Origin of the sequence: Streptomyces sp. NPDC017095 (assembly GCF_044332325.1) — a bacterium.
Taxonomy (GTDB): domain Bacteria; phylum Actinomycetota; class Actinomycetes; order Streptomycetales; family Streptomycetaceae; genus Streptomyces.
Window position 1 is genome coordinate 1 of record NZ_JBIROU010000023.1, and the last position, 57671, is coordinate 57671.

The following is a 57671-nucleotide window of genomic DNA, read 5'->3' on the forward strand; positions in this document are numbered from 1 at the left end:
GGCGCCCGCACCCCGGGGGTCTACGGGGGGCCCCCGCGTATTCCCCCCCTGTGGCCGGCGGGGGGGGCCGCGGGCCGCGCCGGGCCGGGCCGCCCCCGGGCCCCCCGGCCACCCCCCCGCTAGGGGGGGTCGGGCGGCGCGGCCCCGGGGCGCCGGGGCCACGTCCGGAGCTTGCCGGTCGGGACCGGCGGCGCAGTAGGGAAGGAGCGGCAGCGCCTGCCGCGGCTTTTCCTGCGTCAATGTCTCTGGCCGCCCCCACGACACCGGCCCCGTGACCGGGCCGGGCCACCCCGGGCCACCACCGGGACCGGACCGGACGAGACCGGCCACCACCGGGGCGGGGGCGGAGGCGGAGGCGCTGGCCGGCCGAGGGACGGGCGACGGCCAGGACCACGGCACCGACGGCCCAGCAGCCGTAGTGGGTGAGCAGCAGAGGCGGTGCCCCGCCCCCGCCGTACGCGGCGGAAAAGATTGCCCGGCGCACCGAACCGGCGCCGGACCTCGAACGTCTACAGGTGCGTGGGTGCGCACGTGACCTCGCGCACCGAGTCGTATTCGAGGGGAACCCAACACGTCATGAACACCAAGATGACCACCGTGGCCCTTGCGGCGATCGTCGCCGCCGGCACCGCCGTCGCCGCCGTCCCGGCCTCGGCCGCCACCGCCAAGGCCGCGCCGACGCGTTGCCACACCGCCGACCTGAAGGCCGGTTTCGCCACCGGGGACGACGCGAAGCCGGAGATGGGGCGGGCCGGGAAGCAGACGCAGGCGTTCATCTGGTTCACCAACAAGAGCAACCGCACCTGCACCCTGTCCGGCTTCGCCGGTGTCGACATGGTCGGCGCCCAGAAGACCGACGGCACCTGGTCCCTGGCGCGTTCCTCCAAGAAGCCCACCAAGATCACCCTGAAGAAGGGGGCCACGACGAACTTCAGCGTCAACCTGCTCCCCGTTGCCAAGTCCACGCCGCAGAAGCAGAAGTTCGTCCCCGCGACCTTCCTGGTCACCCCGCCGAACGAGACGAAGCACTTCACCCTGAAGTGGCCGTTCGGCGGCCAGATCCTGAAGCAGGACGGCGCCACCCACCCGGGCACCTACCTCAACCCGGTCGGACAGTAACCCCCGCGGCCGCGCGGTCGGAGCTCCAGGACGGCTCTGACCGCGCGGCGCTCGGGAGGGGGCGGCGTCGCCCTGTGGGGTCCGCTCCGGCGGCGGAACAGACCGCGGAGCCTGCCGGCCGCTGGTCGTGGTCGTGCTCCGGCTCCGCCGTCGCCGGTGCCAGTGAGCAGGGCGTGGGCGAGGTGCCGGTCGGCACCGGCGGGCGCCCCTGCGGACCCTCACCGGGCGTTACGAGTCAAGCGGGCCGGGCGCTGCGCCGACTTGTTAAGCTGAGCGGGACGTAGACCGTGTATCGAGGAGTGGCAGACGTGGTGGGTGACGACGACATCTCCGGGTGAGATCCGGATCTGACGGCCACCGGCCGGCGCTCAGGAGCGCTGCCGAGGTGGTCCGTTTCGTCGTACCCCTTTTCCCACGTCTGCCCCGGGCAGCGGCTCAAGCGCGTTGCCCCCGCCCTTTCGAGGTCGCCTCCATGTCCGACGCCGCTATCGTCTGCTCGAACCTCTCCTTCGCCTGGCCCGACGGCACCCCCGTCTTCCAGGACCTGTCCTTCACCGTGGCCCCCGGCCGCACCGGCCTGGTCGCCCCCAACGGTTCCGGCAAGTCCACCCTGCTCAAGCTCATCGCCGGTGAACTCAAGCCCGCCACGGGTTCGGTGTCCGTCAGCGGCACCCTCGGCTACCTCCCGCAGAGCCTCCCCCTCGTCGGCAACCTCACCGTCGCCGAGGTGCTCGGCGTCGCCGCCGTCATCCGCGCCCTGGACGCCGTGGAGTCCGGCGATGTCGCCGAGGAGCACTTCGCCACCATCGGCGACGACTGGGACATCGAGGAGCGCACCCGCGCCCAGCTCGACCGGCTGGGCCTGGCCGGCCTCACCCTGGACCGCAGCCTGAGCACCCTCAGCGGTGGCCAGGTCGTCTCGCTCGGCCTCGCCGCCCAGCTCCTCAGGCGCCCCGATGTCCTCCTGCTCGACGAACCGACCAACAACCTCGACGTCGAAGCCCGGCACAAGCTCTACGACGTGCTGTCGGACTTCACCGGCACCCTGCTCCTGGTCAGCCACGACCGCGCGCTCCTGGACCGCATGGACCGCATCGCCGAGCTGGGCAGCGACGAACTGCGCCTGTACGGCGGCAACTTCACCGAGTACGAGGAAGCCGTGCGCACCGAGCGGGAGGTCGCCGAGAAGAACGTCCGCAACGCCGAGCAGGAGCTGAAGCGCGAGAAGCGCGAGATGCAGCAGGCCCGCGAACGCGCCGAGCGCCGGATGAGCAACGCCTCCAAGAACCTCAAGAACGCCGGACTGCCCAAGATCTTCGCCGGCAACATGAAGCGCGGCGCCCAGGAGGCCGCGGGCAAGTCCGGCACCATGCACGCCTCCCGGGTCAGCGAGGCCAAGGCCCGCCTCGACGAGGCCGGCCGTGCACTGCGCGACGAGCAGCGTCTCGCCTTGGAGCTCCCCGACACCCAAGTGCCCGCGGGCCGCAACCTCTTCCTCGGCGAGGGTATGCAGGTCAGCCTCGGGGACCGCGAACTGTTCGCCCCGGGCGGCGTCGACCTGACCATCCGCGGCCCCGAGCGCATCGCGCTCATCGGTGCCAACGGCGCCGGCAAGACCACCCTCATGCGCCTGGTCACCGGCGAACTCGCCCCGGACAGCGGGGAGATCAAGCGCAACGACGGCCGCATCGCGTACCTTTCCCAACGCCTGGACCTCCTCGACCTGGAACGCACGGTCGCCGAGAACTTCGCCGCGTTCGCCCCCGAGCGCCCCGAGGCCGAGCGCATGAACCTGCTCGCCCGCTTCCTCTTCCGCGGCGCCCGCGCCCACCTCCCGGTCGGCGTCCTCTCCGGTGGCGAACGCCTGCGCGCCACGCTCGCCTGCGTCCTGTGCGCCGAACCGGCCCCGCACCTGCTGCTGCTGGACGAGCCGACCAACAACCTCGACCTGGTCAGCGCGGGCCAGCTGGAGAGCGCCCTCGACTCCTACCAGGGCGCCTTCATGGTGGTCAGTCACGACGAACGGTTCCTCGCCGAGATCGGTGCGAACCGCTGGCTGCGGCTGGCCGAGGGCACGCTCAAGGAGACGGGGGTGCCCGAGGTGTGAGCCGTTGACGTGTGCCATGGCCCGTGTCCGAGGCGCCGTACGCCCGGCGGGCCGTCCACCGCTCACCCTTGGGGGACCCCTGTGTCCGCACTGATCGCTCACGACCTCGTCCGCACCCTCGGCGAGCGCCGCGTCCTCGACGGCGTCTCCCTGACCGCCTCCCCCGGCCATCGCATCGGCCTCATCGGGGAGAACGGGGTGGGCAAGTCCACCCTGCTGCGGGTTCTCGCGGGCATCGACGACCCCGACGCGGGCAGCGTCACCCGCCCCGCCGACCTGGGCTTCCTCCATCAGGAGATGCCGTACGACGACGCCGCCACCCTCGCCGCGGTGCTGGACGAGGCACTGCGCGAGGCCCGCGAGGATCTCGCCGAACTGGACCGCCTCGGCCAGGAGCTCGCCCGCACCCCGGAGGACCGGGCCCTCCTCGACGCCTACGGCCGCCGCCTGGAGCAGGCCCAGGACCGGGAGTCCTGGGACGCCGACCGCCGCGCGACCCTGGTCCTGGACGGGCTCGGCCTCGGCGCGTTCGGCCGCGACCGCACCCTCGGCTCGCTCTCCGGTGGCCAGCGCGGCCGCCTCGCCCTGGCCGCTCTCCTCGTACGCCGGCCGTCGGCGCTGCTCCTCGACGAGCCGACCAACCACCTCGACGACGGTGCCGCCGCCTTCCTGGAGGAGCAGGTCCGCGGTATGCCCGGCACGGTCGTCGTCGCCAGCCACGACCGGGCGTTCCTCGACGCCGTCTGCACCGACCTGATCGACCTCGACCCGGCGGTGGACGGCCCCGTCCGCTACGGCGGCGGCTACAGCACCTACCTCGCGGAGAAGCTGGCCCAACGCGAGCGCTGGGAGCGGCAGTTCGCCGCGGAGCAGGAGGAACTGGAAGCGCTGCGGGAGTCCGCCGGCGTGACCGCGCACCGGGTCGCGCCGGACCGCGGCCGTACCGACAACGAGAAGATGGGGTACGGCCGCCGGGCGGGCCGGGTGCAGCGCCAGATCTCCCGCCGGGTCCGCAACGCCACCCGGCGCCTGGAGGAGCTGGACCGGACCCGGGTCCCCGAGCCGCCCCGCCCGCTGCGGTTCGCGGCCGGGGAACTGGCCGCGCGCAGCGAGGAGGATTCACGTCCCCTGGTCGCTCTCCACGGCGTACGGGTGCCGGGCCGGCTCACCCTGGACGGTCTGGAGGTGTCGCCGACCGACCGGCTGCTCGTCACGGGCGGCAACGGAGCGGGCAAGTCGACGCTGCTCGCCGTACTCGCCGGGCGGCTGCCGGCCGAGGGCGAGGTGATCCGGCGGCGCCGGCTGTCGGTGGGCCTGCTCACCCAGGACACGGTCTTCGAGCGGCCCGACCGCACGGCCCGCGACACCTATGAGCTGGCGCTGGGCGCGCGGCGGGCGGAGAAGGTGCCCCTGGGCTCGCTCGGCCTGCTGTCCGAGGCGGACCTGGACAAGCCGGTCGGGCAGTTGTCGGCGGGCCAGCGCAGGCGCCTGGCCTTGGCCCTCCTGGTGGCCCGCCCACCCCAGCTGCTCCTGCTCGACGAGCCCACCAACCACCTCTCGCCAGCCCTGTGCGACGAACTGGAGGCCGCCCTGGGCCCGGGCCCCGGCGCGATCGTCGTGGCCAGCCATGACCGCTGGCTGCGCCGACGCTGGCAGGGCCGTGAGCACCGGCTGACACGGTAACGCTTCTCGCTCCCGGAGGGAGCCACCCGCCGAGACGGTGACGGAGTCGGCACCGGGGCCGGAGCCCAGGGGATCGGGCGCCGTCGAGGCCGGCGGCGGGGTCGGATCAGATCAGGCCGGTGCGGACGCCGTGGGCTACCGCGTGGGCCCGGTTGCGGACCTGGAGGCGGGTCATCAGGTCGTACATGACGTTCTTCACGGTGTGCTGGGAGCAGGAGAGCCGCCGGGCGATGGCCGCGTTGCCGTGCCCCTCGGCGACCAGCGTGAGCACCGTCCGCTGCCGGGCCGTCAGCGGCGAGCGGGGGGTGGGGTGCCGGCGCTCCGCGTCCTCGCCGCCCGCCTCGCCGAGGAGGCGGACCAGGACGCCGTAGGGCATCCTGCCCTCGCCGTACCGGGCACCGCGGACGGCGGCGAGCAGGCGCTCCGGCGTGGCCTCGGCGGTCTGCAGCATGACCACTGCCCCGGCCCGGACGGCCAGCCGCACCCCCGCGGCGGTGAAGGTGTCGGCGACCAGCAGGAGGGGGCCGCCGCCGGGTTCGGGCCAGCCGTCGAGCGCCGCACCGGGCGTCCGGCCGGCGGCCACCCGGACGGCCCCGTCGGACCGTACGGCGGCCACCTCGATGCCGGCCCGGCGCAGGCCGGCGGCCACCGTGTCGCGGGCCGCCCCGCCCGCCGGGCCGAGGTGCACGCGCAGCCGGCCGTCGCGCCGGCCGGCCTCCGGCGCCGCCTCCAGGACGAGGCCGGTCACAGCAGGCCCGTCCGCAGGGCGTAGGCCACCGCGTGGGCGCGGTTGCGCAGCCGGAACCGCTGGGTGATGTCGCGGACCACGGTGGTCACGGTCCGCGCGGAGTAGCAGAGTTCCTTGGCGATCTCGTCGGTCTCCCGGCCGTCGGCCACCATCCGCAGCACCGCGCGTTCCCGCTCGTCCAGGCCCCAGCCCGGCACCTGGCCCCGCGCCTCGGGGTGGGGGCCGGCCTCGGGGCCCTGGTCGAGGAGGCCGTCGATCAGGTCGGGCGGCACGGTGCAGTCGCCGCCGGCCACCGTGGCCACGGTCCGCGCCAGCCGGTCGGCGTTGACCTCGTGCCGGCGCAGGAGGCCGCGCGCCCCGGCGTTGATGGCGTCCGCGGCCTCGGCCGGGGACAGGTCGGACGCGATCACGATGACGGCGGGCCGGTGCGGGCCGGCCCCGGTCGCGTTCACCAGATCGAGTTCCTGACGGGCCACCCGGTCGGAGATGACGATGGCCACGTCGGCCTTCTCGCCCGGCGGGACCAGGGTGATGTCCGGGTTGCCGGACAGGGCGCTGACGGCGCCGGCTTCGAGTACCGGGTCCAGGGCCACGACGCAAAGCGGCAGGGGGCTGCCCATGTGCACTCCTCGGTCAGCGTGGAACGAACCTCTCGGCGAGGAGTCTCGGCAACCCGCGCGCCGCGCCGCATGGGGCGCGGTCACCCACATTCCCGTACCCGCTCAACGCCCCCGGGCCGCGCACCGGCGACCGCGCCGCGCCCGGCGGGGCACCGCCGGGCGGCCGGTGCCGCCGGGGGCCCGGCCGCCACGGACGCGGACCCGTCGGGCCCGCTCGTAGACCCGCCCCCGCCCGCCCCCGGCTCGCTCCCGAGCCCACTCCCAAGCCCGCCCCCGCCCGCCCCCCGGGCCGCCCCCGCCCCGCCGGCGGCGCGAAGGCGGGCGCGGTGGCGACCTCGAGTGGGTAGTCGGCCGAGGAATGTACGGGTAGTGCTCCCCTGTACGGGCGGGCGACACCGCTGCCAGAGTGGCGGACGTGACCACGACCGACACCGCCGGCCCCGCCACGCAGGCCCCGCCCTCCTGGTGGGCGCCGGCCGCGACACTGCGCGAACGGCTGTCGGCCCCGCACCCGCCGGCGGCGCCGGCCGCGGGCCCGGCCGCCCGGCTGCGCACCCGCTCGGTGGTCGGGCTGGCCTGCGAGTCCGTGCGCACCGCCCGGCTGGGCGCCGACGCCCGGCTGGTGGCGGCACTCGCCGCCGAACCCCCGGCCCGGCTGGCCGGCCGGCTCGCCAAGCCGCGGTGGGTGGCGTTCGTGGAAGGCGCGGTCGCCGCGGCCCCGGAGACACCCGCGGAGGTCCCCGGCGCGGCGGTCACCGCGCCCGCCGACGCGGCGGACGGGGCAGCCGTGTTCGAACCGGTGCTGCGCCCGCTGGTGGCGGCGGCCGTCGCCGAACTGGCCGGGCAGGCCGCGGCGGGCGGCGCGGAGCCCGGCGAGACGGCGGTGTTCGCCCGGCAGTACGCGCGCTGGCTGGCGCGACGGCTGGCCAAGGCGGCGGCCCGGACCCTGGTCGTCGAACTCGCCGCCGCGCGGACCGCGGGAGACCTGCCGGGCGCCACCGCGGCGGACCGCTTCGCCGGCTTCGCCGCCCGGGCCGGCACCCGGGCGGGCCTCACCCGGCTGTTCACCGGCTATCCGGTGCTCGCCCGGCTGCTGGCCCTGACCTGCCGGCACACCGCCCGGTCCGGCGCCGAACTGCTGGCGCGGCTCGCCGCCGACCGGCCGGAGCTGGCCGACACCTTCTTCGGCGGACGGGACCCGGGCCCGCTGGCGACCGTCGAGCTGGGACTCGGCGACCTGCACCAGCAGGGCCGGTCCGTGGCGGTGCTCCGGTTCGCCGGCGGCGGCAGCGCCGTCTACAAGCCCCGGCCGGTCGACCAGCACGCCCTGCTGGACCACATGGCCGGCTGGCTGGACGCGAAGGTACCGGGCCTGGGGCTGCGCACCCCGCGCTGGGTGGCCGGGGACGGCTACGGGTGGCTGGAGTACATCGACCACCGGACCTGCCGTTCGCTGCCCGAGATCGACCGGTTCCACCGCCGGCAGGGCGCGCTGATCGCGCTGGCCTACACCCTCGAAGGGGTCGACCTGCACTGCGAGAACCTCCTCGCCCACGGCGACCAGCCCGTGCTCGTCGACGTGGAGACACTGCTGCACCCCGTCCTGCGCGAGAGCAGGACCACCCGGCCCGATCCGGCCGCCGCGGCGCACGCCTCCTCGGTGCACCGCACCTGCCTGCTGCCGCAGCTCCTGATGGGCGAACTCGGCGCCGTCGACGTCTCCGCGCTGGGCGGCGCACCGGGCGGGCAGTCCCCCGACACCCGGATGGTCTGGGAGGACGCCGGCACCGACGAGATGCGCCTGGTGCGCCGCCCGGCACCGTTCACCGGCGCGCTGAACCGGCCCTACGGCCCCGCGGCGGCGCCCCGGAGCGCCGACCGGCTCGCCGCGGTCCTGGCGGGGTTCCGCACCGCGTACGACGCCGTCGTCCGGCACCGCGACGAACTCTCCGGCCCGGGCGGGCCGCTGGCCGCCGGCGCGGACGCGGTCGGCCGGCTCGTGGTCCGCCCGACGAAGCTGTACGCCACCCTCCTGGAGGAGGCGACCCATCCCCAGTTGCTGCGCGACGGGCTCGACCGGGACGCCATGTTCGCGGTGCTGTGGGCCGAGTCGGACGGCGACCCGGCCCGCCAGTCCCTGATCGAGTACGAGATCGCCGACCTGTGGGACGGCGACGTCCCCGTCTTCTTCCACCGGCCCGGCTCGCCGGAGGTCCTCGCCTCGGACGGCAGCCCGGTGCCCGGCGTCCTCGGCACCTCCGGCCTCGCCACCGCACGGGCGAAGCTGGCCGCGATGAGCACCGTCGACCGCCACGCCCAGGAATGGATCATCTCGGCCACCCTGGCGTCCACGGAGCCGGACGCCGCCGGACCCCGCCACCGCGCGGGCCGCCGGGCCCGGCCCGCCCCGGCCGCCCTGCCGGAGCCCTCCGCGCTGCTGGCCGCCGCCTCCGGGCTCGCCGACGAGATCGCCGGCCGGGCCGTCCACGGGCACGGGCGGGCCAACTGGATCGGCCTGGAGGCGGTCGACGACCGCTGGACGGTGCTGCCCATGGGCGCCGGACTGGCCCAGGGCTACAGCGGGGTCGCCCTGTTCCTGGCCCAGCTCGGCGCGCTCACCGGCTCTGCCCGGCACACCGAGCTGGCCCGGGCGGCCCTCGCCCCGGTGCCCGAACTCGTCGCCGCGATGGCCGCCGACCCGGCGCTGAGCCGGGCCGTGGGCCCGGGCGGCTTCGACGGCCTGGGCGGGATCTGCTACGCCCTCGCCCGGGTGGCCACCCTGGTCGACGACGACCTCGCCGCATGCCTGCCCACGGCGCTGGACGCCCTCGCCCTGGCGGCTGACGGCGACGACGCCCCGCCGGACGTGTCGGCCGGTCTGGCCGGAGCGCTCGCCGCCCTGCACGCGGTGCACCACGAGCGCGGGCTGCCGCAGGCGGCCGGCCTCGCCGACCGGATCGCCGAACGGCTGCTGCGGCTGCCCCCGGCCGGCCCCGCCGGCGACGGCGCACCGGAACGCCCCGGCTTCGCCTTCGGCGAGGCCGGGATCGGCTGGGCGCTCGCCCGGCACGCCCGGTTCGCCGGCGGCCCGCTGGGCGAGCGGGCCGGCGCGGCCGGCCGGGCCCGGCTGACCGCCGCACTCGCGGCGGCGGACCGGCTCGACGCCGGCTGGTGCTCCGGTACGGCCGGCGTGGTGCTGGCGGCGGCCGACGCCGGGCTCTGTCCGCGGGCGGGCGAGGGCCCGGCACGCGACGCGAGTTGCCGGCTCACCGAACACCCGCCGGTGGCCGACCTCAGCCCGTGCCACGGCGAACTGGGCGTGACGGAGGCGCTGGCCGCCCTCGCCGGACGGGGCCACGCCGAGGCCCGGAGCAGCCTGACCGGCCGGACCGGCCTGGTCCTCGGACTGCTCCAGGACTGGGGGCCCCGCTGCGGGACCCCCGGTCACATACCGACGCCCGGCCTGCTCACCGGGCTGTCGGGCATCGGCTACGCCCTGCTCCGGCTGGGCTTCGCCGACACCGTGCCCTCGGTCCTGCTGCTGGGCGCCGCCCGGGACGGCGGACGGGGCTGAGGGCCCGGTACGACCCGGTGCCCGCAGGGGGCGCCATGACCACCTCGTCGATCGAACAGCGCGACAGTCAGCCGAAGAACGGTCCCGGAGCGGACCGGTCCCCACGGAAAGGAAGCCCCATGTCCCACTTCCCGCAGAACGGTTCCGTCCACGGCGAGGCCACGGGCGCGTCCACGGCGGTCATCGACCCGGCCGGCGAGATCCGACTGGTCCGCTGGAACGGGGCGTGCGCCCGGACCCGGGCGCTGGCCGGGATGAGCCTCGGCAGCGGCCTGGTGGTCGAGCTGGCCTCCGCCACCATCACCACCGTGTCGGTGCCCGGCTGACCTGCCGTCACGCACGGTGTATCCGAGCAGACGTGCGACCTTCGGGAGAGGAGTGACTACTATCCGGAGGTATGCGTCTTCGGGCAGCTCATCTCATTGGCCGTGTGGCCGAAGTCACCGAGCTCGGCGAGTTGTTGGGGGATCTGGAGCGCTCGCGCGGGGCCACGGCGTTCCTGGTCGGGGAGGGCGGCATCGGCAAGTCCCGGCTGGTCGCCGAGCTGATCGGCTCGGCGCTGGACGCCGGGGTCCGGGTCCTGAAGGGCCGGAGCAGCACCATTGGGCCGATGGTGCCGCTCCGGCCCCTCACCGAGGCCCTGATGCCGCTCTCCCGCGGCGGGGTGACCCCGGACGAGGCGAGCCTCGGGCCGTACCGCCCGGTCCTCGGCCGGCTCATCCCGGGCTGGAGCACCGGCGCCCCCGACCAGGGCTCGACGGTGGTGCTCGCCGAGGCGGTGCTACGGCTGCTCGCCTCCGCCGGCCGCGACAACGGCTGCCTGCTGGTGCTGGAGGACCTGCACGACGCCGACACCGAGACCCTCGCCGTCGTCGAGTACCTGGTGGACAACCTCGGACAGCAGCCGCTCATGCTGGTGGCCACCGTCCGGTCGGAGCCCGGCGAGGCCCTGCGGCTCGCCGAGTCCGCCGGCCGCCGGAACAGCGCGACGCTGTTCCGGCTGGCACCGCTGGACGCCGACGAGGTCGGCCGCATGATCGCCTCCTGCCTGGACACCGACCCCGGCTCGATGCCGGCCGAGGTGCTCGTCCAGCTCTCGGAGGACAGCGCGGGCATCCCGTACCTGGTCGAGGAACTCCTCCAGGGCGCGGTCGCCGGCGGCGCGCTCGTCCGCGAGGGCACCGCCTGGCGGGTCGCCGGCGACCTGCGCCGCAATATGCCGAGGGCGCTGCTGGAAGGCGCCATCCACCGCATCGATCAACTCGGCCCGCAGGGGCGCACCCTGCTCAGCGCCGCCGCCGTACTGGGCCGGCGCTTCCCCCTGTCGGTGCTCCAGGCGATGACCGGGTTCGACGACCGGAGCCTGCTCAGCCATCTGCACGCGAGCGTGGCGGCCCGGCTGGTCGCGGCGGACGAACCCGCCCCCGACTGGTACGCCTTCCAGCATCCGCTGACCGCCGAGGCGCTGCTCGCGCAGCTCACCCCGACCGCCCGGGCCGCCCTGTCCCACCAGGGCGCGAACGCGATCGAAACCCTCAACCCCGGCCTGCCGGGCGACTGGTGCCCCCTGGCGGCCACCCTGCGCGCCGACGCCGGCGACCCCGTCCGGGCCGGCCGGCTGTTCACCGAGGCCGGGCGCCGGGCCCTCGCCGACGGCGCGGTCGGCTCCGCGGTGGCGCTGCTCGACCGCGCCGAACGGCTGCTGGCGGGCGGCGGCGACTCCACCGCCCGCGCCGAGGCCCTGGAGGCGCTGCTGCCGGCGCTCGCGGAGACCGGGGACCTGACCCGCGCGCTCAGTCTCGCCGGGAGCCTGCGCGAACTCGTCGGTGCCGGCCTGGGCGCGGCCCGGCTGGCCGCCCTGCACACCCGTCTCGCGCACGTGGCGTACATGGCGGGCCGCTGGGCCGACGGCAACAACCAGATCGAGCGGGCCCGCGCCCTGCTGGGGACGGCGCCGGACGAGGCGCACGCCGCGCTGACCGACGTGGTGGAGGCGTACCTGTGCCTCGACACGCCCGGACAGGACCGCACCCAGCGGGCGGAGCGGCTGGCCCGGGCCGCGCTCGGCACCGCCGAGCGGCACGGCCTGCCCCTGGTCGCCTGCCAGGCGTGGGAGCTGCTGGGCGTGGTCGCCCGCGAACGCGACCTGTCGGAGGCCAGCACCTACCTGGAACGGGCGATGAGCACCGCCGAACGGCACAGCCTGCCGTTGCAGCGGATGTACGCGCTCACCCGGCTCGGCGGCATCCGGTGGCTGGACAACGGCGGCACCGCCACCCTCGAGGAGGCCCGCACGGAGGCCCGGCGGCTGGGCGCGGTCACCATCGTCTACGACATCGACGGCATCCTCACCCTGCACGACGTGCTGTCCGGACGGTTCGGCGAGGCCCGGGCGCTGGGCGACGAGACGCTGACCATGGCGGCCCGCCTGAAACTGACGTCGGTGGCCCGGTACCTGCTGATGACCCGCTCGGTGCTGGCGGCCCACCAGGGCGACCGGGCCGCCATGGAGGAGGCCCTGACCGACTTCGGGCGCTGGGACGGGAGCGGTTCGCCCGAGGAGCCGCTGGTCCTCGGCCTGGCCCGGGTCTTCTGCGCGCTGCTGGAGGAGGACCGGGAACAGGCGGACCGGGTCATGGCCGACCTCCAGGCGCTGGAGACCGAGAACCCGAGCACCTTCCATCTGAGCGGACGGCACGGCCTCGGCCTGCTGCTCGACGTCCTGGCCGGCCGGACCGGCCGTGCCCGCCTCGACCGGGTGGCCGCCGGCGCCCCGGGCCGGATGCGGTGGAACCGCCACTTCGTCCTGCTCGCCGAGGCCGTCCTGCTCGGCCGGGAGGGCCGGCCCGAGGCGGCCGGCCGCACGGCACTCCTCGCCCAGGACGCGGGCGCGCCCTACCCCACCGCCCGCCACCTGGGGCAGCGGCTGGTCGCGGAGGAGGCCCACGCGCTCGGCTGGGGCGAACCGGAACGATGGCTGCGGGAAGCCGAGCACCACTTCCGAGAGACCTCCGCCACGGCGGTGGCCGGCGCCTGCCGCACCCTGCTCCGCGCGATCGGCGCACCGGTGCGCCAGTACCGCACCGGCAGCGATCGGATACCGCCCGAGCTGCGGCTGAAGGGCATGACGGTCCGCGAGTACGAGATCTTCCAACTGCTGGCCGACCGCCCCAGCAACAAGGAGATCGCCGCCCGGCTCTACATCTCCCCGCGCACCGTCGAGAAGCACATCGCCAGCCTGATCGCCAAGACGGGACTGCCCAACCGCTCACAGCTGTGCGCGCTGGCGGCGGAGCAGACCTGAACGGCCGGACGGGGCCCCGGGCCGGAGCCCGCCTGAGGCGGCGGCAGGTGCCCTCGGCATCGAAAGTGGCTGGTCGTGACGCTGCGGCCTGTGTTTCCATGCCCGGATGAACAGCGAGAGCACCGCGCCGCGTGCGGAGGGGCCCGGCCGCTGGGTCCGGCAGCGGGCCGACGGCGATGTCGAGGAGTGCGTGCGGATCCTCGCGGAGGTCCACGCGCGCGACGGCTATCCGGTGAACTGGCCGGACCGGCCCGGCGAGTGGCTGTCACGCGGCCCCCTGCTGGGCTCCTGGGTCGCCGGACTCCACGGCGCCCTGGCGGGGCACGTCAGCCTGTCGCGAGGCGGCGAAGACGATCTGGCCCCGGTGCTGTTCAGCGAGCGGACCGGGGCGGCGCGGGGCAGGACCGCCGTGGTCGGCAGGCTGTTCGTCGCCCCGCGGGCGAGGGGGCACCGGATCGGTGCCCTGCTGATCGGCCGGGCGGTGCAGGAGGCCCGGCGACGCGGCCTGCATCCCGTGCTCGACGTCGTCGCGTCCGACACCGCGGCGACCGCCCTGTACGAGCGGCTGGGCTGGGAGCTGATGGCCACGGTCGAACAGCGGTGGAGTCCGCACCGGACGGTGACCGTCCACTGCTACGCGGCACCGCCGTGACGCCCCCGCCCGGTGGCCGGCGCCTCGCCCTGCTCAGCGCGTGCTGATGCAGAAGGGATGCCCGGCCGGATCGGTGAGGACCCGCGCCCCGTCCCCGTGCGGCTGGTGGTCCGGCTTGCCCGCGCCCAGCTCCAGCAGCCGGGCCTCGGCCTCGTCCAGGGTCCCCTCGACCTTGAAGCAGAGGTGAAGCTGCTGGGGAACGATCTGGCCGGGCCAGCTCGGAGCCCGGTAGTCGTCGACGCGCTGGAAGCCGATGAACAGTCCGTGCTCGCCGTGGAGACCCGCGAACCCGGCGTCCGACTCCGGGTGCGGTTCGAGGCCGGTGGCCTGCTGGTAGAACGCCGCCAGAGCCGGCGGGTCGGGGCAGTCGAGTGTGATCGCGAGCAGCTTCATCTGCGCGGGCATGGCGTCTCCGGGGCGGTGGGCGGGCGTGCGTGGCAACACCCTAGAGGCCGCCGGAGCGGCCGCGGGCGCCTGCAGGCGGCCGGAGAGTCCCGCGCCGGGTCCGGGCCGTGCGGCCGGCGCCACCGGAGTCGTACCGGTGGCGCGGCCGTCGCGTCAGGCGGCCTCCCGATCGGACAGGAAGGCGAGCAGCAGGGTGAACAGGCTGACGAGCCGGCGGCCGCGTGGTCTCCACGACGGGTTCGTCAGCGACCGGAACCGGCCGTTCGTATGGCACGCGAGCGGCCGGGCGTTTCCTGTGACCGGGTGGACGCGGCGACGCGCAGCCGAGCGGAAACGGTCACCGGCGGCCGCAGGCGGAGACCACCGCCTCGGATCCCGCCGGTGTGCGGACCTGGGCCAGGGTCGTGGCCAGGGACTGCCAGACATGGGCGGCCAGGTCCAGGTTCCGTGCGTCCGCCGCCTGGTGACCGAGGCGTTGCAAGGCCGCTATGCCCTCCTCCACGCGGCCGTCCAGGATGGTCAGCCGGCCTTCGAGGACGGCCAGCCGCACCCGGTCCCGATAGGGCAGCCGCAGCTCGTCGCCGCGCGGCAGGGCACGGCACAGCGCCCGGGCCTCGTCGAACCGTCCTTCGTGGAAGGCCAGTTGGGCGCGCAGCGCCTGCAGCTCCTGGCCGTGCAGGCGTGTGCCGGTCAGCTCGACGAGCGCCTCGGCCTCGTCCAGCCAGCGCCGGGCCGCCTCCAGCCGGGGCGGGGACGTCTCCAGCGCGGCGGCGGTCGCGGCGGTGCGCAGCCGCGTCCACAACTCCAGGTCGTCCCCGCCCTGGAGCAGGCCGAGGGCGGTCTCCAGACGATGGTGGGCGGCGGTGTGGTCCCCCTGACGATGGCTGACCAGGGACGCGGTCCACAGGGCTTCGGCCGCCTGCGGCGCGGTGGCCGAGGGAAGCAGGTCCCGCTCCAGTTCGTGGACGTGCCGGCCGGCCGCGTCGAGCCTGCCCAGTTCGGTCTCGACACCGATCAGCATCACGAGCGCGGTCAGGGTGTCGGCCGCCTGGAGCTCCTCCTCGCGCGCGATGGCCAGCGCGGTCACGGCCGCCGCCTCCGCCGTCCCCAGGTCACCCAGTGCCCGCAGGCACCGCGCGTACTGGACATGCGCCCGCACCCGCAGTTCCGGCACCGCCAACAGCTCGCTCAGATCGATGAGTTCGCGCAGCCGGCCGCGTTCCTCCTCGTAGTCGCCGTTGCGGTCGTCGATGCGGCTGAGCAGCCACAGCGCCTGCCAGCGGCTGGAGGGGTCCGCGCGTTCGTCGTCCCGCAGCGCGTGGAGCAGGGCGACGGTGCTGTCGGTGCCCGGGGGAGCCGAGGACGCGGACGCCAGCGCATGGCTGAGGGAATCGCAGCCCAGTGGCTCGCTCAGCGCGGACACGTCGACGCCGAGCCGCTGGGCCAGGTAGGCGGCGGCGCGCGGGGTGGGCCGGCGCTCACCGGACTCCAGCCGTGACAGGTACCCCGTCGACATGCCCTCACCGACGACCGCCGCCTGGCTCAGCCCTCGTTCGAGCCGGAGTTTCCTCAGCCGGCGCCCGAAGTGCGGCTGCTCGAGCATTCCCACCCTCTGATCCCCCGAGGTCTTCGTGAGTCCGCTTCCTTCCGCGCGTCCGTCGACAGCGTGCGGAAGTTGTCCATACTCTACGAACCACCGACAGCACCGGCAACACCGTTGTGATCGTGAAAGCCGCCGGTCATCCACTGTTGTTTCCCTCTTCGCCGCCTTTCCGTCGCTCCGGGCAGTGGTGGTGGACGGCCAAAAACGGCCTGGACAAGAGGAGTTGACAACCTCTCGATCCGGTCAGGCAAACCCTTGCCAAGGGCATTGCCCCGCCTTAGCCTCCAAGGTGCCGACCTGATGCGATCTCGCCCTCGTCTCCGGAGGTCCCCGTGCTCCCTCGCGTCCTGTCGGGCTCGTCGTGGAAGCAGGCCGCGCGGAAGGGCGCGGCAGCCGCTTCCCGTGCGCCGGCAGATGGTTCAGCCCTGCCGGCGCCGCTGCGGCGGCCCTGGCGGGCGTAGCGGTGGTCCGGCGGATCCCGAGCGGACGACATCGGGGAAGAGGAGCCCCGACAACGTTGTCCGAAGGACGTGGCGCATCTCAACCCCCCATGCACAGAAAAGAGGGTACGTCCGTGGCCACCATGAGCACCGCCTCCTCTCTCGCTTCTCCTTCCTCTTCCGACGGCGCGAAGGCGGCCGCCGTCTCCGCTTTCGGATCCGTTCCGCCGGACACCGAGGGCAGGGACTGCAGACGTCGTACGTACACGGCCCACGTCTCCGCCCGGGACACGACCGTCACCGCGGCGGAGACGGAGTTCGCCGGAGCCTTCGGGCTCAGTCCGGGCGAGATATGCGGCCGTGACCTGTGCGACCTCCTCCTCGCGCGGCTGCCCGCGAACCTGCGGCACCGGTTCGCCGACGTCTGCGAAGGCCGGTCGAACTGGTTCACCGAGCAGGTGACCGGCCGGGACGGCACCGGCCGGACCTTCCGCGCCACCTTGACCGCCATAGCGGTGGCCTGCCCGGACGGCCCGGCCGGACTCGTCATCCTGCTCAGCCACACCGGCGACCACGACCTGTGGGAACACCGAAGTGGACACACGCTCAGCGCACTCGACGCACGCGTGCTCGAGGGGGTCGCGAGCGGTGCGTCGACGGTGCAGCTGGCCAGCCGCCTGTACATGAGCCGCCAAGGAGTCGAGTACCGCGTGGGGCGGCTGCTGCGCAGGTTCGACGCGCCCAACCGCCCGGCGCTCGTGGCGCGCGCCCACGGACTGGGGATGTTCGCCGTGGGACAGTGGCCGCCGCGCGTCCTGCCGGATTTCGTCGAGTAGCCGCCACCCGCCCCCTCGCTCCCGCCGCGGCGACCGCGGACGGCGCGCACGCCGTCCGCGGTCTGCCCGTGCGCGGCGCCGGCCCGCCCGGGACCGGATCTACGCCGCCGAGGGCAGCCAGGCCTCCCGGAAGCGGCGGCGGGCCCGGTGCAGACGGGACCGGACCGTCCCCACCGGCAGGGAGAGGACCTGAGCCATCTCCTCCTCGTTGAGCCCGTAGGCCCGCAGGGTGAGCACCTGACGGTGGGAGGCGGAGAGCCGTTCCAGCACATCACTGATGTGCACGGCGTCGAGCGGGTTCGCGTCCTGGTCCGCGTCGACGGGAACGTAGGGGCCTTCCTCGCCCGCCCGTTTCACGGTGCGGACGGCCTCGCGGACCGTCACCGAGCGCACCCAGCCGTAGAACGCGGCCGGTTCGCGCAGGGTGGGCAGGCCGCGGTAGATGGCGAGGAGCGCCTCCTGGGTGGCGTCGGCGCCGTCGTCGTGGGTGACGGACCGGCACAGGCGGGCGACATACGGCGTGATCGCGGTCAGCAGACGGTTCATCGCCTGCTCGTCACCCGCCTGGGCCCGGGGCAGCAGCGCGAGGGGAGTGGGGATGGGGCCGACGGTGCTCATGGGGGGAAGTGCTCCTTGTGGCAGCCGGTGCGGTAGGGCGCGGTGGGCCGGGGTGGCCGTCCTCACCGTGCGGGTGCGGGCAGGGGCGCGGCGACGTCCGTGAAGGCGAGGAGCCCGGCGCGGACGTCGTCGCGGAACGCCCGCATGAAGGAGGGGCTGAAGCAGGCGGTGAAGTGCGGGAACTCGATGGCGAGCCGTCCCTCGAAGGAGACGACGCAGGCCATGACGGGACTGCGGCCCGCCTGCGGGAAGTACTGTTCGCGGGCGGGCACCAGCCGGACGTCGGTGGCGCGCAGTCCGGCCGGCAGCCGGGGTCCGGGAACGACACCCATGTTCGTGGCGATCACGGTGGCCAGCTGCAACGCCGGGTTGCGGGGGATCTCGGGCGTGATGCGCATCTCGTGGTACTGGTCCGCCCGGGCGAGGAAGTCGCGCAGCCGGGTGTGGACGGTACGCGCCAGCGTCATCGGGTCGGTGGCGGTGGCGACTTCGAGGGTCTGCAGATGGGTGGTGACCGCCGGCACCATCAGCAGGGCGGGCAGCGGCGGGGACAGCCGGGACCGCAGGTCGACGGGGGACAGGCAGCCCAGGGTGCGCGGGCCGTCGCCCTCCAGGCGGCGCCGTGCCGTCGTCAGCAGCGCGGCGGCGACGAGGGAGTGCACGGACACGCCGGCCTGGCGTGCGGTCCGCCGCAGCCGTGTGGTGTGCTCCTCGTCGAGGGCGAGCCGGCACACCTCGATGCGGCCCTCGGGGGCCGGCTCCGCACCCGGTCCGGCGTCGGCCGGCCGCGGCACGTCGTAGCGCACGAGTTCGACGGGGTGCCGTCGTGTCGCTTCGATGCGCTGCTCCAGGTAGGCGGCGGTGGCCGCGGGGTCGGCGTCGGGCAGCGACCGGCTGACGGGCTGGGGCCAGTGCGGGGAGGTGCCGCCTTCCTCCGGGGAACCGGTGGCCGAGCCGGCCGCGGCCGGCCGCTCTTCGGCCCCGCCGCCCTCGACCAAGGTCCGGTAGTGATCCCAGACGGCGTTGTGCAGGGCGATGCTGCTGTGTCCGTCGGTGATCGTGTGGTCGATGACGAGGACGAACAGATGGCGGTCGCCGTCGGGCGAGCTCACCAGGACCGCGCGGCTGAGCGGGCCCCCGACCGGCAGCGGGGTGTTCAGCTCCGTCGCGTACACCTCCTCGCCGCCGGTGCGGGTGACCAGCCGGGGCCGTTCGTCCTCGCCGAGGAGACGCAGCGCGAAGCCCTGGCCGTCCGGCGCGATACGTGCGCGCAGCGTCGGGTGGCTTCGCGTGACGGCGTCGAACGCCGCGGACAGCGCCCCGGTGTCGACCTGTCCGCGCAGGGTGCACGAGAGCACCGCTCTGCTGCGCTGCCCGACGTACAGCGTCTCGACCGGACACAACGGACGGTGCATGCCGCCAGACCTCTTTCCCTGGGTATGTCTGCCTGATCGCACGGCTCGTGACGGGTCGTCACCGCCGGGGTGCGGATGCCCGCGGCCCGTTCGAGAGTGCAACGCCGTGGGCCGGCGAATCCACCTGCGACGGGGGGCCGGGGGAAAGTTGCGGGAATTCCTTAGAACCCGCCGGGGCCGGCGCTATCCCGGCCCCGGCGTTCTTCAGGGAAACACCTGAATCACCGGCGCGGGCCCCGTCCCGGCTTGATCGGCGCCGCCGCCCCGCCGCACCCTGGGGGCACTTGCAGGACCGGCGGTGGGGCCGTGAAGGCCCCACGCCTTCGGCGTGCGACCGCACCTTCCCCCGTTCCGTGGGCCGAGGCCGCACCCCCCGTCCGCCCGGCCGGGACGTTCCGGCCGGGACATCACGACTTGCCACGTGAGGGTTGTGCCATGTCACTCCACGAGGAGTCACTCAGCGAGAACGACCACCGGCCACTGTCCGGAGCCCAGGAAGGACTCTGGTACGCCGGACGGCTCGCGTCCGACAGCGCCGCGTACAACACCGCGGAGGCGGTGGAGATCCACGGCGTCCTCGACACCGGCCTGTTCGAGACGGCCCTGCGCCGGACCGTGGACGAGGCCGACACGTTCGCCCTGCGCTTCGCCGACACGGACGACGGCCCCCGCTGCCACCGGGCACCGGACGCGGACGACTGGACGCTGCGGCGGATCGACGTCAGCGACGCCGACGACCCCGAGGCCGCCGCCTGGGAGCTGGTCCGCACCGACCTCGCGACGCCGGTCGACCTGGACAAGGGGCCGCTGTTCTCGCACACCCTGCTCACCCTCGCCCCCGACCGGCACCTCTGGCTGCTGCGGGCCCACCACATCCTGCTCGACGGCTACAGCTACAAGCTCATCGGCCGCCGTCTCGCCGACACCTACAACGCGCTGGCCGAGGGACGCGAGCCCGCCCCCGGCGTCTTCGCGCCCGTGAGCCGGCTCCAGACGGAGGAGGCGGCCTACCTCGCCTCCGAGCGCCGCGTCCGCGACCGGGAACACTGGTCGCGGCGGCTGGCCGGAGCCCCGGAGCCCGCACGGCTCACCCGCCGCAGTGCCGCGCCCGTCGCCCCGTTCCTGCGGCGCACCGCCGAACTGGAGGGCGCCGACGCCCGCGCCCTGACGGACGCGGCCGCCCGGCTCGACGTCACGCGCACCGATCTGCTGACCGCCGCCGTCGCCGTCTACCTGCACCGCATGACCGGCGCCGACGACCTGGTGCTGGGCATGGCCACGATGAGCCGGCTGGGCAGCGCCGCCCTGCGGACCCCGGGCACCGCTTCCGACGTGCTGCCGCTGCGCGTGGCCGCCGGCTCCGCGACGACGGTCGCCGACCTGGTCCGGGCGGTCGCCGGGGAGGTGCGGCAGCTGCGCCGGCACCAGCAGTACCGCGGCGAGTCCATCCGCCGGGACCTGAACCTGCTGGGCACCGGGCGCCGGCTGTACGGGCCGGTGCTGAACATCGTCCCGTTCACCGAGTCCCTCGACTTCGGCGGCCACCCGGCCATCTGGCACCACCTGTCCGGCGGCGCCGTCGACGACCTCCAGATCAACGTCCGGCCCGGCACCCGGCCCGGCGACCTCTGGCTGGCCTTCGACGCCAACCCGGCCCTGTACGACGAGGACGAACTCACCCTGCACCGCGACCGGTTCCTCACCCTGCTGCGGCGGCTGGCGGACGCCGGGCCCACGACACCGGTGGGGGACCTGGACCTGCTGCTGCCCGGCGAGCATCCGCGCGACCTCCCGGTGCGGGACTTCCCGGTCACCGCGACCCTCACCGACCTGTTCGAGCGGCAGGCGAGGGCCTGGCCGGAGCGCGTCGCGGTGTCGTACGAGGGCGAACGGCTCACCTACGCCGAACTCGACGCCCGGGCCAACCGCCTGGCCCGGCTGCTGGCCGAGCGCGGGGCGGGTCCGGGCCGGGTGGTGGCGCTGGCCCTGCACCGGGGCCTCGGGCTGCTGCCCGCCCTGCTGGCCGTCCTCAAGACCGGCGCCGCCTACCTCCCCCTGGACCCCGGCCACCCGGCACAGCGGCTGCGGCTGGTCATGGACGACGCCGACCCCGTCCTCCTCGTCACCGAGACCGCTCTCGCCCCGCGCTTCACCGGCGGTGTCCCCGCCGTCGTCCTGGACGACCCCGCCGTCGGGGCGGACCTCGCCACGCGGCCGGCCGGCGGGCTCACCGACGCCGACCGCCGGGGCCCGACCGGCCCGTCGGACACCGCGTACATCATCCACACCTCCGGCTCCACCGGCCGGCCCAAGGGCGTGCCCGTGGCGCACGCCAACGTCGTCCGCCTCTTCGCCGCCGCGGCCGAGCACTTCGACCTCGGCGAGGACGACGTGTGGACGCTGTTCCACTCCTACGCCTTCGACTTCTCGGTGTGGGAGATCTGGGGCGCCCTGCTGCACGGCGGCCGGCTCGTCGTCGTCCCCTACGCAGTCAGCCGTTCGCCCCGCGACTTCCTGCGGCTGCTGCACCAGGAGGGCGTGACCGTCCTCAGCCAGACGCCGTCCGCCTTCGAACAGCTCATGGACGCGGACGCCGAACGGGCGACGGGCAGCGCCCCGGAACCGGCGGGCGCCTTGCGCTACGTCGTCTTCGGAGGCGAGGCGCTGCACCCCGCCCGGCTGCGGCCGTGGGCCGACCGGCACGGGCTGGAGAGCCCCGCGCTGGTGAACATGTACGGCATCACCGAGACCACCGTGCACGTCACCCACCACCGCGTCGTCCCGGCCGACCTGAGCGACCCCCGCCGCACGAGCGTCATCGGCAGACCCCTGGCGGACCTGCGGGTGCACCTGCTGGACGCCGCGGGCCGGCCGGTGCCGCCGGGCGCCGTCGGGGAGATGCACGTGGCCGGCGCGGGCGTGACCGGCGGATACCTCGGCCGGCCGGAGCTGACCGCCGAACGCTTCCTCGACGACCCCTACGGCCCGCCCGGCAGCCGGATGTACCGCTCCGGCGACCTGGCGCGCCGCCGCGCGGACGGCACCCTGGAGTACCTGGGCCGCGCCGACCAGCAGGTGCAGCTGCGTGGCTTCCGCGTCGAACCCGGCGAGATCGAGGCCGTCCTCGCCGCCCACCCGGACGTCGCCCGGGCCGCCGTCGTCGTCCGCCGCGCCGACAACGGCGCCCGGCAGCTCGTCGCCTACACGGTGCCCGCCGGGCCGAAGCCGCCGGCCCCGGCGGAGCTGCGCGCCCACGCCGCCGCGCACCTGCCCGAGCACATGGTCCCGGCGGCCTGCGTGAGCGTCGACGCGCTCCCGCTGACCGCCAACGGCAAGCTGGACACCGCCGCCCTGCCCGCACCCGACTTCACCGCCGCCGCGGCCGGCACCCGCCCCCGCACCCCCGAGGAGGCACTGCTGTGCCGCCTGTTCGAGGACGTGCTGCGGCTGCCCCGCGACACCGTCGGTGCCGACGCCAACTTCTTCGACCTGGGCGGCGACTCCCTGCTCGCCACCCGTCTGCTGGCCCGCCTGCGGCACGAGAACGGCGCCGAGGTGCCCATCACCGCCCTGTTCGACGGCCCCACCCCGGCCGCGCTCGCCCGGCGGCTCCCCACCGGGCCCGCCGCCGCTCCCGCCCGCCCCGCCCTCGGGGCCGCCGGCCGCCCGGAGCGCGTCCCGCTGTCGTACGCCCAGGAACGCATGTGGTTCCTCAACCGGCTCGACGGCTCGGCGGCCACCTACAACATCCCCCTGGTGGTGCCGATCGGCTCCGCCGTGGACGCCGAGGCGCTGCGCGCGGCGCTCGGCGACCTCGCCGGCCGGCACGAGAGCCTGCGGACGGTGTTCGCCGAGCGGGACGGCGCACCCCACCAGCGGATCCTGCCACCGGGGGAACTGCGCCCCCGGCTGCGCACGGTGGACTGCCCGGCCGACGAGGTCGCCGCGCACGTCGCCGCGGCCTGCCGGCACCGCTTCGACCTGACCGGTGAAAGCCCCCTCGCCGCCTGGCTGTTCGGGACCGGGGAGGAGCGGACGCTGCTGCTGGTGCTGCACCACGGCGCGGCCGACGGCTGGTCGCTGCGCCCCCTCGCCGACGACCTGACCACCGCCTACGCGGCCCGCCGGGCGGGCCGCGCCCCGGCCTGGGAACCGCTGCCGGCGCAGTACGCCGACTACGCCGTCTGGCAACGCGCCCTGCTCGCCCCCGGACCCGACGGTCCGGGACGCCTCGAACGGCTGACCGCGCACTGGCGCGAGGCACTGGCCGGACTGCCCGAGGAGTGCACACCGCCCGGCGACCGGCCCCGCCCCCGGACACCGCGCGGCGCCGGCGCCCATGCCACCCGGACCGTGGACGCCGCCCTCCACCGGGACCTGCTCGGCCTGGCCGACCGGGAGGGCACCAGCCTGTTCATGGTGCTGCACGCCGTGGTGAGCGCCCTGCTGACCCGCTGCGGCGCCGGCGAGGACATCGTCGTCGGCACCCCCGTCGCGGGACGCTCCGAACCCGCCCTGGACGACCTGATCGGCCTGTTCACCAACACGGTCGTCCTGCGCGCCGACACCTCCGGCGACCCCGCCTTCCGGGAACTGCTCGCCCGGGTGCGCCCGCGCGACCTGGCGGCCCTGGACCACCAGGACCTGCCCTTCGACCGGCTCGTGGACGAACTCAACCCGCCCCGCCGCCCCGGCCGCCATCCCCTGTTCCAGGTCATGCTCGCCCTGCAGAACAACGAGCCCGCCGTCCTGCGGCTCGACGGCCGCGAGGTGCCGCTGCGGCCCACCGCCACCGGCACCGCCAAGTTCGACCTCTTCGTCGACGTCCTCGAACGGCACGGCGCCGACGGCACGCCCGACGGGCTCGACCTGCACCTCGAGTACGCCACGGACCTGTACGACGCCGCCACCGCCGAAGGCTTCGCCGGCGCCCTGCGGGAAGCACTGCGCGCGGTGAGCGCGGACCCGGACCGCAGGATCGGCGACCTGCCCGCGCCGCCCCGGCGCACCCCGGCCGCGCCCCGCGAGGCCGGCGCCGCCGAGCTGGCCGACGCGGCCCTGTCCGTGCCCGGCATCCGCGACGCGGCCGTCCTGCCCGGCTCCGACGGCACGCCGCCGCACCTGTACGTGGTGCCCGGCCGCGCGGACGCCGCCGAGCGCGTCGAACAGGTCCTCGACGAGGCCGGTCACGGGACCGTCCACGTCACGGCGGTCAACGCCCTGCCCCGCACCGGCGACGGCGCGCTCGACACCGACGCGCTGCGCGCCCTGCCCCTGGCCGACCGCGCCGCCGCCGAGTCCTGGCGGCAGCACCTCGCCCGGGTTCCCGGCGTGCGCACGGCCGAGGCCGTGGCGGAGGCCGTCCCCGGGGAACTGGGCCGCCGGCACGCCGGACTCCCGCGCCGCACCGCCGAGCCGCAGGCGGCCGGCGGCCCCCGCACGGCGGCCGGGACCGTCCCGGCGCTGAGTGAAGGCCCGGAACTGGCCGAACCGGCCGTGTCCGGCTGGGCGCAGGCCCTCGTCCGCGCCGCCGAGCGGGACCACGGCGACATCGTGCACGTGCACGCCGACGGCGGCGAGACGCGGCGCAGCTACGCCTCCCTGGTCACGGAGGCCTCCCGGGTGCTCGCCGGACTGCGGCGGGCCGGGCTGCGCCCCGGTGACCAGGTGATCCTCCAGTGCGACGCCACCGAGGACTTCCTCGCCGTACTGTGGGGCTGCCTCCTCGGCGGTTTCGTCGCGGTCCCGCTGACCGTCCCCTCCTCCTACGCCACCTCCTCGGCGGCGCTGACCAAGCTGGAGGGCATCTGGCGGATGCTCGGCCGGCCCTGGATGGTGTGCTCGGCGGGGCTGGAATCCGGACTGCGCGACCTGGCGGCCCGCCAGGCCTGGCCCGGGCTGCGGCTGACGACCGCCGACGCGCTGCGTGACGCGCCCGAGGACCGCGACTGGTACGCCGCCCGGCCCGACGACCTCGTCCTGATGCTGATGACGTCCGGCAGCACCGGCCTGCCCAAGTCCGTGCGCCTGACCCACCGCAACGTGCTGACCCGGTCCGCCGCCACCGCGGCCATGAACCGGCTCGGCGAGCGGGACGTCTCCCTGAACTGGATCCCGCTCGACCACGTCACCGGCGTGGTGATGTTCCATCTGCGCGACGTGTACCTGGGGTGCCGGCAGATCCACGCGCCCACCTCCTGGATCCTCGCGGATCCGCCGCGCTGGATGGACCTCGCCCACCGGCACCGGGTCACCGTCACCTGGGCGCCCAACTTCGCCTTCGGACTCCTGGCCGGGCAGGCCGACCGCTTCCGGGACCGCGAGTGGGACCTGACCCCGATGCGGCTGGTGATGAACGCGGGCGAGGTCGTGGTGGCCTCGGCCGCCCGCCGGTTCCTGCACACGCTGGAGCCGTTCGGACTGCCGCAGGACGTGATGCACCCCGGCTGGGGCATGTCGGAGACCTGCTCGGTGGTCACCGACGCCGTGCTGCCCGCCGAACCGCCGGGCACCGACGAGACCTTCGTCAGCTGCGGCCGGCCCTACCCCGGCTTCGCCATGCGGATCGTCGACGAGCAGCACACCGTGCTCGCCGAAGGCGAGGTCGGCCGGCTCCAGGTCCGCGGCACCTCCGTGACCGGCGGCTACCACGACAACCCGGCCGCCAACGCCGAGGCGTTCACCGACGACGGCTGGTTCGACACCGGCGACCTGGCCTTCCTGCGCGACGGCGAGCTGTACATCACCGGCCGCGCCAAGGACGTCATCATCGTCAACGGCGTCAACCACTACAGCCACGAGATCGAGGCCTGCGTCGAGGAACTGCCCTACGCCGTCCGCAGTTTCACCGCCGCCTGCGCGGTGCGCTCCGACCCCTCGGCGACGACCGACGAACTCGCCCTCTTCGTCCACCTCGCACCCGGGCACGACCCCGCCACCGCGCTGCGGGAGATCGCCGGCAAGGTGACCCGGGAGACCGGCGTCACCCCCGCCTTCCTCGTCCCGGTCGACGCCGGCGCCATCCCGAAGACCGAGATCGGCAAGATCCAGCGGACCAGGCTGCGCAAGAGCTTCGAGGCGGGCGCCTTCGACGACGCGGTCCGCGAGGCCCAGCTGCTGCTGGGCTCCGCCGCCACCCTGCCCGACTGGTTCCTGCGGCCGGTGTGGCAGCGGGCCGACCGCCACCGCCCGCATCCGGGGGCAGCCGGCCGGCACGTGCTCGTCCTCGCGGGCGGCGACCCGCGGGCCCATGACCTCGCCCGGCGCCTGGCGCGGTCGGTGCGCGCCGGCGGCGGACTGTGCACCGAGGTCACCGAGGGTGAGTCGTACGCCCGTACCGACGCCGCCCACTACCTGGTCCGGTCCGCGGCCGAGGCCGACCACACGGCGCTGCTGCGGGCCCTGGCCGACGACGGGCGACCGGTCGACGCCCTCGTGCACCTCGGCGCGCTGCACACCGGCGAGGCCGCCGACCCGGCGTCCGCCCACGCCCGCACCGCGCCGCTGCTCGCGCTCGCCCGGGCCCTCGCCGCCCGGCCCGGCGAGCAGCGCCCCCTGGACCTGCTGTACGTGACGGCGGGCGCCCAGGCGGTCACCGCCGAGGACCGGCCCGCACCGGCGCACGCCCTGGCCGGAGCCATACTGAAGTCCCTGCGGGAGGAGACCGGCGGCCTGCGGTGCGTCCACCTCGACCTCGACCCGCACGGCGACGAGGACCCCGTACCCCTGCTGCTCGCCGAAGTGACCGGCACCCCCGCCGACACCGAGGTCGCCCGCCGCGGCGGACGGCGCCTCGTACGGCGGCTGGCCCCGCTGCCCGAGCCGGCACCCCGCGCCGAACCGTCCCACGCCGACGGCTTCCACCTGGTCAGCGGGGGACTGGGCGGGGTCGGCACCGAAGTCGCCGCCCACCTGCTGCGGACGCCCGGCACCCGGCTCCTCGTCCTCGGCCGGACCCCGCTGCCCGCGGAGGACACCTGGCCGCGGCACCTGGCCGCCTCCGGACCCCTGGCCGCCCGCATCGAGGCGTACCGGCGGCTGCGCGAACTCGGGGAGATCCGGTACGCGTGCGCCGACGTCACCGACGAGCGGCAGGTGCGGGACGCCGTCCAGGCGGCCGGCGAACACTGGGGCGCGCCCCTGGTGTCGGTGTTCCACCTGGCCGGGACGTTCGACGAACGCCCCGTCGGCGAACTGGACGCCGCCGCCTGGGCCGGGGCCCTGGACGCCAAGGTGCGCGGCGCCTGGACCCTGCACCGCGTCAGCGCGGACCACCCGGTCGGCACCTTCGTCACCTTCTCCTCGGTGAACGGCTACTTCGGCGGCGCCTTGAACACCGCCTACGCCGCCGCCAACGCCTACCTCGACGCGCTCGCCCTGCACCGCCGCGCCCAGGGGCTGCCCGCGCAGAGCCTGGCCTGGAGCATGTGGCGCGAACGCGGCATGAGCAGCGGCTACCGGCTCACCGCGCTCACCGAGGCCCGCGGCTACCGGGTCCTGGACACCACCGCCGCGCTGCGCTCCTTCGACCTGGCCCGCACCCTGGACGAACCCCACCTGCTGATCGGCGCCGACCGCAGCGCTCCCTGGGTCCGCAGCCACGTCCTCGAAGCCGCCCGGCAGGTGCGGCGACTTGCCGGACGCGTCGCCCTGGAGGAGGGCGCCGACCTCGGCGCGCTCCACCGGGCCGCCGCCGACGCCGCCGGCGGGGACCACTGGGTGCTGCGCGCGGCCGGCGGCACCGAGCAGCCGACGACCGCCTCCCGCACGGAGGAGCGGCTGCGCGACCTGGAGAACCGGCTCGCCGGCCTGTGGTGCGACGTCCTGGGCCGCGACCGGGTCGGCCGGGACGAGAACTTCTTCGACCTGGGCGGCAACTCGCTGCTCCTGGTCGCCGCCCAGAACGCCGTCAACCGGACCTTCGGCTGCGAGCTGACGGTCGTCGACCTCTTCGCCCACCCCACCGTGCGCGACCTGGCCCGCCACCTGTCGGCGCGGACCGGACCCGAGCCCGGTCACGCCCCGGCGCCGCCGGCCCCGCGGACGCCACCGGAGCCCCCCGCGACCGGGCCGAACGACCTGGACCGCGCCAAGGAACGAGCCCAGCGGCAGCGTGCGGCCCGCGCCCGCCGCTCCGCCCGGCACGGGAAGGACCAAGGCCATGCCTGAGACCACCGGACCGCAGGACGAACAGATACCGGCCGTCGCCGTGATCGGCATGGCGGCACGCCTGCCCGGCGCGGACGACCTGGACGCGTTCTGGGACAACCTGGCCGCCGGACGCGAGTCGGTACGGCCCATCACCGACGCGGAATTCCTGGCCGCGGGCGGAACCGAGCGCGACCTCACGGACCCCACGCTGGTGCGCATGGTGTCCGTGGTCGAGGGCATCGACCGCTTCGACTCCGGGTTCTTCGGCTACAGCCCCGCCGAGGCCGCCGTCGTCGACCCCCAGCAGCGGCTGCTGCTGGAGACGGCCTACCACGCCCTGGAGGACGCCGGGTGCCTCGGCCCCGGCTCCGGGACCGGCGCGTTCGGCGTGTACGCGGGCAGCGGTGACAGCCGCTACTACCCGTCCCACGTGTACCCGCGCTACGCCGGGCGGCCCGGGTCGGTGGAACTCGTGCACGCGGCCACCGCCAACTCCCTGGGCACGCTCGCCACCCGCGTCTCCTACGAACTGGGGCTGACCGGCCCCAGCGTGTCCCTGCAGACGGCCTGCTCCACCGCGCTCGTCGCGGTGCACACCGCCTGCCAGGACCTGCTCGACTACCGGTGTGACACCGCGCTCGCCGCAGCCGTCTCCCTCAACCCCTCCGCGTTCCTCGGCTACCGGCACGTGCCCGGCGGCCCCTTCTCACCCGACGGCCACTGCCGCGCGTTCGACGCGGACGCGGCCGGCACCTCCTCCGGCGACGGCGTCGGCGCCGTCGTCCTCAAACGGCTGGAGGACGCCCTCGCGGACGGCGACCGCATCCGCGCCGTCATCCGGGGCAGCGCCGTCAACAACGACGGGCGTCGCAAGGTCGGCTTCAGCGCGCCCAGCGCCGCCGGACAGACCGAGGTCATCCTCGCGGCGCAGGCCCAGGCGATGACCGACCCCGCCACCATCGGCCTGGTCGAGGCACACGGCACCGCCACGCGCCTGGGCGACCCCATCGAGGTGGCCGCGCTGACCGAGGCGTTCCGCCAGTCCACGCGGCGCCGCGGCTACTGCGCCCTGGGCTCGGTGAAGACCAACATCGGCCACCTGGGGGCGGCCGCCGGCATCGCCGGGCTCATCAAGGCCGTCCTGGCCCTGGAACACCGGCAGATCCCGCCGAACCTGCACTTCGAACGGCCCAACCCGCACATCGACTTCGCCTCCGGACCGTTCCGGGTGCCCACCATCCTTGAGGACTGGCACGCGGACGGACACCCCAGGCGGGCCGCCGTCAGCGCCTTCGGCATCGGCGGCACCAACGCCCACGTCATCCTGGAGGAGGCGCCGTCCGCCCCGTCCGCCCCGCCCCGGGAGCCCGCGGACGGCCGCCGTCTGGTGCTGCCGCTGTCGGCGCGCACGGCCGACGCCCTGCGCGGCCAGGCCGAGGCACTCGCCCGCCACCTGGAGAAGCGACCGGACCTGCGCCTGGACGACACGGCGCACTCCCTGCGCGCCGACCGGCCCGCGCTGCGCCACCGCCTGACCGTGACCGCCGCCTCCCGGGAGGAGGCCCTGTCCGCCCTGCGCACCGCCGTGCCCGGCACCCCGCCGGTGACGGACGAGCCGGCCCGGGTGGCGTTCCTCCTGCCGGGCGGCGGCACCCAGTACCCGGGCATGGGCGCGGGCCTGTACCGCGAGTACGACGTCTACCGCGACACCGTCGACACGTGCGCGCGCATCCTGCGCCCCGCCCTCGGCGGCGACGTCCGCGAGGCCCTGCTGGAGCGCCGTGAGGCCGACGGCACGACCATGTTCCTCGCCCTGGTGGTCACCGAGTACGCCCTCGCCCGCACCCTCATGGCGGCGGGGGTGCGCCCGGACGCGCTCATCGGCCACTCCCTGGGCGAGTACACGGCCGCCTGCCTGGCCGGGGTCCTCGACCTGGAGGAGATGCTGCCCCTGGTCACCGAGCGGGCCCGGCTCATCACCTCCGCCGGAGGAGCGACCGTCGGGGTCGCGGCACCCGCCGAGGAAGTGCTGCCCCTGCTCGGCGCCGACCTGTCCCTCACCGCGGTGAACGGGCCCGCCGCCTGCACCGTCGCCGGACACGAGGACGCCGTCGCGCGCTTCGAGGCGGAACTCGGCCGCCGGGGCGTCCCGTTCCGCCGGCTGCGCATACCGGTGGCCGCCCACTCCCACGTCCTGGACCCCGTACTGGAGACGTACGAGACGCACCTGCGCGGTGTCACCCTGCGCCCGCCGCGCATCCCGTTCGTCACCAACGTCACCGGCACCTGGATCACCGACGCGCAGGCGACCTCGGTCCGGCACTGGATCGACCACACCCGCGACACCGTGCGCTTCGCCGACGGCATCACCGCGCTGTGGGACACGCGGCCCGTCCTGGTCGAGATCGGGCCCGGGGACACGCTGACCAGGCTGGCCGCCGCCCAGCTCGCCCAGGAGGCGCCGGTGACGGTCACCACCATGCGGCACGCCAAGGCCGAAGCGGACGACGGGTTCGTCCTCGCCGAGGCGCTGGGCCGGCTGTGGAGCGCGGGCGTGGACACCGCGCTGCCCCCGGTGCCGGGCACGCCCCGGCGCGTCCCGCTGCACCCCTACGCCTTCGCGCGGCACCGGCACTGGATCGACGCCCCGGGCGCCCGCACGGGCCCCGGCACGCCGGACACCGGGGCCGCGGCGCAGGCCGGTCCGGCCCTCGGCCCCCGGCCGCGCCTGACGACCGAGCACGTGCCCCCGCGCACCGGGCGCGAGCAGGCGGTGACCCGGGTGTGGGAGGAGACCCTCGGCATCGGCGGCATCGGCGTCCACGACAACTTCTTCGACCTGGGCGGCGACTCCATGCGCGCCGTCGTGCTCGTGGGCCGGCTGCGGCAGGCCGACGTGCTCGACGTGCCCGCCGCCGCGTTGCTGGCCGCGCCCACCGTGTCCGGCCTCCTCGCGGCGGCCGACGACACCTCGGCGCGGGCGTCCGGTGGCGGCTCGAACGCGCTGGCTCCGCTCCTGCCGCTGCGGGCGCGGGGCGGCGCCGCCCCGCTGTTCTGCGTCCACCCCGGGGCGGGCGTGTCCTGGCGGTACACGGGGCTGCTGCCCCATCTCGGCGGTGACCAGCCGGTCTACGGCATCCAGGCCGCCGGCCTCGACGGCACCCGCCCGCCCGCCCCGGACGCGGCAGCCATGGTCGCCTCCTACGTCGACCTGGTGCGCGAGGTGCAGCCGCGCGGCCCCTACCGGCTCCTGGGCTGGTCCTACGGAGGTTTCGTGGCGCACGCGATGGCCTGCGCCCTCCAGGAACGCGGGGAGCGGGTGGAGCTGCTGGCCATGCTGGACGCCCCGCAGCCGCACGGCATGCGGTACGACGAGCCGGCGGTGGAGCGGCAGGTGGCCTCCCTGCTGATGCGGGTGACCGGCCCGGCCGGGGCACCGGGCGCGGCCGAGGCGCCGGACGTGGCGGCCGTCCTCGCCCGCATCGACGCCGGCCTGGCGGCCGACCCGACGAGTTCGCCGGTCACCCGGGCCGAGGCCGAGGCCATCGCCGCGGTCATGCGCAACAACCTGCGCCTCGCGCACCAGTTCACGCCCGGTGTCTTCCGCGGGGACGTGCTGTTCTTCAGCGCCGCGCGGGAGGAGGCCACCGGCTTCCCCGGCGACCTGGCCGTGCTGCCCGGCAAGGCCGACAGCTGGCGGCCCCACGTCCAGGGGACCCTGCACGACCACCGGGTGCCCTGCGGCCACTACGAGATGACCGAGCCCGAGCCCATCGCGCTGATCGGCGCCGCGGTCGCCAAGGCGCTGCGCGGGCCGGCCGGCTGACGGCCCGCTCCCCGTCCCGGGGGACGCGGCCGTCCGCGAACCCCCGGGACCGCTCGACGTGATGCACCGCCCGGCGGAAGGCCGGCGCCACCGAGGAGTCACGCCTCGATGGCGCCGGCCTTCCGGGTGTGGCACGGGTAGGGGGCAGAGGTGCGAGACGTCCGGCCGGGCGGGAAGCACACCCGAGCCGGCATGGACGTTCCAGCGGGGGCGGCGGAGGAGGCGGCGGTGCCTCGGTCCTCGTCTCCCACCCGTCGGCCCCCGCCGTGCGCGCGCACCCGCGGCGGGCGGACCCCGCACGGAGGCGGCGGCGAAGAGCGGGCGCGCCCCCGTGGCGCACCGGCATACGCCGACGGCCCCCGTCCCGCGCGTCGACGCGCGGGACGGGGGCCGTGAGGGCCGCCGGTCAGCGGCCGGCCCAGCCGAGGACCGTACTGAAGACGCCCGCGCCCACCGCCACCACCTCGACGCGCACGGCGAGCGCCGGGCCGCGCCGGGTCGCGATCCGCAGTCCGCGGGCGAGGGGGCGCGCCCGCAGGTCGCGCAGGTTGGTGAGCACCCCGGCGGGCAGCGCCTCCGGCCCGGTGTGCAGGGCCTTCCACGCCGCTTCCTTCGCCGAGAACAGCGAGGTCACCGACCACGGCACCGCGTCCGGTCCGGGAACGCGCAGCAGGTCCGCCTCGTCCTCGCACAGGACCAGCCGCGCCGCCGCGGCCGGCAGTCCGCGCAGCTCCAGATCACAGCCGAGCGGGAGGTCACGGTCCGGGGCCCGGGCCACGGCCACCGCGACCCCCGCACTGTGCGTGATCGAGGCCGCCCGTCCGGGAGGGAACCGCGGCAGCCGGCCCTCCCGCGGGATCTGCCCGCAGTCCAGTCCCACCGCGCGCAGCGCGCGCCGTGCGGCGAGCCGGCCGGCCAGGAACTCAAGCCGCCGCCGCTCCGGCATGGCAGCGGCGGCGGCCTCCTCGGCGGGCCCCGCGGCGACTGCCCGCGGGTCCGAGACGACGGCGATGCCCAGCCCGAGCCCGGCCGCCGCCCACGCGGGCCGCAGCGGGCGGAGCCGGGCGGCCACCACGGCACCGGGCTCGGCCGCCGCGCGGGGGAGCGTGCCCACGGGGCGGCGGCCGGCCGGCGCCGGGCGGTCGGACGGGCGCACCGGTCAGGCCCGCAACAGTTTCTTGACGATCTTCCCGGCGGGGTTGCGGGGCACCTGCTCGATGAACTCCACCCGCCGCGGACGCTTGTACGGCGCGAGCAGCCGTCCCACATGGGCGAGCAGCTCCGTGGCCCCGGTGCCCGGCTCGGCGGCGACGTACGCCAGCGGTACCTCGCCGTAGTCCTCGTCGGGCATGCCGACGACCGCGGCGTCCCGGACCGCCGGATGGGACATCAGGGCCCGCTCGATCTCCGAGGGGTACACGTTCTGCCCCGCCCGGATGATGACGTCCTTGGTGCGGTCCACCAGGTGGATACGGCCCTCGTCGTCGACGAACCCCAGGTCACCGGTGCTGATCCAGCCGTCGCGGCTGATCTCCCGCGTGGCCTCCGGGTCGTTCCAGTACCCCTGCATGACACCCGGTCCGCGCACCACGATCTCACCGATCGCACCGCGGGGGACCTCCCGTCCGGCCTCGTCGACCGCGCGGGCGGACATGCCCGGGATCACCCGTCCGCAGGGGATGCGGGCGGTGACGTCCCCGGGGGCCGGGTGCTCGTCGGGACCGAGGGTGACGAAGGGACCGCCGACCTCCGTCATGCCGTAGACCTGCCGGAAACCGCAGCCCAGGCGCTCCACGGCCGCGGCGTACACGTCCAGGGGCATGGGCGCGGCGCCGTAGAGGATCTCCCGCAGCGACGACAGGCCGGCGCGCTCGGCGCCCTTGGCCTGGAGCAGGAAACGGAGCATCTGCGGGACCAGCCACATGTGGGTGGCACGGTGCTCCTCCACCGCCGCCAGGGCGCGCTGCGGGGTGAACCCGGGCATGAGCACGAGGGTGGCGCCGGCGGCCAGGTAGGTCAGGGACACCACCATGCTGCCGTGGTAGAGGGGGCAGCAGTTGACCATGACGATGTCGTCGGTGGGGCGTGCCATGACCAGCCAGCCCAGGGCGATGGCACGGAACGACGCGCTGTCGACCGTGACGCCCTTGGCCTGCCCGGTCGTCGCCGAGGTGTGCAGCACGGCGATCGGGTCGGTGTCGGCGACCTCGGGCAGGTCGCGTTCGGCGGCCAGGGTGCCCAGGGCCTCGAACGCCGGCTTGTCCAGGGCCATCCTGATCCGCACCGACGCCGGCAGCTCGCGATGGCGGTCCAGCAGCTCCGACTCGCCGAGGACGGCCACCGCCCCGACGCGTTCGATGATGCCGGTGACCTCCGGCGCGGCCAGACTGTGGTTCAGCGGGACGAACAGCGCGCCGAGCCGGGCGAGCGCGAAGTAGGCCTCCAGGACCTCGACGCGGTCCTTGGACAGCACCGCGACCCGGTCCCCGCGCTCGATGCCCAGCTCGGCCAGCCCGAGGGCGAGTTCACGCGTGCGGTCGTACAGCTGCGACCACGTGAGCCGGCGCCGCTCGTCGACCAGCGCCGGCCGGTCGGGCCGGCACTGGCGGTTGCGCTCCAGCAGCTGTGTCAGCCACATCACGCACCGCCGGCGCCGACGGCGGACCGCTCCGCCGTGAACCGCTCGTAGTCGGCGATCGAACGCAGCCCCTCCATGTCGTCGGCGGTGATCTCCACCCCGAGCCGCTGTTCGACGAGCAGGACCAGACGCACCAGGTCGCCGGAGTCGATGCCGCTCGCGGCGAGGTCGACGTCGTCACCGATCCGCTCGGCGTCGGCGAACTCCTCGGTCCCGGTGAGTTCGACCAGCAACTGCCTGATGGTGCTCATGTTCTCCCCTTCCGCCGCAGCCGGTGGCCGCCGGGCGCTCTTCGTGGGTGCGGTGTCACCCGAACAAGAGGCCCGCCCCGCGCACGGCGATCCCCACGGCCCGGCGTGAGCTTTGTCACGCGCCCGCACCGGTCGGTGCGGGGATAGCCGGGCCCGTGCGGGACCTCTTTCCGAGACGGAGACCGCGCCCCCCGGCCCGCCCGGCGCAACGGGCGCCACCACCCGCCGGGTGTGCCGCACCCCGGGAATCGCCGAAGGAGTGATGCCAGTGCCCAGGCCAGACGTCCGGTCCACAGGCCGGTACGTGACCGCCGTGGCGGAGACCGGCCGCGGAGGCGCCGCGTGAGCGCACAGCCGGCCGCCCCCGCGCCCGCCGCGTCCGACGAACTGCTCGCGCACTTCGACGGCCTCATCGCCGCGGGGGAGACGATCGAGCCCCGGGACTGGATGCCCGACGGCTACCGCCGCATGGTGATCCGTCAGATCGCGCAGCACGCCCACTCCGAGATCATCGGCATGCAGCCGGAGGGCGCCTGGCTCACCCGGGCGCCCTCCCTGCACCGCAAGTCGGTGCTCATCGCCAAGGTCCAGGACGAGGCCGGGCACGGGCTGTACCTGTACTCCGCCGCCGAGACCCTGGGCGTGGACCGGGCCGACCTGCTCGACGCCCTGCACCGGGGCCGGCAGCGGGCCTCGGCGACGTTCAACCACCCCGCGCTGACGTGGGCGGACACCGGCGCCATCGCCTGGCTGACGGACGGCGCCGCCGTCATCAACCAGGCCCCCCTGTGCCGTACGTCCTACGGGCCGTACGCACGGGCGATGCGCCGCGTCTGCCAGGAGGAGGCCTTCCACGTGCGGCAGGGCTACGACCTCCTGCGCGCCCTGTGCGAGGGCACGCCGGAACAGAAGGCGATGGCCCAGGACGCGGTGAACCGCTGGTGGCTGCCGGCCGTGGCGCTGATGTTCGGCCCGCCCGACACCGAGGCGGGCGGCGCCGACGCCCGCACCGTGGCACTCGGCGCCGCGGTCTCCCGCCGCGCCATGGCCTGGGGCATCAAGCGGCACACCAACGACGAGCTGCGCCAGCGCTTCGTCGACGTCTGCGCCCCGCAGGCCGAACGCCTCGGGCTCACCCTCCCGGACCCGGCCGTCCGCTGGAACGAGGAGCGCGGTCACTACGACTTCACGCCGGTCGACTGGGACGTCTACCGCGCGGCGCTCGGCGACGACACGCACTGGTCCCGGCAGCGCGTCGCACACCGGCGCGCGGCGCACGACGACGGCGCGTGGGTACGGGAGGCGTCCGCGGCGTACGCCGCGCGCTTCGGCACCGACGGCGCGCCCCCGCCCCCGGACGCGGGCACGGACCCGGAGACCGGCACGGACCCGGAGACCGGCACGGACGCGGGCACGGACCCGCGTGCGGACGCGGCCCGCGGGGTGCGGGCAGGGGCGGGTGAGCGCGGATGAGCCGGCAGCGGGAAGGCGCCCCGGCGTCCTGGGAGGTCTTCCTCAGGCCCCGCCGGGGCCTCGCCCACCAGCACGCGGGGTCCGTGCGCGCCGCCGACGCGGACACCGCCCTGCTGCGGGCCCGGGATCTGTACACCCGGCGCGGCGATCCGCTGTCGCTGTGGGTGGTCCGCTCGGACGCCGTGCACGCGGCCTCCCCGGACGAACGCGACCCGTTCTTCGCGGGCGCCCGCCACAAGCCCTACCGGTACCCGGAGCAGTTCGCGCCACTGACCGAGGAAGGCCCCGACGGTGACCCTCTCGACTGACCTCGCCCCGGCCACCGGAGCCGGCCGGGCCGACGCCCATCTCGCCGTGCACCTGCTGCGCCTCGGCGACGACGCCCTCGTCCTCGGGCAGCGGCTGTGCCAGTGGATCACGCGGGCGCCGGCCATCGAGGAGGACATGGCGCTGTCCAACATCGCCCTCGACCTGATCGGCCACGCCCGCACGCTGCTCACCCTGAGCGGACAGGTCGACGGAACCGGCCGCGGCGAGGACGACTTCGCCTTCACCCGCGGCGACCGCGAGTTCACCAACGCCCTGCTGACCGAACTGCCCAACGGGGACTTCGCGGCGACCGTCGCCCGGCAGCTCGCCTACACCCACTACGCCGTCCTGTACTACGAGGCCCTGGCCGGCTGCGCCGACGCGCGGCTGGCCGGGTTCGCAGAACGCGCCGCCAGGGAGGTGGCCTTCCACCGGATGCACGCCGACACCTGGACGCTGCGGCTGGGACTCGGCACCCCGGAGAGTTCCGGCCGTATGCAGCGGGGCCTGGAGCGGGTGTGGCCCTACACCGCCGAGCTGTTCGACGAGGACGAGGTACTGCGCCACCTGGTCGCGGCGGGCACGGTGCCCTCGCCGGCCCCGCTGCGCCCGGAGTGGGAACGGCGGGTCGGCGCGGTCGTGACCCGGGCCGGCCTGACCCCGCCGGTCCCGCACTGGCAGGCCCGGGGCGGCCGGGCGGGGCTGCACACCGAGGAGTTCGGACCGCTGATCGCCGAGATGCAGTCGGTGTACCGCCAGTTCCCGGGGGGCCGCTGGTGACCGCCCGGAACCTCCCCGCGGCGCCTGTGGCACCGCCCCGTGCGGTACCGGAGGCCTCCGGGTCCGGCGTACCCCTGCGTCCCGTCGGCGCGGTGGCGCGGGTCCGGGACCTGGTGGAGGCACTGCCCGATCCGGAGCTGCCGATGGTGAGCCTCGGCGACCTCGGCATCATCCGCTCGGTCGGCCCGGCCGCCGACGGAGTGCTCGAAGTGGAGATCACCCCGACCTACCTGGGCTGCCCGGCACTGCCCGCCATCGTCTCCGCCATCCGGGAGGTGCTGGCCGCGAACGGCCACCCCGGTGGACGGGTACGGCAGGTGCTGTCCCCGCCGTGGACGACGGAGCGCGTCACCGTGGCCGGCCGGGAGAAACTCGCCGCCCACGGCATCGCCCCGCCCGCACCCGCCCCGGCCGGCGGCCCGGTCCCCGTCGCACTGGCCCGGGTGCCCTGCCCGCACTGCGGCTCCCGGGCCACCCGGCCGCACAGCGCCTTCGGACCGACCCGCTGCCAGTCGGTACTGCGCTGCACGGCATGCCAAGAGCTGTTCCCCCACCTGAGCGCGCTGTGAGGCGGACCGTGAACACCATCGACTCCTCGGGCACCTCCGCCCCCGCAGCCTCCTCGCGCCCCCTGCGCACCGGCTGGTACCGGCTCAGGGCCACCGAGGTCCGGCACCTGCCCGGGGACGCCGTCGCGGTCACCCTGGAGGTGCCCGGGACCCTGCGCGAGGTCTTCGCCCACCGGCCCGGCGAGCACGTCGTGATCCGGCACCGCGTCGCCGGCGCGGAACTGCGCCGCAGCTACTCGGTGTGCCCCCCGCCCGGCGACCCGGACGCGCTGCGCCTGGTGATCAAACGCGGCGCACCCGGCGGCTTCGGCGCCCATGCCGCCACCGCTCTGGCACCGGGCGACGTCCTCGAACTCTCGCCGCCCACGGGCGCGTTCGCGCTGCCCGAGCTGCCCGGCGGCCATCACGTCCTGATCGGCGGCGGCTCCGGCATCACCCCGCTCGCCGCCATGGCCGCCACCGCCCTGCGCGAGGACCCCGCCTGCCGCGTCTCCCTTGTCCACTCGGTCCCGATGTCCGCCGACGCCCTGCTCGCCGACGAACTGGCCGAACTCAAGGACGCGTTCGTCGACCGCCTCACCGTCCTGTACGTCCTGACCCGCGAGGAGCACGGCAGCGGGCTGCCGGGCCGGCGGATCGACGGCGCGACGCTGCCGCGCCTGCTCGGCGCGGTCGACGCCCGCCCCGGCCCCGGCACCACGTTCGCCCTGTGCGGCCCGGCCGGTCTGGTCGTCGCGGTGCGCCGGGCGCTCACGGCCCGGGGCGCCGACGCGGCCCTGACCCGCTGGGAGACGTTCACTCCCGCCGGCACCCGGCCGCACGGCGCGCCGCCCGACCCGCCGGAGACCGCCGTGCAGGAGACCCGGACCCGCGTCACCGCGCTGCTCGGCGGCCGCCGCCGCCCGGCGACCGCCGGACCCGAGGACGACACGGTCCTCGACGCCCTGCTGCGCACCCACCCCGACGTGCCCTACGCCTGCCGTGAGGGCGTGTGCGGCAGTTGCCGTGCCCGCGTCCTGTCCGGCCGGGTGACGACGGGACCCCAGTACGCCCTCGACGCCGAGGACATCGCCGCGGGCTACACGCTCGTGTGCAGGGCCCGGCCGCTCGGCACCGAACTCACCCTCGACTTCGACGCCTGACCCGGCGCACATCCCGTGCGCCCAGGCTCCCCGCCCACTCGCCCGAAGGAGACGACGTTGACCACCACCCTGCGGCACGAGGGCAGAACCGCCCTGGTCACCGGAGGCAGCCGCGGAATCGGCCGGGCCATCAGCCGGCGCCTGGCCCGGGAGGGCGCCCTCGTGGCCGTCCACTACGGGCACGACGAGGCGGCGGCCGAGCGCACGGTCGAGGAGATCCAGGACGACGGCGGCCGCGCCTTCGCCGTCCACGCCGAACTCGGCGTCCCCGGGGACGCCGACACGCTCTGGGAGGCGTTCGACCGGGCCCTGGCCGGCCAGGACGCGCACCCCGGCGTGGACATCCTCGTCAACAACGCCGGCATCACCCTCCCGCGCCGGATCGCCGACGTGACCGAGGCGGACTACGACCGGGTGTTCGCCATCAACTCCAAGGCACCGTTCTTCATCGTCCAGCGCGCACTGGACCGGCTGCGCGACGGCGGCAGGATCGTGAACGTCTCCTCGGTGGCCACCCGCGTCGCCTTCCCCGCGATCGTCGCCTACACCATGACCAAGGCCGCCCTGGACTACCTCACCCTCTCCCTCGCGCAGGAACTCGGCCCCCGGGGCATCACCGTGAACAGCGTCGCCCCCGGCTACACCGAGACGGAGATCAACCCCACGCTGAGCATCCCGGAGATCCGGCAGAGGTACTCGGACGCCTCCGTGTTCGGGCGGCTCGGCCGGCCTGTGGACATCGCCGACGTCGTGTCCTTCGTGGCGAGCGACGACGCCCGCTGGGTGACCGGCCAGTGGATCGACGCCTCCGGCGGCGTCCACCTCGGCGTATGAGACAGCCGCCCGGCCACCCCGCCCCCTCTCCCGTTCCCCACGGCCGGCGGCCCGCCCCGGCCGCACGACCCTGCTCCCGGCCCATGGCAGCACCAGGAGACGCCGTGAACGACAGCACGTCCGCCGCCCCGCCCCTCGCGGACGACCCCGACCCGCTGACCCAGCCCTTCCCCGGCGCGAGCCCCTACGACACCTACGTGCGCGCGTCCGTCCTCAACACACTCCAGCACCCCCTCACCGAGGCCCCCGACGAGATGGGCTTCCTGGTCACCACCCAGGTGATGGAGCTGTGGTTCACCCTGACCGTCCACGAGTGGCGCACCGCCGCAAACGCCTTCGCCAAGGACGACCTGCACCCGGCCATGGACGCCCTGGTGCGTAGCCGCCGCGTCCTGACCGCCCTCAACGCCGCCTGGGCGCCGATCGCCGCCCTGACACCCGCCCAGTTCAACGGGTTCCGCGCCGCGTTCGGCCGCGCGTCCGGCTTCCAGTCGGCCATGTACCGGCACATGGAGTTCCTCCTCGGCGACAAGTCCGCCGGGATGCTGCGCCTCCACCAGGGCGACGCCGCGGTCCACGAGGGACTCGCACGGACCTACCGTGAACCGTCCCTCTACGACGAGGTGCTGCGCTTCCTGCACCGGGAGGGCCTGCCCGTCCCCGGGCACGTCCTGGACCGGGACGTCACCGCCCCGTACACCCCGGACCCGGGCGTGGCCGAGGCGTGGCGGCGGGTGTACGCCGGCCCGCAGTACCACCCGCTGCTCGCCTTGGGCGAACTGCTCACCGACATCGCCGAACTCGTCGCACGCTGGCGCTTCGACCACGTCATGGTCGTACGCCGCGCCATGGGCACGAAGTCCGGCAGCGCCGGTTCCACCGGACTGGCCTGGCTGGAGCGGCGCGCCGGCCGCCCCGTCTTCCCCGAGCTGTGGGAGGTGCGCGGTGGTCTCTAGGACCGTCTCCGCCTTCGCGGCCGAGGAAGAGAAGCGGGTGCTGAGCCTGAAGCCGGTCCTGGCACCGTTGCACGGCTCCTACGGCGACCACCCCCACCAGGTCTACGACGCCTGGCCCGCCCGGGACCCCGGCGCCCCGCTGGTGATCCTGCTGCACGGCGGCTACTGGCGCTACGACCGGATGCACCTGACCCCCTTCGCGGCCTACCTCCGGGAGCAGGGCTTCGACGTCCTGCTGCCGGGCTTCCGCCGGTCCGGGGGCGCCGGCGGCTACCCCGAGACGTTCGACGACGTCGCCCGGATCGTGGACACCCTGTCCCAGGGACGGCCGTACCTCCTGGCGGGGCACTGTTCGGGCGGCCACCTCGCCCTGTGGTGCGCGGCCCGCGGCCTGCTGCCGCCCGGCTCGCGCTGGCACACCACCGGCCTGCCGGCCGGCGTCCTGGCGCTCGCCCCGCTCACCGACCTCGCCGCCACCCGCCGCGACGGCCTCAGCAACGGCGCAGCCCTGCAACTCCTCGGCGGCGAGGACGTGTTCGAGGAACGGCTGCCCTCGGTCGACCCCCTCACCCTGCTGCGCGAGGCGGGCACGACCGGCGTGCCCACCGTGCTGCTGCACGGCGCCGTCGACGAGGAGGTCCCGCTCACCCAGTTCGCCGACTACGCCGCCGTACACCGTGACCTGAAAACCATCGTGCTGCCCGGCACGGGCCACTACACACTCATCGAACCGGGCGCGCCCGGTGCCCGGGCGGTCGCCGACACCCTGGGGGAGATGTCGGCTGCCTTCGGCGCACGGCGCCCGCACCACGACAGCCGGAAGGCCCCCCAGACGTGACGACCACCCTCGCCGCACTCGACGAACAGGCCGCCCGGCTCGACGCCGACGACCACCTGGCCCCTCTCCGGGAGCGGTTCCTGCTCCCGGACGACCTCGTCTACCTCGACGGCAACTCCCTGGGCCCCCTGCCCGCCGCCGTCCCCCAGGCCCTGGGCGACGCCGTGTCCCGGCAGTGGGGCACCGACCTGATCCGCTCCTGGAACACCAACGGCTGGTGGGACGCCCCCCTGCGGGTGGGCGACGCCGTCGGCCGCCTCCTCGGCGCGGCGCCGGGGCAGACCCTGGCGGGGGACTCCACCAGCGTGCAGCTGTTCACCGCGCTCAGCGCCGCCGCCGCGCTGCGCCCCGGCCGGACCCTGCTCGTCACCGACCCCGGCCACTTCCCCACCGACCGGTACCTGGCCCAGTCGGTGGCCGACCGCCAGGGCCTCGACGTACGGCGGATCGCCCCGGCCGACCTGGCACCGTTCCTCGCCGCCGAAGGCGAGCGCGTCGCCGTGGTCAGCTACTCGCCCGTCGACTTCCGCACGGGGGAGCTGTACGACATGCGGGCGCTGACCGACGCCACGCACCGCGCCGGCGCGCTGGCCCTGTGGGACCTGTGCCACGCGGCGGGCGCGCTGCCCCTGCACCTCGACGCCCTCGGCGTGGACTTCGCCGTCGGCTGCGGCTACAAGTTCCTCAACGGCGGCCCGGGCGCACCGGCGTACCTGTACGCGGCCCGCCGCCACCACGAGGCGCTCCGGACCCCCCTGGCCGGCTGGACCGGCCACGCCGACCCCTTCGGGCTGAACCGCGACTACACACCCGCACCGGGCATCGCCCGCGCCCGCATCGGCACCCCGCCGATCCTGTCCCTGCTCGCCCTCGAAGCCGCGCTCACCGTCTTCGACGGCGTCGACCTGGCCCAGGTCCGGGCCAAAAGCCTGTCACTGACGGACTTCTTCCTGCACTGCGCCACCGAACTCCTCACCCCCCTCGGCTTCGAACCCGTCACCCCGTCCGATCCCGCACGCCGCGGCAGCCACGTCGCCCTGCGCCACCCCCACGCCCACGGCCTGACCCAGGCGCTGGCGGACCGCGGTGTGATCATCGACATGCGCGCCCCGGACCTGCTGCGCTTCGGCGTGAACGCCCTCTACACCACCCACCGGCACCTGCTCGCCGCCGCCCGTCACCTGCACACCATCGCCCGGACAAGCGCCTACGACCCGCAGCCCGCCCGGCCCGGCCCGGTCACCTGAGACCCACCGCCCGTGCGGGGTGAACAGGTGCTCCGCGGGCTGGTGCCGCCGGTGTCCGCCACCCGCGTCCGGTGGCGGACACCGGCACCGGGGAAGGCGTCGCCTTCTCGCTCACCTCGCGTCCTGTCGCCGCGCGCTCCGCGGTCCCGGTCTCAGCCGAGGAGGGTCTCACCGATGGCGGAGCCGGGCGCGACACCGTAGTCCTCGGGGCCGAAGACACGGACGCCGCTCGTACTCACTCCGGCGCCGGTGCCCCGGAACTGCCAGAGGCCGCCGCTGCCCTGATTGCGGTAGACGTCCTCGCCGGGGGCGGTGACGGCGAGGTCAGCTCTGCCGTCGCGGTCGAAGTCGGCGAGGCGGACCCGGGAGCCGAAGACGTCGTTGTGCTCGGCGCTGCCGGGGACACCGGCGGTGTCCTGCGAGTAGCGGGCGGCGCCGGTGGTGGTGAGCCCGCCGGCGCCGCCGCGCAGCACCAGCACGTCACCGGCCCTGCTGTGGCGGCCGAGGGACTCGTAGGGGACGCCGACGGCGAGTTCGGCGCGGTGGTCACCGGTGATGTCGGCGATGGACAGCGCCGCGCCGAACTCGTCGTCCTTCTCGTCGGTGCCGGGGACGCCGGCGGTGTCCTGGTGGTAGACGCGGCCCGCGGGGGCGAGGCCGCCGGAGAGGGAGCGATTGCCGTAGCGGACGGTGACGTAGCCGGAGCCGTGGCTGGGGTCGGCCAGTCCGTTGGGATTGAGGCGGGGGTCGGACACGGCAACGGCGAGGTCGTCGCGGCCGTCGCCGTCGAGGTCTCCGGCCGCGACGGTGTCTCCGCCGGCCAGGCGGGCCTCGGCGGTGAAGGAGCCGGCGTCGCCGGTGCCCGGGGCCTGGCCGAAGACGAAGGTGTCCTTCTGCTGGACGACGGCCAGTTCGTCCTTGCCGTCGCCGGTGAAGTCCCCGGCCGCGAGGTGCCCGCCGGAGGTGGGGCCGGGGCCGGTCACCTCACGGCCGGCCGGGGCCTTGGCGCGGGTGAACGTGCCGGAGTAGAGCCGCAGCGAGGACTGACCGCTCACGGCGACGTCCGGCGCGGAGTCGCCCGTGAAGTCGCCCACGGCGAGGGAGGCACCGAACATGCGCGAGGGGTACGCCGGCCCCGGGGGCAGGGCGAGGCCGCCGCGCAACGGTGAGGGACCGCCCCACAGCACGGTCACCGAGCCGTTGAGCGAGGTGCCGGCGGTCCGGTCTCCCTCGGCGCCGACCAGCAGGTCGGCGTAGCCGTCGCGGTTCAGGTCGCCACTGGCGATGCTGCCGCCGAAATGGTCCTGGTAGCCGGGCGCGCCGGCGACGCCGGGGGAGTTCTGCGTGAGGGTGACGTGCTTGCCGGTCAGGCCGTGCGCCGAGCCGAAGGTGACGAGCACGGCACCGGCCTCCGTCTTGCCGCCGACCGTCTTCGACGGCATGCCGACGGCCAGGTCCCGGTATCCGTCGCCGTTGAAGTCATCGGCCGGCCGGGCCGGAGCGGCGACGGCACGGTCCGCCGAGACGGCCGGCAGGCCGCCGGTCACGGAAGCCACTACGGCCGCTGCCAGGACGAACCGGACCAAGTTACGCACGAAAGCCTCCTGCACCCGCGGGCGCCGGCCGGCACCCGCGAAGTCGAAACACGATCCGCACCGGTCTCCCGCGGACTGCCCGCCGGATCACCCGATGCATGGTGAAGAAGAGACTCCTCACCGGCCCCGATGGTTGCGCGTCAGAACGGGCGCACGGTGTCCCGCGCTCTCCGCAGGCATGCGCTCTCGTGCAAGCATCCGTGCGCTCGCGGACTCCTGCCGCCGGTCCGGGGCCTTAGCCTCGGCAGGCGTCGACGCATGGCGGACGGGCTGGACGAGGAGCGGTGATGAGTGTGACGGTACGTCCCTTCCGGAGGGCACGACGCCCGGCCGGGCCGCCCCGGGAGACGGCCGGAGCGGTCGCGGGGGCTCTCCGTTGAGCCGCGGGGGTCTTCCCGGGACGGTCCTCGCCTCGCGCCGACGGCACACCATGACGGGCCGGGATCCGGGGGAGGCGCACCGGACCGCCACCCCGCTGGAACTCTTCGTCGACCTGTGCTTCGTCGTCGCCGTGGCGCAGGCGTCGAGCAGTCTGCACCACGCGCTGGCGGACGGGCACTACGCCTCGGGCGCCCTGCGCTTCGCCCTGGTCTTCTTCACCGTCTGGTGGGCCTGGATGAACTTCACCTGGTTCGCCTCGGCCTACGACCCCGACGACACCCCCTACCGCCTGACGGTGCTGGTGCAGATCACCGGGTCCCTCGTGCTCGCCGCCGGTGTCGGCCGCGCCTTCGACCACGGGGACCTGCTCGTCATCACGCTCGGCTACGTGGTGCTGCGCACGGCGCTGGCGGCCCTGTGGCTGCGGGCCGGGCTCGCCGACCCCGCCCGGCGCAGGACGACACTCCGCTTCGCCACCGGGGTGACCGTCTGCCAGCTCGGCTGGGTCACACTGCTGTTCCTCCCGGCGCAGGCCCGCCTGCCGGGCATCGGCGTCATGATCCTCGCGGAGGTCCTCGTTCCCGTGTGGGCGCAGTCCGCCGGAATGACGCCCTGGCATCCGCACCACATCGCCGAACGCTACGAGTTGTTCACCCTCATCGTGCTCGGTGAGTCCGTCGCGGCGGCCACGGTCGCCGTACGGGGAGCGTTCGACCGGCACCAGGGCACCGGTGCGCTGTACGCCCTGGCCGGCGGCGGTCTGCTGATGGCCTTCGCGATGTGGTGGCTGTACTTCACCCGACCCGCCCACACGCTGCTCGCCACCACGCACCAGGCGCACCGCAGACGTTTCCCCTGGGCCTACGGCCACTACCTGATCTTCGCCTCGGCCACCGCCGAGGGCGCGGGCCTGGCCGCCTACGCCGATCACCTCACCCGCCGTACGGACATGTCGGCCGTGGGCGCCGCGCTGGCGGTCACCGTCCCGGCCACCGTGTTCCTGGGCACCGTGTGGGCGGTCCACCTCCGGCCGCACCGGAAACGAGCGGCCGAGAGCGTGCCGTTCGTCGTCACCGCCGCCGGCATACTGTCCGCCTCGTGGTCCCCGGCGCCCGCGCTCGTCGCCGGTGTGCTCCTGAGCGGGCTGGTCGCGGTGGTCACCACCTGCCGGCGGACGTGAGAGACGCCCGCGTGACGCGCCGCCCGGCCCGTGCCCGGACACGGCGGTGGCGGGGGAGCGGGCACGGCGGTGGGCCGTCCACGACGGCTACGGCGGAATCCCGGCGCCACGGCGGTCTGTTGACTCCCGTTTGGGGTTCCGTTCCCTGAGCGTTCAGCCGGCGATCCCTGTGGGTGTCGTGTGCGCTGCCTAGGGTCCATGAGGCTTGCGAAAGAAGGGGCTCATGGACTCACAGCTCGCGATCCGGGCTCGCGGCATCACCAAGTGTTTCGGCGAGGTCGTCGCTCTCGACGGCGTCGACCTGGACGTGGGCCGAGGGCGGATCCATGGTCTGGTCGGACCGAACGGCGCCGGCAAGACCACGCTGCTCGGACTGCTGCTGGGCCTCGCCGTGGCCGACAGCGGCAACCTGGACCTCCTCGGCGTTCCGGCCGGCCGGGCGTTCGAAGACGCCGGCGGAGTCTCCGGGTTCGTGGACGGCCCGGGTCTGTACCCCTCGCTCACCGCCCGGCAGAACCTCACCGCGCTCGCCGCCCTGCGCGGCGACGACCCGCGGTCGGCGGGGATCGACGGCGTGCTCGATCAAGTGGGACTCACGGACGTCGCCGACGATCGCGTCCGCGGCTTCTCCCTCGGCATGCGTCAACGGCTCGGCCTCGCCGCGGCCCTGCTCACCAGGCCGCGGCTGCTCGTCCTGGACGAGCCCTCCAACGGGCTGGACCCGGCCGGCAAGACGCACGTCCACGCGGTGCTCACGCGGCTGGCGCGGGAGGGCACCACGGTCGTGCTGTCCAGCCACCGCATGGACGACCTGGAGGCCCTGTGCTCCGAGGTCACCATCCTCACGACCGGCCGGGTCGTCTTCTCCGGACCGCTGGGCGAACTGGCCGCCGGCAACCGGGAACTCGCCTACCGGATCGTCACGTCCGACCCCGCGCGAGCCCGCCGGCTGGCCGTCGGCGCGCCCGGGATCCACCCGGCCGACGACACCGCGGGACGCCGGGGCGGCGAGGCGCTCGTGGTGCGCGCGGAGGTGCCCGCCCTGGACGCCTTCGTGGTCCGGCTCGTCCAGGCGGGCCTCGCACTGCGCGAACTCGCGCCCGCCGTCTCCCCGTTGGAAGCGGCGTTCCTCGCCCTGACCGAGCCGCCGGCGGCCCGCGCCCACGAGGGCCGGTCGCGGCAGGACGATGCCGCCACTCCGCAGCAGACCGACGTCCAGCGGAAGGCCGGCTGATGACCGCACACGAAACGGCGGCCACCGCGCATGAAACGGCGGCCACCGCAGCCCTCGCGCACGAAACCCCGGCCACCGCTCCGGACACCGAGGCTGCCGCCCCGGACACCCCAGCCGTCCCCGCACACCGCGCCGTCCCAGGCCGGGTCTCCGTCGCCCGGGCCTATCGCTTCGAAGTCGTCAAGCTGGTCGCGCAATGGCGGATCCGCCTGCTGCTCCTGGCCTGCTGGACCGCGCCGGCGCTGTTCGTGGCCGGGGTCGGCGAGCAGAGCACGCTGCCCACGGACACCCTCTTCGGCCGGTGGATGCACGCCACCGGCTGGGCCGGGCCGCTGGTGACCCTCGGCTTCGCCGGCAGCTGGGCGCTTCCGCTGCTCACCTCGGTCGTCGCCGGCGACGTGTTCGCCTCCGAGGACCGGCTTGGCACCTGGCGCCACCTCCTCGTCGTCGTCCGCTCGCCCCGGCGGATCTTCGCGGCGAAGGCACTGGCCGCTCTCACCGTCATCCTGCTGCTCGTGGCGGGGCTGGCCGTCTCCGCCACGGCCGGCGGGCTGCTGACCGCCGGCAACCGGCCGCTGACCGGCCTCGACGGCCACCTGCTCGCGCCGGGCGACGCGGCCGGCATGGTCCTCCTCGCCTGGGCCTGCGCGCTCGCCCCGACCCTGGCCCTGGCCGGCATCGGGTTCCTCGGCTCGGTCGCACTGGGGCGCTCCCCGATGGGGCTGCTGCTGCCGGCGCTCGTCGCGCTGGCGATGCAGCCCGCCCAGATGCTCCCGCTCCCCGCCGCCGTGCGTCTCGCCCTGCCCGGGGACGCCTTCATCGACTGGAAGGGACTGTTCACCGGCCCGGCGCAGCTCACCCCGCTCCTGATCGGCGTCGCGGTCAGCCTGCTGTGGGCCGTGACCGCGACAGTGCTCGCCTGTCTCCTGTTCCTGCGGCGGGACTTCACCAACCCCACCGACGACGGATCGGTGCGCCGCGCGTTCACCCTGGGCGTCCTGCCGCTGGCGGGGCTGCTCGGCGCGACGGTCGCCGTGGTGGCGGCGACGACCGGGGCCACGGGCTCCGGCATCGGGCAGACCAAGGTGGAGCACGCGCTCGCCACCGAGTTCGCCCATCTGTACCGCATGCAGACCCGGCAGCTCCACCGCCCTCCCGTCACGGAGGCGCAGTCGAGGACCACGGCGGCGTGCGCCAAGGCCGGTGTCCAGGACGGCGCCGAGGGCCCGGGCAACGACTGGCGGTGCGTCGTCTCCTGGCACCTGCCGGGCGTCAGGGCCACCGGATCGGCCGTCTACCAGCTCGACATCACCGCGGACGGGCGGTTCGTCGCCGACGGGGACGGGCCGAAGGAAGTCAACGGCTACTTCCTGGTCCGGACCCCGGCCGGCGACGCACCGAACCCGCTGTGGCAGTTCGACGGCACCGTCGAGCTCCTCTCCACCTCCCCGAAGGGATGACGTCATGCAGATAACGCGCCATCGCCGGCAGGATCGTAAGGACTGTCACGTCCTGCTGGGCAGACGTGTCAGCCGCCGGGCGACCCTGGTCGGGGCCTGCATCACCACGGCCGCCCTGGCCGCCGGCACCGCCCTCGCCGACACCCGCCACTTCGGCACCGAGCAGGTCGGCCAGGTCACCGGCAAGGGCCGGGTCGTCTCCGCCGACCAGTACCTCGCCCCGTACGGCGACCGCCTCGTCATCGACGACGGCAAGATCATGTCCTCGGCGGTCAGCCCGGACGGCAGCCACCTCGCCGCCTCGGTCGCCGACGGCGACGCCTCGCTGGTCGTGGTGGACCTCGCCACCAGGCGGGTGCAGCAGCGCGTGGGCACCTCCGCCGCGGACGACCTGCGGATCGCCGCCGGCTCCGTCGGCCAGGAAGGCCCCGCGTACTCACCCGACGGCACCCAGCTGTGGCTCGGCCAGACCGACGGATACACCAAGTTCACGGTCACCGCGGACGGCACCCTCGCCGACCCGGTGACCGTGAAGATCCCCGCCGAGGGCGGCAAGCACGCCCTGGCCGCCGCGGCCGTGTTCTCGGCCGACGGCTCCACCGTGTACGCGGCCGTCAACGGCCAGAACCGGGTCGTCGCCCTCGACGCCGCGACCGGGGCCGTCCAGCGGAGCTGGCGGGTGGGCAACGCCCCGCGCGGCCTGGCCCGGGTCGGCGGCACACTCTATGTCGGCAACGAGGGCGGACGGCCCGCGCGGAGCGGTGACTCCACCCTCAACTCCTACGGCACCCAGGTGCCGGCCGACCCGCACACCGGTGCCACCACCACGGGCACGGTCAGCGTCATCGACCTGGCCGACCCCGCCGCCGCCGTCCGGACCATCGACGTCGGACTGCATCCGACCGCGGTCTACGCACGGCACGGCGCGGTGTTCGTCACCAACACCGCCGACAACAGCGTGTCGGTCATCGACACCGCCAAGGACGAGGTCGTGCAGACCATCTCCACCCAGCCGTGGCCGGAGGCGACGGTCGGCTACGAACCCGATGCCGTGACGCTCACCGACGACGGCCACCTGCTGGTGACGCTCGGCCGTGCCAACGCCGTCGCCGTCTACCGCTACTCCTCCCCGCAGGAGCCGGTCGGTTACGTCGGCTTGCTCCCGACGGACTACTTCCCCGCCGAGATCGCCACCGCGGGGCACGAGGTGATCGTCTCCCACACCCGCGGCATCGACGCCCGCCGGCCCGGCGGCACCGGCCACGGCACCCACGACACGACCTCCAGCCTGACCCGGTTCACCCTGCCCCGTGACGGCGTCATCCGCTCCCGGACCGCCGAGGTCTTCCGCCAGAACGGCTGGAAGGCCGGCTCGGTCTCGCTGGCCAAGGGCGGGGGCCACGCGAAGCCGCAGCCGGTCCCGGCACGCATCGGCGACCCGTCGACCATCAAGCACGTCTTCCTCATCGTCAAGGAGAACCGCACCTACGACCAGGTCTTCGGCGACCTGCCCCAGGGCGACGGCGACCCTTCGCTGACCCAGTTCGGCGAGAACGTGACGCCGAACCAGCACGCGCTGGCGCAGCAGTTCGGGCTGTACGACAACACCTACGACATCGGCACCAACTCGGCCGAGGGCCACAACTGGCTGATGCAGGCCGACAATCCGGAGTACACGGAGTCCTCGGCCGGCGCGTACGCGCGCAGTTACGACACCGAGGACGACGCCCTCGGCCACCAGAAGACCGGCTTCCTGTGGACGGGCGCGCAGGCGGCCGGCAAGACCGTGCGGAACTTCGGCGAGTTCCAGCAGTTCCTGGCCAAGCCCGCCGGGGCGAGCTGGCAGAACCTGTACTGCGACGCCGAGAACATGGACGCGACCGGGCAGGGCACCGCCTACCCCTTGAACTCCTCGTCACCGATCCCGTCGCTCAACAGCGTGTCGGTGCCCGGCTTCCCGAAGTTCGACACCAGCGTCCCGGACGTCTACCGCCAGCAGATCTGGAAGCAGGACTTCGAGAAGAACGGCCCGGCGAACCTGAACATGTTCTGGCTCTCCAGCGACCACACGGGTGGCCCGGCGAGTCCGGCGGCCCAGGTCGCCGACAACGACCTCGCCACCGGCAGGATCGTCGACGAGATCTCCCACAGCCCGTACTGGAAGGACTCGGCGATCTTCGTCGTCGAGGACGACTCCCAGGCGGGCCTGGACCACGTCGACGGCCACCGCGCCCCGGTCCAGATCATCAGCCCCTGGGCCCGGCACGGTGTCGTGGACGACCACTACTACACGCAGATCACGATGATCCGCACCATCGAGCAGATCCTCGGGATCCACCCGATGAACCAGAAGGACAGCGCGGCGACTCCCATGCGGGGCGTGTTCACCCGCCACCCGGACTACACGCCCTTCAGCGCGCTGCCCAACCGGACCCCGCTGACCGACGGCCTGAAGACCCCGCCGCCCTGCGGCCCGGACACCCCCGCGGCGCAGAACCCCGGGGCCGCGGCAGTGCCGTCGGCGAAGGTGCCGGCGGCACGGAAGTCGCTCGCGGCCGAGTGGGACACCTGGAAGGCGAAGCAGCGCCTGACCGGACCCCACGCCGTGCCCGACTTCGCCAACCCGGCACAGATGGACCACCTCACCTGGTACCAGACGCACAACTGGACACGGCCGTACCCCGGTGAGAAGAAGATCTACGCACCGCGCGACGTGCCCGGTGCCTACCTCCCGTCGCCGGAGTCCGACGGCTGAGGCGACCGGACCCCGGCCGGACAGGGTCGCCACCGCCCCGGCGCCCATGCTGTAATGCCTACAGCCGACCAGCGCTTATTACCATCCGGGGAGGGGTCGTGCCGTTCAAGAGCACAGCCGAGGCGGTGCGGACGTGGGTCGAGGGCTGGGCCGTGTCGCGGGGCGCGGCCCGGCCGACGCCCCGGCCCTGGGGGTTCACCGTGGACGTGGGCCTGGCCGGCGAAGTGGCCCGGCACGTCGTGACCGCCGCCGACGAGGCGACCGTGCGCAAGCTGGCCGAGAACACCACCGCCCCCCGCATCCCCCTCAAGGCGTTCGTGCCGGCGCGGACCCTGGCGGCGTGGCTCCCGCCGGGCTGGGCCCTGCTGGACGGCCACGCCGTGCTCATGGCCGCCGGGCTGGACGGCGTCGAGGCCCCGCCGCGCCTCCCCGACGGCTACCGGCTGCTCGGCTGGGACCGGGCCGACGTCACGCGCGTGGTGGTGCGCGCCGCCGACGGCTCCTTCGCCGCACGCGGGCAGCTCGCGGTCACCGGCCGGGCCGCCGTGGTCGACCAGGTGGAGACGCACCCGGCCCATCGGCGCCGGGGTCTGGGGCGCGTGGTGATGGGGACGCTCGCCGAGGCCGGGGCCCGCCAGGGCGCGCGAGCGGCCGTGCTGGGCGCCACCGACGAAGGCCGGGCGCTGTACGAGACCGTGGGCTGGCAGGTGGTGGCGCCGCTGAGCGCCGCCGCCCGGGACACGGGGGACGGCACGGTGTAGGCGTGCCGTCCGGACAGGCGGGTGACGCGGCCGGCTGCCGGCCGGCCGCGCCCGGTCGCCGGGCACGCCCCGGTACGACGCGGGCGGCGGAGGCGGCCGTGCCGCCGGTGGCGGCGGTCAGGCGACGACACCGAGCCGCGGACCGCCCCGGTCGTGCAGGCGCCGGAAGAAGGCCAGCACGCCCGCGGAGCCGCCGGCCCAGCCGGCACCCGGCCCGGCGAGCCCGGTGTCCGGGAACACGGGCCGGGACCAGGTGCCGCCGCTGCGGCTCAGGATGAGCTGGGCGACGGTCCCGGCCGCGTCCCAGAACTCCTCGGAGCCGGACGCCCGCGCGACGTCCACCATCAGGTCGCCCACTCCGGCCAGTCCGCAGCACTGCGTGACCAGCGGCATCCGCGGCGCCAGTGCGGCGCAGGCACGCGCGGCCCGCTGGGCGAGGCCGAGGTACCCGGGCTCCTCCAGGCGTTCGGCGGCCTCGACCAGGACGGTCCCGATGCCGGCCAGGCCCCGGCACCACGAGCCGTAGCGGCGGGTCGCCCCCGGCTCGGCGGCCGCCGCGATGATGCCGGGTGTCACGGCGGCCAGGCGCGCGGCGGCCTTCTCCGAGCGGCTGATCACCTCCGGGTCCCCGGTCTCGCCGCCGTAGGCGAGCAGGAAGCGGACGACGCCCGCCTCGCCGTGCGCGAGGCCCTCGCGGAGCGCGGCGCTGCCGGCCGTGTCCGGACCGGCCGGGGCCGGCCGGGCGGTGCCCGAGGCCAGCATCCGGTCGCAGTCGGCGGCTACGGCGAGGTGCCGGTCCGCTGCGCCCCGGTCACCGGAGCGGAGGGCGTGCCGGGCGAGCAGCAGCCGGCCGATACCGATGCCGGCGACGCCCGCGATCAGGTCCGCCTCCGGCGGCCCGCCGTCCGGGGCGCTCTCCGGCAGCACCGGGTACGCCTCCGGCCCCGCCGCGCACCCCGCCTCCGCGAGGAAGAGCGCGACACCGGTGCGCCCCGTGTAGAAGCCGGCCGGGAGGTTCCGGGACTGTGCCGCCGTCCACCGGGCCAACGCGTCGACGGCCGGACGCACGTGCGGCCGGTGCGCGTGGTGGAGAAGTTCCAGTCCGAGTCCCGCACTGCCGCCGTAGACGTCGACCGAGGTGGGCACGTGCAGTCGCGCGGCCCGTACCGGGTCCACGATCGCCTGCGCCTCACCGACGCAGAACGCGGTCGTGTGCTCGATGATCCCGGCCAGCAGGTCGCCGTCGATCCGGGGGCGCGCGGGCCGGCGCGCGGTGCCGGCCGTGCCGGTGCGCAGCCGGCCGGCGGCGGCGGTCCGTACGGCCGGGTCGAAGCTCAGCAGGCCGGCGACCGCCGCCCGGATCTCCCGGTGGGCGCGGCCGGGCAACGCCCACGCCAGGCAGGCCAGGGTCCGGTCCCGGTTGACCTCGTGGTCGGTGTCGACGATCACCGGGTCCAGGCCGGTGGCGGCGAAGAAGAGGGTCACGCCGAGGGCGTAGTGGTCGTCGGCGGGGGTGGCCGGCCCGGTCGCGCGCAGGACCGGCTCGCTGTAGCCGGGGGTCGCCCCTCCCGGTCCGGTGCCGTCCCGCTCGCTGATCCCGAAGTCGATCACGTGGCAGTGGCCGGGGCCGGAGTCGTCGAGCACGACGTTGTCCGGCTTGAGGTCGCGGACGACCACGTTCCGGTCGTGGATGGCGTCCAGGACGCGCAGGAGCCGTAAGGCGAGGACCGACAGGGCGCGCGCCGGCCGGGGGTCGTCGTCCCGGAAGGGGCCGTTGCGCAGGACCTCCTTGCGCAGGTCGCGGTCGCCGCAACTGCTCATCACCAGGTACTCGTCCGACTGGTGGGCGAAGTAGTCCAGTACGCGGGGCACGCCCGTGACGCCGTCGAGCGCGGTGAGGACGGCGCGCTCGTTGCGCAGCCGGTGGCGGGCGTCCGAACCGGAGGCGTCCTCGCCCACGAAGGCCCTCGCCTGTTTGACCACCACCGGCCGTCCGAGCGTCTGGTCGACGGCGCGGTAGACGTTGCCCCGCGGTGTGCGCGCGATGCCGGCGCTGACCGTGTAGCGTCCGCCGCCGAGGCCGGGCGCGGACGGCCCGGCACCGGCTCCGGAGCCGGTCGCGAAGGGGTCCTCGGCCCAGGGCGGACACCGGTAGCGGCCGACGGCCAGCCCGTCGAAGACCCGGCCGTCCGGCCCGGTCATGACGGATTCGAGGCGCCCGCTGCGGCCGGTCCGGTAGTCGCCCGTGAAGGGGCCGTAGCGGTAGTAGACCGGGGCCCTCGGATCGACCCGCCGGTCGCTGACGACCCGCGGTCCCTCCCGGTCGCGCAGGACGGCGGCGAGTTCCCGGGCGACCTCGGCCACGGTGCCGGGCAGGGGGTAGACGGTGATCGCCTTGCCGACGGCTCCGGCGCCCACCTCGCCGGAGTTGAGCCGGCGCAGCGTCTGCGGGTCACGGGCGAACTTCGCGTGGCAGACGTGCCGGGACAGCACCGGCAGGACGAGCCGGGTCACGGCGTCCAGTTCGCCGGGACGCGTGGAGACGTGCAGTTTCCAGCCGTGTTCCACCGCCGGCATCCGCGGATCGTTCAGGTACGACCAGGTGTCGTCGGACCAGCCGCTGCGGCCGGCGATGGAAACGGCCACCGCTACGAGTTCAGATCACAGGAGAAGCGGGTGGTGGCGGTCACCCAGGGGTCCGAGAGACACGCCGTGGGCTCGCGGTCGCCTCGGTCGTCGTCCTCGAACACGATCGTCTCGTCGTCGATCTCCAGCGGACCCGCGTCGCGGAATCCTTCGGTTTCCAGCAGATCCGGCACGGCAGTGGGCATGTGACGCCTCCATGGTCGGTCGTGCGCTGAGGAGCGGGCAGAAGCCGGCGCCGGCCGGTGTACCCGCCGGTCCGACGACTCGCTGCACAAACGTAAGGAGGGGCGCACCCGGTGACAAGAGAAGAGCCGGCACCGCTTCCGGCAGAGCTGACCGCGGACCGTACCGCCTCCGCCCCCGGCGACAGCCCTCGGCGGCGGGGGGACAGCGGGGCGGCCCTTCGTCGTACGGCGCGCGGGGGCCGGTGGAGAGCCGGCCCGGGTCTTCCGGACGGACCGGAAGACCACGGACCTCGACGGCCACGGGGAACCACCGGCGTCGTCCGTCGCCGTGACCGCCGCGCGCCGCGTTCCGGCACGGTCACGGGGACGGACCGCCACACGCCCGCGCCCCGCCCCGGCGGTGCCGGGACGGGGCGCGGGGAACGGCGGCAGGGCCTCAGTGCGCGGCGGCCGCACCCGCCGGCGCGCCGCCCCGGCCGTGGCCGGAAGGCCGGGCGACGACCAGGATGCCGGAGGCCACCGCGGCGAGCAGCATCGCGGCCACGCCCCACCAGATCGCCTGGGTGTAGCCGTGCACGATGCCCTCGCGCAGCACCTGGGCCTTCTGCGCCGGGTTGGTCAGGTGCCCGCCGACGTAGGTGCTCGTCGCCGAGGTGGCGATGGTGTTCAGCAGCGCCGTACCGAGCGAACCGCCCACCTGCTGCGAGGTGTTGACCATCGCGGAGGTCACGCCGGCGTCCTGCGGCCGCACCCCGTGGGTCGCGGTGGAGAAGACGGGCATGAAGGTCAGGCCCATGCCCAGACCGAGCAGCAGCTCGGCGGGCAGCACATGGGTGGTGTAGGCGGAGTCCACGCCGAGCTGGGTGAGCACCAGCAGGCCCGACGCGGCGAGCAGCATGCCCGGCACCATCAACAGGCGCGGGGGCGTACGGGGCAGCAGCCGGGCGGAGATCTGGGTGGAGCCCAGGATGATCATCGCGGACATCGGCAGGAACGCCAGACCGCTCCTGACCGGGCTGTATCCGAGAATGCCCTGGAAGTAGTAGGTCATGAACAGGAACAGACCGAACATGCCGATCGTGGCGAGCCCCATGGTCAGGAAGCAGCCCGCGCGGTTGCGGTCGGCGAGGATGCGCAGCGGCAGCAGCGGGTGCTTGGCCTTGCTCTGCCAGAAGACGAACGCCGCCAGCAGGACCGCGCCGCCGATCAGCAGGCCGACCACCAGGCCGTCGCTCCACCCGCGCGGCTCGGCCTCCGAGAAGCCGTAGACGACGGCGACCAGTCCGCCGCAGCCCAGGACCACGCCGGGGATGTCCAGCCTGGCCTCGCGGTGGCCCGGCCGGTCGTGCAGCAGCACCAGGGCGCCGATCACCGCGACGGCCGCGATCGGGATGTTCACGTACAGGCACCAGCGCCAGTTCGCGTACGACGTGAGGACGCCGCCCAGCAGCAGGCCGATCGCGGCACCCGCACCGGCGATGGCGCCGTAGATGCCGAACGCCTTCCCGCGCTCGCGGGGGTCGGTGAACGTGGTGGTCATCAGGGAGAGCGCGGATGGCGCGAGGACGGCGCCGAACACGCCCTGGAGGGCGCGCGCCCCGAAGAGCATGCCGGGGCTCCCGGCCGCGCCGCCGATCGCGGAGGCGACCGCGAAGCCGACCAGACCGATGACGAAGGTGCGCTTGCGGCCGACCAGGTCGGCGACGCGGCCGCCGAGCAGCAGCAGGCCGCCGAAGGCCAGGGTGTAGGCCGTGATGACCCACTGGCGGTTGCCGTCGGACATGCCGAGGGCCTTCTGGGCGGACGGCAGTGCGATGTTCACGATGGTCGCGTCGAGGACCACCATCAACTGCGCCAGCGCGATGACGACCAGGCCCCACCAGCGGCGGGGGTCGGGAGCGTCGGCGCCGCCGTGCGCGGCGGGGGCCGAAGCCGTGCGTATGGTCTCGGCCGGGGGCGAGTCACTCATGACGTGAACGTCACTTCCTTGATCGTGCTGGTGGCGTGCGTGGTTCCGCGGGCTCGCCGTACCGGGTGTCCCGTCAGCGGTAGCCCGAATGGAGCAATGGTCGATCATTTACGCGGATCGTCCGTAGGGCTGACGATCAGGGAAGTGTACGCTGTCCGCATGAACGACGAGGCCCTCCCGGACGCGCTCTCCCGCCGGCTGGGATTCCTCCTGAAGCACGCCTATGTGGCGCTGGCCGCGGAACTGGACGCGGCACTCGCGCCTTTCCGTCTCATCCCGCGGGAACTGGGCGTCCTGGCGGTGATCGCCGCCTCGCCGGAGCAGCCGTCCCAGCTGGAGATCGCCGCCCTGATCGGGGTCGACCGCAC

38 protein-coding genes (1 of these 38 running past the window's edge) are annotated in these 57671 nt (G+C 75.0%); 25 read left to right on the plus strand and 13 right to left on the minus strand.

The window, feature by feature from the left end; genetic code table 11:
• The first annotated feature begins 576 nt into the window (after positions 1–576).
• From ACH4OA_RS31935 to ACH4OA_RS31945, 3 genes are all read left to right on the plus strand, one after another.
• On the plus strand, positions 577–1119 hold the full coding sequence (locus ACH4OA_RS31935) for a DUF4232 domain-containing protein (protein WP_397935734.1): 543 nt from the start codon (positions 577–579) through the stop codon (positions 1117–1119).
• Positions 1120–1591: 472 nt separating this feature from the next.
• Positions 1592–3226 carry a ribosomal protection-like ABC-F family protein gene (gene abc-f, locus ACH4OA_RS31940; RefSeq protein WP_397972819.1) on the plus strand — a complete coding sequence of 545 codons (1635 nt, stop codon included), beginning with the start codon at positions 1592–1594 and terminating at the stop codon, positions 3224–3226.
• 81 nt (positions 3227–3307) lie between these two features.
• Entirely contained in the window at positions 3308–4909 is a 1602-nt protein-coding gene (locus ACH4OA_RS31945) for an ABC-F family ATP-binding cassette domain-containing protein (RefSeq protein WP_397972822.1), read from the plus strand.
• Positions 4910–5015: 106 nt separating this feature from the next.
• Here the strand turns inward: ACH4OA_RS31945 and ACH4OA_RS31950 are convergent, their stop codons facing one another.
• Both ACH4OA_RS31950 and ACH4OA_RS31955 read right to left on the minus strand, forming a co-directional pair.
• Entirely contained in the window at positions 5016–5657 is a 642-nt protein-coding gene (locus ACH4OA_RS31950; protein ID WP_397972825.1) for a LuxR C-terminal-related transcriptional regulator, read from the minus strand.
• Positions 5654–6277, minus strand: a complete 624-nt coding sequence (locus ACH4OA_RS31955; RefSeq protein ID WP_365880220.1) for a response regulator transcription factor — start codon at positions 6275–6277, stop codon at positions 5654–5656. The genes ACH4OA_RS31950 and ACH4OA_RS31955 overlap by 4 nt, the downstream gene beginning before the upstream one ends.
• 415 nt (positions 6278–6692) lie before the next feature.
• On the opposite strand from ACH4OA_RS31955, the gene ACH4OA_RS31960 reads away from it, so the two are divergent.
• The 4 genes from ACH4OA_RS31960 to ACH4OA_RS31975 all read left to right on the plus strand — a co-directional run bounded on the left by ACH4OA_RS31960 (position 6693) and on the right by ACH4OA_RS31975 (position 13807).
• Positions 6693–9851: a type 2 lanthipeptide synthetase LanM family protein gene (locus ACH4OA_RS31960; RefSeq protein ID WP_397972827.1), complete on the plus strand. Its 3159-nt coding sequence runs from the start codon at positions 6693–6695 to the stop codon at positions 9849–9851.
• Between the two features lie 119 nt (positions 9852–9970).
• Positions 9971–10177 carry a hypothetical protein gene (locus ACH4OA_RS31965; protein ID WP_397972830.1) on the plus strand — a complete coding sequence of 69 codons (207 nt, stop codon included), beginning with the start codon at positions 9971–9973 and terminating at the stop codon, positions 10175–10177.
• Between the two features lie 104 nt (positions 10178–10281).
• Positions 10282–13155 (plus strand): AAA family ATPase, encoded by a 2874-nt coding sequence (locus ACH4OA_RS31970; protein ID WP_397946372.1) that lies wholly within the window; start codon positions 10282–10284, stop codon positions 13153–13155.
• 106 nt (positions 13156–13261) lie between these two features.
• The gene (locus tag ACH4OA_RS31975) at positions 13262–13807 is read left to right on the plus strand and encodes a GNAT family N-acetyltransferase (protein ID WP_397935725.1); all 546 of its coding nucleotides are present in this window, start codon (positions 13262–13264) and stop codon (positions 13805–13807) included.
• A gap of 33 nt (positions 13808–13840) precedes the next feature.
• Here the strand turns inward: ACH4OA_RS31975 and ACH4OA_RS31980 are convergent, their stop codons facing one another.
• Together ACH4OA_RS31980 and ACH4OA_RS31985 are read right to left on the minus strand one after the other, a co-directional pair.
• Entirely contained in the window at positions 13841–14212 is a 372-nt protein-coding gene (locus tag ACH4OA_RS31980) for a VOC family protein (protein ID WP_397935724.1), read from the minus strand.
• A gap of 337 nt (positions 14213–14549) precedes the next feature.
• The gene (locus ACH4OA_RS31985) at positions 14550–15815 is read right to left on the minus strand and encodes a helix-turn-helix domain-containing protein (protein WP_397935722.1); all 1266 of its coding nucleotides are present in this window, start codon (positions 15813–15815) and stop codon (positions 14550–14552) included.
• Positions 15816–16398: 583 nt separating this feature from the next.
• Here ACH4OA_RS31985 and ACH4OA_RS31990 point away from each other — a divergent pair.
• Positions 16399–17091: a PAS domain-containing protein gene (locus ACH4OA_RS31990; protein ID WP_397972891.1), complete on the plus strand. Its 693-nt coding sequence runs from the start codon at positions 16399–16401 to the stop codon at positions 17089–17091.
• Positions 17092–17190: 99 nt separating this feature from the next.
• Here the strand turns inward: ACH4OA_RS31990 and ACH4OA_RS31995 are convergent, their stop codons facing one another.
• Together ACH4OA_RS31995 and ACH4OA_RS32000 are read right to left on the minus strand one after the other, a co-directional pair.
• On the minus strand, positions 17191–17709 hold the full coding sequence (locus tag ACH4OA_RS31995; protein ID WP_397935720.1) for an RNA polymerase sigma factor: 519 nt from the start codon (positions 17707–17709) through the stop codon (positions 17191–17193).
• Between the two features lie 62 nt (positions 17710–17771).
• Positions 17772–19124, minus strand: coding sequence for a protein kinase (locus tag ACH4OA_RS32000; RefSeq protein WP_397972833.1), 1353 nt, complete (start codon positions 19122–19124; stop codon positions 17772–17774).
• 435 nt (positions 19125–19559) lie between these two features.
• Between ACH4OA_RS32000 and ACH4OA_RS32005 the strand changes: the two genes are divergently transcribed.
• Both ACH4OA_RS32005 and ACH4OA_RS32010 read left to right on the plus strand, forming a co-directional pair.
• Positions 19560–28292 (plus strand): amino acid adenylation domain-containing protein, encoded by an 8733-nt coding sequence (locus ACH4OA_RS32005; RefSeq protein ID WP_397972835.1) that lies wholly within the window; start codon positions 19560–19562, stop codon positions 28290–28292.
• Positions 28285–32100, plus strand: coding sequence for a type I polyketide synthase (locus ACH4OA_RS32010; RefSeq protein ID WP_397972838.1), 3816 nt, complete (start codon positions 28285–28287; stop codon positions 32098–32100). The genes ACH4OA_RS32005 and ACH4OA_RS32010 overlap by 8 nt, the downstream gene beginning before the upstream one ends.
• A 406-nt stretch (positions 32101–32506) precedes the next feature.
• Here ACH4OA_RS32010 and ACH4OA_RS32015 read toward each other — a convergent pair whose 3' ends face one another.
• From ACH4OA_RS32015 to ACH4OA_RS32025, 3 genes are read right to left on the minus strand one after another with little or no spacing between them, the layout of a single operon-like run.
• Positions 32507–33214 carry an enterobactin synthetase gene (locus ACH4OA_RS32015; protein ID WP_397935714.1) on the minus strand — a complete coding sequence of 236 codons (708 nt, stop codon included), beginning with the start codon at positions 33212–33214 and terminating at the stop codon, positions 32507–32509.
• A 45-nt stretch (positions 33215–33259) separates the two neighbouring features.
• Positions 33260–34738 (minus strand): class I adenylate-forming enzyme family protein, encoded by a 1479-nt coding sequence (locus ACH4OA_RS32020; RefSeq protein ID WP_397935713.1) that lies wholly within the window; start codon positions 34736–34738, stop codon positions 33260–33262.
• Positions 34738–34989: an acyl carrier protein gene (locus tag ACH4OA_RS32025; protein ID WP_365881798.1), complete on the minus strand. Its 252-nt coding sequence runs from the start codon at positions 34987–34989 to the stop codon at positions 34738–34740. The genes ACH4OA_RS32020 and ACH4OA_RS32025 overlap by 1 nt, the downstream gene beginning before the upstream one ends.
• Before the next feature lie 342 nt (positions 34990–35331).
• Between ACH4OA_RS32025 and paaA the strand changes: the two genes are divergently transcribed.
• From paaA to kynU, 9 genes are all read left to right on the plus strand, one after another.
• A complete protein-coding gene (paaA, locus tag ACH4OA_RS32030) occupies positions 35332–36462 on the plus strand; it encodes a 1,2-phenylacetyl-CoA epoxidase subunit PaaA (RefSeq protein ID WP_397972841.1) in 1131 nt (376 codons plus the stop codon).
• The gene (gene paaB, locus ACH4OA_RS32035; protein WP_397935711.1) at positions 36459–36770 is read left to right on the plus strand and encodes a 1,2-phenylacetyl-CoA epoxidase subunit PaaB; all 312 of its coding nucleotides are present in this window, start codon (positions 36459–36461) and stop codon (positions 36768–36770) included. Before paaA ends, paaB begins: the two co-directional genes overlap by 4 nt.
• A 46-nt stretch (positions 36771–36816) precedes the next feature.
• On the plus strand, positions 36817–37551 hold the full coding sequence (gene paaC / locus ACH4OA_RS32040) for a 1,2-phenylacetyl-CoA epoxidase subunit PaaC (protein WP_397946506.1): 735 nt from the start codon (positions 36817–36819) through the stop codon (positions 37549–37551).
• A gap of 92 nt (positions 37552–37643) precedes the next feature.
• Positions 37644–38120: a 1,2-phenylacetyl-CoA epoxidase subunit PaaD gene (paaD, locus tag ACH4OA_RS32045; RefSeq protein WP_397946365.1), complete on the plus strand. Its 477-nt coding sequence runs from the start codon at positions 37644–37646 to the stop codon at positions 38118–38120.
• A gap of 8 nt (positions 38121–38128) precedes the next feature.
• Complete coding sequence (locus ACH4OA_RS32050) at positions 38129–39262, plus strand: 2Fe-2S iron-sulfur cluster-binding protein (protein ID WP_397972844.1); 1134 nt, start codon at positions 38129–38131, stop codon at positions 39260–39262.
• A gap of 57 nt (positions 39263–39319) precedes the next feature.
• Positions 39320–40096, plus strand: a complete 777-nt coding sequence (locus ACH4OA_RS32055) for an SDR family oxidoreductase (protein WP_397935706.1) — start codon at positions 39320–39322, stop codon at positions 40094–40096.
• A gap of 104 nt (positions 40097–40200) precedes the next feature.
• Positions 40201–41052 carry a tryptophan 2,3-dioxygenase gene (locus ACH4OA_RS32060; RefSeq protein WP_397972846.1) on the plus strand — a complete coding sequence of 284 codons (852 nt, stop codon included), beginning with the start codon at positions 40201–40203 and terminating at the stop codon, positions 41050–41052.
• Complete coding sequence (locus tag ACH4OA_RS32065) at positions 41042–41890, plus strand: alpha/beta hydrolase family protein (RefSeq protein WP_397972848.1); 849 nt, start codon at positions 41042–41044, stop codon at positions 41888–41890. Before ACH4OA_RS32060 ends, ACH4OA_RS32065 begins: the two co-directional genes overlap by 11 nt.
• Positions 41887–43137, plus strand: coding sequence for a kynureninase (kynU, locus tag ACH4OA_RS32070; protein ID WP_397972851.1), 1251 nt, complete (start codon positions 41887–41889; stop codon positions 43135–43137). Before ACH4OA_RS32065 ends, kynU begins: the two co-directional genes overlap by 4 nt.
• Positions 43138–43289: 152 nt before the next feature.
• On the opposite strand, the gene ACH4OA_RS32075 is transcribed toward kynU, so the two are convergent.
• Positions 43290–44732, minus strand: coding sequence for an FG-GAP-like repeat-containing protein (locus ACH4OA_RS32075; protein ID WP_397935699.1), 1443 nt, complete (start codon positions 44730–44732; stop codon positions 43290–43292).
• 430 nt (positions 44733–45162) lie between these two features.
• Between ACH4OA_RS32075 and ACH4OA_RS32080 the strand changes: the two genes are divergently transcribed.
• The 5 genes from ACH4OA_RS32080 (at position 45163) to ACH4OA_RS32100 (ending at position 52503) form a co-directional block, all read left to right on the plus strand.
• Positions 45163–46293, plus strand: coding sequence for a low temperature requirement protein A (locus ACH4OA_RS32080; RefSeq protein ID WP_397972854.1), 1131 nt, complete (start codon positions 45163–45165; stop codon positions 46291–46293).
• 223 nt (positions 46294–46516) lie between these two features.
• Positions 46517–47527, plus strand: a complete 1011-nt coding sequence (locus ACH4OA_RS32085) for an ABC transporter ATP-binding protein (protein WP_397972857.1) — start codon at positions 46517–46519, stop codon at positions 47525–47527.
• Positions 47527–48987 carry an ABC transporter permease gene (locus tag ACH4OA_RS32090; protein ID WP_397972859.1) on the plus strand — a complete coding sequence of 487 codons (1461 nt, stop codon included), beginning with the start codon at positions 47527–47529 and terminating at the stop codon, positions 48985–48987. Before ACH4OA_RS32085 ends, ACH4OA_RS32090 begins: the two co-directional genes overlap by 1 nt.
• A 4-nt stretch (positions 48988–48991) precedes the next feature.
• Complete coding sequence (locus tag ACH4OA_RS32095; protein ID WP_397972861.1) at positions 48992–51742, plus strand: alkaline phosphatase family protein; 2751 nt, start codon at positions 48992–48994, stop codon at positions 51740–51742.
• Positions 51743–51840: 98 nt separating this feature from the next.
• A complete protein-coding gene (locus ACH4OA_RS32100; protein ID WP_397935694.1) occupies positions 51841–52503 on the plus strand; it encodes a GNAT family N-acetyltransferase in 663 nt (220 codons plus the stop codon).
• Positions 52504–52620: 117 nt separating this feature from the next.
• On the opposite strand, the gene lanL is transcribed toward ACH4OA_RS32100, so the two are convergent.
• The 3 genes from lanL to ACH4OA_RS32115 all read right to left on the minus strand — a co-directional run bounded on the left by lanL (position 52621) and on the right by ACH4OA_RS32115 (position 57303).
• A complete protein-coding gene (gene lanL, locus ACH4OA_RS32105; RefSeq protein WP_397972864.1) occupies positions 52621–55149 on the minus strand; it encodes a class IV lanthionine synthetase LanL in 2529 nt (842 codons plus the stop codon).
• Between the two features lie 2 nt (positions 55150–55151).
• On the minus strand, positions 55152–55334 hold the full coding sequence (locus ACH4OA_RS32110) for an SflA family class IV lanthipeptide (RefSeq protein ID WP_365880122.1): 183 nt from the start codon (positions 55332–55334) through the stop codon (positions 55152–55154).
• Positions 55335–55770: 436 nt separating this feature from the next.
• The gene (locus tag ACH4OA_RS32115) at positions 55771–57303 is read right to left on the minus strand and encodes an MFS transporter (RefSeq protein WP_365942115.1); all 1533 of its coding nucleotides are present in this window, start codon (positions 57301–57303) and stop codon (positions 55771–55773) included.
• Positions 57304–57462: 159 nt separating this feature from the next.
• Here ACH4OA_RS32115 and ACH4OA_RS32120 point away from each other — a divergent pair, with 159 nt between their 5' ends.
• A protein-coding gene (locus ACH4OA_RS32120) for a MarR family winged helix-turn-helix transcriptional regulator (protein WP_397972867.1) crosses the window boundary here: on the plus strand, positions 57463–57671 show its beginning. 298 nt of this gene lie beyond the right edge of the window; 209 of the gene's 507 nt are visible here — the first part of the coding sequence; its start codon is at positions 57463–57465; the stop codon falls past the right edge of the window.

Coding starts and splice junctions, on each gene's coding strand:
- ACH4OA_RS32010 (WP_397972838.1), top strand. CDS start 28,285: ATGCCTGAGACCACCGGACCGCAGGACGAACAGATACCGGCCGTCGCC.
- abc-f (WP_397972819.1), top strand. CDS start 1,592: ATGTCCGACGCCGCTATCGTCTGCTCGAACCTCTCCTTCGCCTGGCCC.
- paaB (WP_397935711.1), top strand. CDS start 36,459: ATGAGCCGGCAGCGGGAAGGCGCCCCGGCGTCCTGGGAGGTCTTCCTC.
- ACH4OA_RS31975 (WP_397935725.1), top strand. CDS start 13,262: ATGAACAGCGAGAGCACCGCGCCGCGTGCGGAGGGGCCCGGCCGCTGG.
- ACH4OA_RS32085 (WP_397972857.1), top strand. CDS start 46,517: ATGGACTCACAGCTCGCGATCCGGGCTCGCGGCATCACCAAGTGTTTC.
- ACH4OA_RS31965 (WP_397972830.1), top strand. CDS start 9,971: ATGTCCCACTTCCCGCAGAACGGTTCCGTCCACGGCGAGGCCACGGGC.
- ACH4OA_RS32000 (WP_397972833.1), bottom strand. CDS start 19,124: ATGCACCGTCCGTTGTGTCCGGTCGAGACGCTGTACGTCGGGCAGCGC.
- ACH4OA_RS32095 (WP_397972861.1), top strand. CDS start 48,992: ATGCAGATAACGCGCCATCGCCGGCAGGATCGTAAGGACTGTCACGTC.
- ACH4OA_RS31935 (WP_397935734.1), top strand. CDS start 577: ATGAACACCAAGATGACCACCGTGGCCCTTGCGGCGATCGTCGCCGCC.
- ACH4OA_RS32020 (WP_397935713.1), bottom strand. CDS start 34,738: ATGTGGCTGACACAGCTGCTGGAGCGCAACCGCCAGTGCCGGCCCGAC.
- ACH4OA_RS31980 (WP_397935724.1), bottom strand. CDS start 14,212: ATGCCCGCGCAGATGAAGCTGCTCGCGATCACACTCGACTGCCCCGAC.
- ACH4OA_RS31985 (WP_397935722.1), bottom strand. CDS start 15,815: ATGCTCGAGCAGCCGCACTTCGGGCGCCGGCTGAGGAAACTCCGGCTC.
- ACH4OA_RS32115 (WP_365942115.1), bottom strand. CDS start 57,303: ATGAGTGACTCGCCCCCGGCCGAGACCATACGCACGGCTTCGGCCCCC.
- ACH4OA_RS31990 (WP_397972891.1), top strand. CDS start 16,399: ATGAGCACCGCCTCCTCTCTCGCTTCTCCTTCCTCTTCCGACGGCGCG.
- ACH4OA_RS31955 (WP_365880220.1), bottom strand. CDS start 6,277: ATGGGCAGCCCCCTGCCGCTTTGCGTCGTGGCCCTGGACCCGGTACTC.
- ACH4OA_RS32080 (WP_397972854.1), top strand. CDS start 45,163: ATGACGGGCCGGGATCCGGGGGAGGCGCACCGGACCGCCACCCCGCTG.
- ACH4OA_RS32090 (WP_397972859.1), top strand. CDS start 47,527: ATGACCGCACACGAAACGGCGGCCACCGCGCATGAAACGGCGGCCACC.
- ACH4OA_RS32110 (WP_365880122.1), bottom strand. CDS start 55,334: ATGCCCACTGCCGTGCCGGATCTGCTGGAAACCGAAGGATTCCGCGAC.
- ACH4OA_RS32025 (WP_365881798.1), bottom strand. CDS start 34,989: ATGAGCACCATCAGGCAGTTGCTGGTCGAACTCACCGGGACCGAGGAG.
- ACH4OA_RS32005 (WP_397972835.1), top strand. CDS start 19,560: ATGTCACTCCACGAGGAGTCACTCAGCGAGAACGACCACCGGCCACTG.
- ACH4OA_RS31995 (WP_397935720.1), bottom strand. CDS start 17,709: ATGAGCACCGTCGGCCCCATCCCCACTCCCCTCGCGCTGCTGCCCCGG.